Origin of the sequence: Klebsiella sp. 10982 (assembly GCF_048589245.1) — a bacterium.
GTDB lineage: Bacteria > Pseudomonadota > Gammaproteobacteria > Enterobacterales > Enterobacteriaceae > Klebsiella > Klebsiella quasivariicola.
Window position 1 is genome coordinate 1 of sequence record NZ_JBMAXV010000001.1, and the last position, 56,375, is coordinate 56,375.

52 protein-coding genes and 4 pseudogenes (1 of these 56 running past the window's edge) are annotated in these 56,375 nt (G+C 59.9%); 31 read left to right on the forward strand and 25 right to left on the reverse strand.

Going from position 1 to position 56,375, the window contains the following annotated elements:
• Positions 1-26: 26 nt before the first annotated feature.
• From ACKLKD_RS00005 to ACKLKD_RS00020, 4 genes are all read right to left on the reverse strand, one after another.
• Positions 27-1,040 (reverse strand): HoxN/HupN/NixA family nickel/cobalt transporter, encoded by a 1,014-nt coding sequence (locus ACKLKD_RS00005; RefSeq protein ID WP_025712776.1) that lies wholly within the window; start codon positions 1,038-1,040, stop codon positions 27-29.
• Positions 1,037-3,271, reverse strand: coding sequence for a carbamoyltransferase HypF (gene hypF, locus ACKLKD_RS00010; protein ID WP_025712777.1), 2,235 nt, complete (start codon positions 3,269-3,271; stop codon positions 1,037-1,039). The genes ACKLKD_RS00005 and hypF overlap by 4 nt, the downstream gene beginning before the upstream one ends.
• 8 nt (positions 3,272-3,279) lie before the next feature.
• Complete coding sequence (gene hydN / locus ACKLKD_RS00015; protein WP_025712778.1) at positions 3,280-3,807, reverse strand: electron transport protein HydN; 528 nt, start codon at positions 3,805-3,807, stop codon at positions 3,280-3,282.
• Between the two features lie 136 nt (positions 3,808-3,943).
• Complete coding sequence (locus ACKLKD_RS00020; protein ID WP_025712779.1) at positions 3,944-4,957, reverse strand: LacI family DNA-binding transcriptional regulator; 1,014 nt, start codon at positions 4,955-4,957, stop codon at positions 3,944-3,946.
• Between the two features lie 266 nt (positions 4,958-5,223).
• Here ACKLKD_RS00020 and ascF point away from each other — a divergent pair, with 266 nt between their 5' ends.
• The 3 genes from ascF (at position 5,224) to ACKLKD_RS00035 (ending at position 8,606) form a co-directional block, all read left to right on the forward strand.
• Complete coding sequence (ascF, locus tag ACKLKD_RS00025; protein ID WP_025712780.1) at positions 5,224-6,666, forward strand: PTS cellobiose/arbutin/salicin transporter subunit IIBC; 1,443 nt, start codon at positions 5,224-5,226, stop codon at positions 6,664-6,666.
• Positions 6,667-6,692: 26 nt separating this feature from the next.
• Positions 6,693-8,117, forward strand: a complete 1,425-nt coding sequence (locus ACKLKD_RS00030; protein WP_025712781.1) for a 6-phospho-beta-glucosidase — start codon at positions 6,693-6,695, stop codon at positions 8,115-8,117.
• 180 nt (positions 8,118-8,297) lie between these two features.
• Entirely contained in the window at positions 8,298-8,606 is a 309-nt protein-coding gene (locus tag ACKLKD_RS00035; RefSeq protein WP_080924991.1) for a SymE family type I addiction module toxin, read from the forward strand.
• Here ACKLKD_RS00035 and hycI read toward each other — a convergent pair.
• The 9 genes from hycI to hycA all read right to left on the reverse strand — a co-directional run bounded on the left by hycI (position 8,603) and on the right by hycA (position 16,630).
• Positions 8,603-9,073 (reverse strand): hydrogenase maturation peptidase HycI, encoded by a 471-nt coding sequence (hycI, locus tag ACKLKD_RS00040; RefSeq protein ID WP_080924992.1) that lies wholly within the window; start codon positions 9,071-9,073, stop codon positions 8,603-8,605. The genes ACKLKD_RS00035 and hycI overlap by 4 nt on opposite strands.
• A complete protein-coding gene (locus ACKLKD_RS00045; protein WP_008806180.1) occupies positions 9,066-9,476 on the reverse strand; it encodes a formate hydrogenlyase maturation HycH family protein in 411 nt (136 codons plus the stop codon). The genes hycI and ACKLKD_RS00045 overlap by 8 nt, the downstream gene beginning before the upstream one ends.
• Positions 9,473-10,240 (reverse strand): NADH-quinone oxidoreductase subunit B family protein, encoded by a 768-nt coding sequence (locus ACKLKD_RS00050; protein WP_002914891.1) that lies wholly within the window; start codon positions 10,238-10,240, stop codon positions 9,473-9,475. The genes ACKLKD_RS00045 and ACKLKD_RS00050 overlap by 4 nt, the downstream gene beginning before the upstream one ends.
• Positions 10,240-10,782 carry a formate hydrogenlyase complex iron-sulfur subunit gene (locus ACKLKD_RS00055; RefSeq protein WP_025712784.1) on the reverse strand — a complete coding sequence of 181 codons (543 nt, stop codon included), beginning with the start codon at positions 10,780-10,782 and terminating at the stop codon, positions 10,240-10,242. The genes ACKLKD_RS00050 and ACKLKD_RS00055 overlap by 1 nt, the downstream gene beginning before the upstream one ends.
• Positions 10,783-11,014: 232 nt before the next feature.
• A complete protein-coding gene (hycE, locus tag ACKLKD_RS00060; RefSeq protein WP_004151044.1) occupies positions 11,015-12,724 on the reverse strand; it encodes a formate hydrogenlyase subunit HycE in 1,710 nt (569 codons plus the stop codon).
• 16 nt (positions 12,725-12,740) lie between these two features.
• Entirely contained in the window at positions 12,741-13,664 is a 924-nt protein-coding gene (locus tag ACKLKD_RS00065; RefSeq protein ID WP_087804562.1) for a respiratory chain complex I subunit 1 family protein, read from the reverse strand.
• A gap of 2 nt (positions 13,665-13,666) precedes the next feature.
• Positions 13,667-15,493: a formate hydrogenlyase subunit 3 gene (hycC, locus tag ACKLKD_RS00070; protein ID WP_080897128.1), complete on the reverse strand. Its 1,827-nt coding sequence runs from the start codon at positions 15,491-15,493 to the stop codon at positions 13,667-13,669.
• Complete coding sequence (locus ACKLKD_RS00075) at positions 15,490-16,098, reverse strand: 4Fe-4S dicluster domain-containing protein (protein WP_012540764.1); 609 nt, start codon at positions 16,096-16,098, stop codon at positions 15,490-15,492. The genes hycC and ACKLKD_RS00075 overlap by 4 nt, the downstream gene beginning before the upstream one ends.
• An 82-nt stretch (positions 16,099-16,180) precedes the next feature.
• Complete coding sequence (gene hycA / locus ACKLKD_RS00080; RefSeq protein ID WP_025712787.1) at positions 16,181-16,630, reverse strand: formate hydrogenlyase regulator HycA; 450 nt, start codon at positions 16,628-16,630, stop codon at positions 16,181-16,183.
• Positions 16,631-16,840: 210 nt separating this feature from the next.
• On the opposite strand from hycA, the gene hypA reads away from it, so the two are divergent.
• From hypA to flhA, 6 genes are all read left to right on the forward strand, one after another.
• Positions 16,841-17,185: a hydrogenase maturation nickel metallochaperone HypA gene (hypA, locus tag ACKLKD_RS00085; protein ID WP_004205644.1), complete on the forward strand. Its 345-nt coding sequence runs from the start codon at positions 16,841-16,843 to the stop codon at positions 17,183-17,185.
• Positions 17,186-17,188: 3 nt separating this feature from the next.
• Positions 17,189-18,061: a hydrogenase nickel incorporation protein HypB gene (gene hypB / locus ACKLKD_RS00090; protein ID WP_025712788.1), complete on the forward strand. Its 873-nt coding sequence runs from the start codon at positions 17,189-17,191 to the stop codon at positions 18,059-18,061.
• Complete coding sequence (locus tag ACKLKD_RS00095; RefSeq protein WP_025712789.1) at positions 18,052-18,324, forward strand: HypC/HybG/HupF family hydrogenase formation chaperone; 273 nt, start codon at positions 18,052-18,054, stop codon at positions 18,322-18,324. Before hypB ends, ACKLKD_RS00095 begins: the two co-directional genes overlap by 10 nt.
• A complete protein-coding gene (gene hypD, locus ACKLKD_RS00100) occupies positions 18,324-19,445 on the forward strand; it encodes a hydrogenase formation protein HypD (RefSeq protein WP_087804565.1) in 1,122 nt (373 codons plus the stop codon). Before ACKLKD_RS00095 ends, hypD begins: the two co-directional genes overlap by 1 nt.
• Complete coding sequence (gene hypE / locus ACKLKD_RS00105) at positions 19,442-20,452, forward strand: hydrogenase expression/formation protein HypE (protein ID WP_025712791.1); 1,011 nt, start codon at positions 19,442-19,444, stop codon at positions 20,450-20,452. The genes hypD and hypE overlap by 4 nt, the downstream gene beginning before the upstream one ends.
• Before the next feature lie 186 nt (positions 20,453-20,638).
• Positions 20,639-22,711 carry a formate hydrogenlyase transcriptional activator FlhA gene (flhA, locus tag ACKLKD_RS00110; RefSeq protein WP_025712792.1) on the forward strand — a complete coding sequence of 691 codons (2,073 nt, stop codon included), beginning with the start codon at positions 20,639-20,641 and terminating at the stop codon, positions 22,709-22,711.
• Between the two features lie 53 nt (positions 22,712-22,764).
• Here the strand turns inward: flhA and ACKLKD_RS00115 are convergent, their stop codons facing one another.
• The 4 genes from ACKLKD_RS00115 to ACKLKD_RS00130 form a co-directional block, all read right to left on the reverse strand.
• Entirely contained in the window at positions 22,765-24,165 is a 1,401-nt protein-coding gene (locus tag ACKLKD_RS00115; RefSeq protein ID WP_025712793.1) for a glycoside hydrolase family 1 protein, read from the reverse strand.
• A 50-nt stretch (positions 24,166-24,215) separates the two neighbouring features.
• Positions 24,216-26,408: a CBM35 domain-containing protein gene (locus ACKLKD_RS00120; protein WP_025712794.1), complete on the reverse strand. Its 2,193-nt coding sequence runs from the start codon at positions 26,406-26,408 to the stop codon at positions 24,216-24,218.
• 12 nt (positions 26,409-26,420) lie between these two features.
• Positions 26,421-27,758 carry a maltoporin gene (locus ACKLKD_RS00125; RefSeq protein ID WP_025712795.1) on the reverse strand — a complete coding sequence of 446 codons (1,338 nt, stop codon included), beginning with the start codon at positions 27,756-27,758 and terminating at the stop codon, positions 26,421-26,423.
• Between the two features lie 262 nt (positions 27,759-28,020).
• Positions 28,021-29,292 (reverse strand): PTS sugar transporter subunit IIC, encoded by a 1,272-nt coding sequence (locus ACKLKD_RS00130; RefSeq protein WP_025712796.1) that lies wholly within the window; start codon positions 29,290-29,292, stop codon positions 28,021-28,023.
• Positions 29,293-29,469: 177 nt separating this feature from the next.
• Between ACKLKD_RS00130 and ACKLKD_RS00135 the strand changes: the two genes are divergently transcribed.
• The 9 genes from ACKLKD_RS00135 to ACKLKD_RS00175 all read left to right on the forward strand — a co-directional run bounded on the left by ACKLKD_RS00135 (position 29,470) and on the right by ACKLKD_RS00175 (position 37,048).
• Positions 29,470-29,784, forward strand: a complete 315-nt coding sequence (locus ACKLKD_RS00135; protein WP_025712797.1) for a PTS sugar transporter subunit IIB — start codon at positions 29,470-29,472, stop codon at positions 29,782-29,784.
• Between the two features lie 9 nt (positions 29,785-29,793).
• The gene (locus ACKLKD_RS00140) at positions 29,794-31,116 is read left to right on the forward strand and encodes a PTS sugar transporter subunit IIC (RefSeq protein ID WP_087804568.1); all 1,323 of its coding nucleotides are present in this window, start codon (positions 29,794-29,796) and stop codon (positions 31,114-31,116) included.
• A gap of 23 nt (positions 31,117-31,139) precedes the next feature.
• Positions 31,140-31,454, forward strand: coding sequence for a PTS lactose/cellobiose transporter subunit IIA (locus ACKLKD_RS00145; protein WP_002914983.1), 315 nt, complete (start codon positions 31,140-31,142; stop codon positions 31,452-31,454).
• A 50-nt stretch (positions 31,455-31,504) separates the two neighbouring features.
• A complete protein-coding gene (locus ACKLKD_RS00150; protein ID WP_080897123.1) occupies positions 31,505-32,419 on the forward strand; it encodes an ROK family protein in 915 nt (304 codons plus the stop codon).
• A 56-nt stretch (positions 32,420-32,475) separates the two neighbouring features.
• The gene (locus ACKLKD_RS00155; protein WP_025712799.1) at positions 32,476-33,438 is read left to right on the forward strand and encodes a LacI family DNA-binding transcriptional regulator; all 963 of its coding nucleotides are present in this window, start codon (positions 32,476-32,478) and stop codon (positions 33,436-33,438) included.
• 181 nt (positions 33,439-33,619) lie between these two features.
• A complete protein-coding gene (locus ACKLKD_RS00160; RefSeq protein WP_025712800.1) occupies positions 33,620-34,537 on the forward strand; it encodes a metal ABC transporter substrate-binding protein in 918 nt (305 codons plus the stop codon).
• Positions 34,534-35,355 (forward strand): manganese/iron ABC transporter ATP-binding protein, encoded by an 822-nt coding sequence (locus tag ACKLKD_RS00165; protein WP_025712801.1) that lies wholly within the window; start codon positions 34,534-34,536, stop codon positions 35,353-35,355. Before ACKLKD_RS00160 ends, ACKLKD_RS00165 begins: the two co-directional genes overlap by 4 nt.
• The gene (gene sitC / locus ACKLKD_RS00170) at positions 35,352-36,200 is read left to right on the forward strand and encodes an iron/manganese ABC transporter permease subunit SitC (RefSeq protein WP_025712802.1); all 849 of its coding nucleotides are present in this window, start codon (positions 35,352-35,354) and stop codon (positions 36,198-36,200) included. The genes ACKLKD_RS00165 and sitC overlap by 4 nt, the downstream gene beginning before the upstream one ends.
• Positions 36,194-37,048 carry a metal ABC transporter permease gene (locus tag ACKLKD_RS00175; protein WP_009308490.1) on the forward strand — a complete coding sequence of 285 codons (855 nt, stop codon included), beginning with the start codon at positions 36,194-36,196 and terminating at the stop codon, positions 37,046-37,048. Before sitC ends, ACKLKD_RS00175 begins: the two co-directional genes overlap by 7 nt.
• 59 nt (positions 37,049-37,107) lie before the next feature.
• On the opposite strand, the gene ACKLKD_RS00180 is transcribed toward ACKLKD_RS00175, so the two are convergent.
• Positions 37,108-37,449 (reverse strand): nitrous oxide-stimulated promoter family protein, encoded by a 342-nt coding sequence (locus tag ACKLKD_RS00180; RefSeq protein ID WP_009308491.1) that lies wholly within the window; start codon positions 37,447-37,449, stop codon positions 37,108-37,110.
• A 67-nt stretch (positions 37,450-37,516) separates the two neighbouring features.
• A complete protein-coding gene (locus ACKLKD_RS00185; protein ID WP_009308492.1) occupies positions 37,517-38,404 on the reverse strand; it encodes a LysR substrate-binding domain-containing protein in 888 nt (295 codons plus the stop codon).
• Positions 38,405-38,588: 184 nt separating this feature from the next.
• Here ACKLKD_RS00185 and ACKLKD_RS00190 point away from each other — a divergent pair, with 184 nt between their 5' ends.
• Together ACKLKD_RS00190 and ACKLKD_RS00195 are read left to right on the forward strand one after the other, a co-directional pair.
• On the forward strand, positions 38,589-39,530 hold the full coding sequence (locus tag ACKLKD_RS00190) for an AEC family transporter (RefSeq protein WP_080924664.1): 942 nt from the start codon (positions 38,589-38,591) through the stop codon (positions 39,528-39,530).
• Between the two features lie 35 nt (positions 39,531-39,565).
• Complete coding sequence (locus ACKLKD_RS00195) at positions 39,566-41,275, forward strand: thiamine pyrophosphate-requiring protein (protein WP_080897121.1); 1,710 nt, start codon at positions 39,566-39,568, stop codon at positions 41,273-41,275.
• 41 nt (positions 41,276-41,316) lie between these two features.
• Here the strand turns inward: ACKLKD_RS00195 and ACKLKD_RS00200 are convergent, their stop codons facing one another.
• Entirely contained in the window at positions 41,317-41,610 is a 294-nt protein-coding gene (locus tag ACKLKD_RS00200) for a SelT/SelW/SelH family protein (RefSeq protein WP_080897120.1), read from the reverse strand.
• A gap of 215 nt (positions 41,611-41,825) precedes the next feature.
• Here ACKLKD_RS00200 and ACKLKD_RS00205 point away from each other — a divergent pair.
• The 9 genes and pseudogenes from ACKLKD_RS00205 (at position 41,826) to mutS (ending at position 51,518) form a co-directional block, all read left to right on the forward strand.
• Positions 41,826-44,188 (forward strand): annotated as a pseudogene (locus tag ACKLKD_RS00205) (TonB-dependent receptor domain-containing protein).
• A gap of 72 nt (positions 44,189-44,260) precedes the next feature.
• Complete coding sequence (locus ACKLKD_RS00210; RefSeq protein ID WP_025712806.1) at positions 44,261-45,292, forward strand: hemin-degrading factor; 1,032 nt, start codon at positions 44,261-44,263, stop codon at positions 45,290-45,292.
• Entirely contained in the window at positions 45,289-46,107 is an 819-nt protein-coding gene (locus ACKLKD_RS00215; protein ID WP_025712807.1) for a heme/hemin ABC transporter substrate-binding protein, read from the forward strand. The genes ACKLKD_RS00210 and ACKLKD_RS00215 overlap by 4 nt, the downstream gene beginning before the upstream one ends.
• The gene (locus ACKLKD_RS00220; RefSeq protein WP_025712808.1) at positions 46,107-47,102 is read left to right on the forward strand and encodes a FecCD family ABC transporter permease; all 996 of its coding nucleotides are present in this window, start codon (positions 46,107-46,109) and stop codon (positions 47,100-47,102) included. The genes ACKLKD_RS00215 and ACKLKD_RS00220 overlap by 1 nt, the downstream gene beginning before the upstream one ends.
• Positions 47,095-47,874 (forward strand): heme ABC transporter ATP-binding protein, encoded by a 780-nt coding sequence (locus tag ACKLKD_RS00225; RefSeq protein WP_087804571.1) that lies wholly within the window; start codon positions 47,095-47,097, stop codon positions 47,872-47,874. The genes ACKLKD_RS00220 and ACKLKD_RS00225 overlap by 8 nt, the downstream gene beginning before the upstream one ends.
• 280 nt (positions 47,875-48,154) lie before the next feature.
• Positions 48,155-48,223 (forward strand): annotated as a pseudogene (locus ACKLKD_RS00230) (type VI secretion system tube protein Hcp); the annotation flags it as partial.
• Positions 48,223-48,344 (forward strand): annotated as a pseudogene (locus ACKLKD_RS00235) (STM2901 family protein); the annotation flags it as partial. The pseudogenes ACKLKD_RS00230 and ACKLKD_RS00235, both read left to right, overlap by 1 nt.
• Positions 48,341-48,688 carry a DUF1493 family protein gene (locus ACKLKD_RS00240; protein WP_025712810.1) on the forward strand — a complete coding sequence of 116 codons (348 nt, stop codon included), beginning with the start codon at positions 48,341-48,343 and terminating at the stop codon, positions 48,686-48,688. The pseudogene ACKLKD_RS00235 and the gene ACKLKD_RS00240, both read left to right, overlap by 4 nt.
• A 268-nt stretch (positions 48,689-48,956) precedes the next feature.
• A complete protein-coding gene (gene mutS / locus ACKLKD_RS00245) occupies positions 48,957-51,518 on the forward strand; it encodes a DNA mismatch repair protein MutS (protein ID WP_004151059.1) in 2,562 nt (853 codons plus the stop codon).
• A gap of 116 nt (positions 51,519-51,634) precedes the next feature.
• On the opposite strand, the gene ACKLKD_RS00250 is transcribed toward mutS, so the two are convergent.
• The 4 genes from ACKLKD_RS00250 to ACKLKD_RS00265 all read right to left on the reverse strand — a co-directional run bounded on the left by ACKLKD_RS00250 (position 51,635) and on the right by ACKLKD_RS00265 (position 54,392).
• Positions 51,635-51,787: a Hok/Gef family protein gene (locus ACKLKD_RS00250; protein WP_002915097.1), complete on the reverse strand. Its 153-nt coding sequence runs from the start codon at positions 51,785-51,787 to the stop codon at positions 51,635-51,637.
• 337 nt (positions 51,788-52,124) lie between these two features.
• Positions 52,125-52,361 (reverse strand): non-oxidative hydroxyarylic acid decarboxylases subunit D, encoded by a 237-nt coding sequence (locus ACKLKD_RS00255; protein WP_025712811.1) that lies wholly within the window; start codon positions 52,359-52,361, stop codon positions 52,125-52,127.
• Positions 52,362-52,371: 10 nt separating this feature from the next.
• On the reverse strand, positions 52,372-53,799 hold the full coding sequence (locus ACKLKD_RS00260; protein WP_080924665.1) for a non-oxidative hydroxyarylic acid decarboxylases subunit C: 1,428 nt from the start codon (positions 53,797-53,799) through the stop codon (positions 52,372-52,374).
• On the reverse strand, positions 53,799-54,392 hold the full coding sequence (locus ACKLKD_RS00265) for a non-oxidative hydroxyarylic acid decarboxylases subunit B (RefSeq protein WP_025712813.1): 594 nt from the start codon (positions 54,390-54,392) through the stop codon (positions 53,799-53,801). Before ACKLKD_RS00265 ends, ACKLKD_RS00260 begins: the two co-directional genes overlap by 1 nt.
• A 173-nt stretch (positions 54,393-54,565) precedes the next feature.
• Here ACKLKD_RS00265 and ACKLKD_RS00270 point away from each other — a divergent pair, with 173 nt between their 5' ends.
• Positions 54,566-54,973, forward strand: coding sequence for a MarR family winged helix-turn-helix transcriptional regulator (locus ACKLKD_RS00270; protein ID WP_025712814.1), 408 nt, complete (start codon positions 54,566-54,568; stop codon positions 54,971-54,973).
• Between the two features lie 8 nt (positions 54,974-54,981).
• Here ACKLKD_RS00270 and ACKLKD_RS00275 read toward each other — a convergent pair whose 3' ends face one another.
• Complete coding sequence (locus ACKLKD_RS00275; RefSeq protein ID WP_025712815.1) at positions 54,982-55,869, reverse strand: LysR family transcriptional regulator; 888 nt, start codon at positions 55,867-55,869, stop codon at positions 54,982-54,984.
• Positions 55,870-55,977: 108 nt separating this feature from the next.
• Between ACKLKD_RS00275 and ACKLKD_RS00280 the strand changes: the two are divergent.
• Positions 55,978-56,375: pseudogene (locus tag ACKLKD_RS00280) on the forward strand (MFS transporter); it runs 791 nt beyond the window's last position.

A 56,375-nucleotide genomic window follows, 5' to 3' on the forward strand; every position in this document is an offset into this window, starting at 1 on the left:
CAGCGCAAGCCGGGAAAATATCCAGCCTAGCGCGCCAGATTGTCGTAGCCGCGCCAGCGGTAGTTGAGCACCGACAGCGCCCAGCAGGCGACAAACAGCCCGACCACCACAAATCCGGCATCGCCGAGGTTATCGTTTAACGCCCCCACCCAGCGCCATATTCCGCCGCTGAGCGCAAACTTATCCATCAGCAGGCCCAGCGCTTCCAGACCGCCGATAAACAGCGCCACCACCACCGAGGTACCGGTAATGGTCATGTTGTAATAGAGCTTGCGCTGCGGTTTGCTGAACGCCCAGCCGTAGGCCCCGACCATCAGCACGTTATCGAGGGTATCCACCAGCGCCATACCGCTGGCGAACAGCGCCGGGAAGACCATAATCGACCAAACAGAAATCCCGCTCGACGCGCCGGCGGCGGAGATACCCAGTACGCCGATTTCGGTGGCAGTATCAAAGCCGAGACCAAACAGGAAGCCGACCAGGTACATCTGCCAGCTGCGGCTGACCAGACGAAAGGTTTTACCAAACAGCCAGCTCATCACCCCGCCGCCGCTGACGATCTCGTCGCTCACCGGCTCGCCGCGCTTCCACGCCCGAAAGCTGCGCCAGACGCTGCGTAAAATCACCAGATTGATAAAGGCCATCGCCAGCAAAAACAGCGCCGACACGGCAGTGCCGATGACGCTGCCGGTGTCGTGCAGCCAGCTCATCTGCGCGCTGAAGGCCGTGGCGGTCGCGGCAATCGCCGCCGAGGCCAGCACCACAATCGATGAGTGGCCCAGCGAGAACCAGGCCCCGACGGCGAAAGGCCGCCGCCCCTGCTGCATCATCTTGCGGGTCACGTTATCAATCGCCGCGATATGGTCAGCGTCCACCGCGTGGCGCAGGCCGTAGCCCCAGGCCAGCAGGCTGGCGGCCATCAGCGCGCCGCTGTCGCCAAAGGCCTGCAGCGCCCAGCACCAGGCCAGTAAATTCGCCGCGATCAACCCCAGCACCAGACCCGCGGCGCGCGGCTGCTGGCGTAAAACTGTCATTATCATGATTGTGTTCCTTGAGCCTGCCCGCGGGCGGCGGCGATCACCGCCTGACCATATGCGATTGCGCCGTCGCCGGCCGGCAACTGCTGCGCAAACAGCAGAGTAAAATCCGCCAGATAAAAGGTCAATCGCGCCGCCAGCAAGCGGTTATGCAGCACCCCGCCGCTGCAGACCATCGTCTCGATACCGCGGGCGGTGGCGCAGCCGCGGGCCATCGCCGCCAGCCCACAGGCCAGGGCGTCATGGAATGCCCAGGCTTTCTGCGCCGGGGTCGCCTGCCAGCTCAGCCATTGTCGCCAGAAGGTCGCCATGTCCAGCGTGTCGTCGCGCCACGGCAGCGTAACCGGGTGGCTGACGCCGGGGCAGCTGGCGGCCAGCGCTTCCAGCCGACAGGCCGCTTCGCCTTCATAGCTCAGGCTCTCCGGCGCGCAATCCAGCGCGCAGGCAACGGCGTCAAACAGCCGTCCGCAGGAAGAGGCTCGCGGCGAATTAATGCCGCGTTCGATGGCCTGCGCCAGCAGCGGCCAGTTTCGCTGCCCCAGCGCGGCGGTTTGCGGATAATCCTGCCAGTCGGGGACGAATGCCAGACAGTGGGCCAGCAGATTACGCCATGGCTGGCGCGCCGCCAGGTCACCGCCCGGCAGCGCCACGGCCGGCAGTCCGCCAAGATGTTCGCACTGGCGATAGTTCACCCGCAGGCACTCCCCACCCCACAGCGCACCGTTTTCGCCCATGCCGATGCCATCGAGGGTCAGGGCAATCACATCGCCGCCGTCGAGCGGCCAGCGGTGCTCGGCCAGGCACGCCGCGGCATGAGCATGGTGATGCAGCACCGTCTCCACCGGCCGCGACAGGGACGCCGCCCACTGCGTTGAGCGATAGCCGGGATGGGCATCAACCACCACCCGCTGTGGCACAAACGCGTAAATGCTTTGCATCAGCTGCAGGGCGCGGCGCCACTGCTGTTCAACGCCCTCCTCGCCAAGGTCGCCAAAGTGCTGGCTCAGCACCGCCTCGCTGCCACGCGCCAGGCAGAAGGTATTTTTCATATCCGCGCCAAGAGCCAGCAGCGGCGGGATGTCTTGTAGCCCCGGCGGTAGCGGCAGCGCATCCGGGACGTAGCCCCGGGCGCGGCGCAGCATTTCTCCGCTCGACCGCACCAGCGAATCATCCATCCGCTGTACGATATCGCGGTTATGCAGGAGAAAGCCGTCGGCGATGTCGGCCAAATCGTTAAGCGCTTCGGTATTATCGAGGGCCGGCGGGCGGCCGCTAAGGTTGCCGGAGGTCATCACGATGGGGCGCGCCAGGGCCTGCAGAAGCAAATGCTGCAGCGGATTAGACGGCAGCATCACCCCAACTTCCGCAAGCCCTGGCGCAATCTCGTCGCACAGGCCGGAGACCTGCGCTTTAGCAATCAGTACGATGGGCGCCGCCGGGGAGCCCATCAGCGCCGCGGCGTCGGCGGGTAAGCCCGCCGCTGACGGCAACATCACCGCCAGCGGTTTCGCCGGACGGTGTTTTCGCGCCCGCAGCGTGGCAACGGCTGTGGAATTACCGGCGTCGCAGGCCAGATGAAAGCCGCCGATGCCTTTTATCGCCACAATGTCGCCCGCCGCCAGCCGCGCGATAGCTGCCTGCAGCGCCGCCTCACCGTCCAGCGTTTCCCCTTCTGCCTGCCATTGCAGCTGCGGCCCGCAGTCGGGACAGGCCACCGGCTGGGCGTGAAAACGGCGATCGGCAGGATCGCGGAATTCCGCCTCACAAGGGGAACAGAGCGGGAACGGCGCCATTGCGGTGAAGGGCCGGTCGTAGGGCATGGCGCGAATAATGGTCAGCCGCGGCCCGCAGTGAGTGCAGTTGATAAAGGGATAGCGGTAGCGGCGCGCCCGGGGATCGTTCATCTCCGCGAGGCACGACGGGCAGGTCGCGGCATCAGGCACGATCTGAGTGCGCATCCGTCCCGTCCCGCTTTCGCGAATGGTGAAATCCTGCGGCAGAGCCGCCCAGCGATAGGGGGTGCAGTCGGTACTGTCGATACGCGCCAGCGGCGGGCAGTGGTCAGCCAGGGCGGCAGTAAAACCATCGTCGCCCCCAACCAGCCGCACCAGTACGCCATCGCCGTCATTACAGACATCGCCACAGCGCGCCTGAGCCCGGGCCAGCTGCCAGACAAAGGGGCGGAAACCGACCCCCTGCACTTTGCCGCGAATGCGGATTTGCACCCCGTTCATACCCGGTGTTACCAGGCCAGCGCCGTACGACGACGTTTCTCGATATTCATCTGCTCGAGTTTGTTACGGTCAACGCACACCAGGGCGTGCGTCGGGCAGACTTCCATGCAGGCCGGGCCGCTCTCGCGGTGGAAGCAGAGATCGCACTTGTTGGCTTCGGCTTTTTCCGCCACGACGTTCAGTCCGGCGCCGCTATGGCGGATCACCGGTCGCACCACTACCTCCATCGCCCCGTACGGGCAGGCGACGACGCAGGTTTTGCAGCCGATGCAGCGCTCCTGCATCACATGAACAAAGCCTTTATCACGGCTGATGGCGCCGTTTGGGCAGACGTTGGCGCAAGGGGCGTCTTCACACTGACGGCAGGCGGTTGCCGTCGAGACATTAACCCCTTTGATCACGTGAATACGCGGCAGAAAGGTGTTGGGCGTCAGGGAGGCGCAGTCCTGATGTTCCTGATGGGATACCACGCAGGCCACTTCGCAAGTGCGACAGCCGATACATTTGCTCGCATCGGCGATAATGAAACGGTTCATCCATTTCTCCAGCAGTAAGAAGGTTACGCGCCGGATTATGCATAATACGTTCCAAGTTTTTAATATATTGATTTAAAACATTATTGTAGTCGCGCTTTGCTGTCATCGTCAGTAGTGACGATGACAGCTGACGACGTCAGGCGCAGGGACCGGCCACCAGCGACTCGCGTTCAATCAGCGCCCCGGGGAAGCTCTGCTGAAAGTTGAACTCCCCGCCATCCAGCATAAATATCAGGCGATTGATGCTCTCTTTAATCATTTCGGTTACCGGTACCCGGACACTGGCGAGCGACGGCACCATGTACGGCGCCAGTACAATATCGTCAAACCCCACCACCGACACCTGATCCGGTACCTTAACACCCAGCTGGTGAAGCTGCTTCATCGCCCCGATGGCCATATCGTCATTGCTCGCCACCAGCGCGCTGTAGGCAACCCCGCGCTGACGCAGGCTCTCCACCGCCGCGGCGCCGGTTTCCGGCGTCCAGCGCCCCTCGGCGATAAGCGCCTCGTTCAGGGCGATACCGTGGCCAGCCAGCGCGTCTTTGTAGCCGGCAAGACGTTCGACGCCGGTGGGCGAATCAAGAGAGCCGGTAATAAAGGCGATATCGCGATGGCCAAGCGCAATCAACCGCTCCACCACCCGCGTCGCCGAGGCTTTTTGATCGGACCAGACACAGTGGCTGGCGTGGCGGCGCAGGCGGCGGTTGAGCACCATGATCGGCTGCGAGTGGTTCTCAACGATCTCGTCCATCTCATCGACGGTAAGAAAGCGCGGATAGATGATGATCGCATCGCAGCGCAGATCCAACAGGTACTGGATCGCCTCCCGCTCCTCTTGCGCGCTGTGCTTGCCGTCGGCCAGGATCAGCTGTCGTCCTTTGTCCTCCGTCATCCGCGCCACGTGATACAGCAGCTCGCTAAAATAGACGCCGTGGTACAGGGTATTGGTCACCACCAGGCCGAGGGTTTGCGTGGTTTTGGTCGCCAGGTTGCGCGCCAGCAGATTGGGCCGGTAGCCGCTCTCCGCCACCGCCTTAAACACCCGGTCTTTGGTCTCCTGGCTAACATAACCGTTGCCCGACAGCACCCGCGAAACGGTCGCCTTCGATACCCCCGCGCGCTTTGCGACCTCCAGCATCGTTGCCATGTGATTCTTCCTGTTGCAAAAGTTGCAGGCAGTGTACTGCACGTTTCCCGCTTTTACAGCCCTCCCCTGCTATCACCGCGATCCGGCGCACAGCGGCTCTTAGCGATCAAAATCACAAAATTGAGATCCTGTTTTTTTATTTCTTGTGCAATCGAATAAAACTCACCATGATTTTGTGGAACCGGTTTCCTATATAAACATGGTATCGCCCGGCGATGCGGCGCGGTAACAGATCAGTACCCTATTGATAAACAGGATAAAATCCGATGTCGAAAAATTATGCAGCCCTGGCGCAACAGATAATCGCGGCAATCGGCGGTGTCGATAACGTCGCCGCCGTTACCCACTGCATGACCCGTCTGCGCTTCGTGGTTAAAGACGACGAAAAGGTCGATAGTCCTACCCTGAAAGGCCTGACCGGGGTGCTCGGCGTTGTGCGCAGCGATAACCAGTGCCAGGTGATCATCGGCAATACTGTCTCCCAGGCCTATCGCGAGGTGGTGAATCTGCTGCCCGGCGACCTGCGCCCGGCTGAGCCGCAGGGCAAAGCGCCACTGACCCTGAAACGCATCGGCGCCGGGATCCTTGACGCGCTGATCGGCACCATGTCGCCGCTGATCCCGGCGATTATCGGCGGATCGATGGTCAAGCTGCTGGCGATGATCCTCGAGATGAGCGGCGCGTTGCCGAAAGGCTCACCGACACTGACCCTCCTGACGCTTATCGGCGACGGCGCGTTTTTCTTCCTGCCGCTGATGGTGGCCGCCTCCGCGGCGGTGAAATTCAAAACCAATATGTCGCTGGCTATCGCCATCGCCGGGGTGCTGGTGCATCCCGGGTTTATCGAATTGATGGCCAAAGCCGCCCAGGGCGAGCATGTTGAATTCGCCTTTATTCCGGTTACCGCGGTGAAATACACCTACACGGTGATCCCGGCCCTGGTGATGACCTGGTGCCTGTCATATATCGAGCGCTGGGTGGATCGCATTACGCCGGCGGTGACGAAAAACTTCCTCAAGCCGATGCTGATCGTGCTGATCGCCGCCCCGCTGGCGATCCTGCTGATTGGCCCGCTGGGTATCTGGATCGGCAGCGCCATTTCCGCGCTGGTGTATACGGTTCACAGCTATCTCGGCTGGCTGTCGGTGGCCATCATGGGCGGACTGTGGCCGCTGCTGGTGATGACCGGCATGCACCGCGTCTTTACGCCGACCATCATTCAGACCATCGCCGAAACCGGCAAAGAGGGGATGGTGATGCCGTCGGAGATCGGCGCCAACCTGTCGCTCGGCGGCTCTTCGCTGGCGGTGGCATGGAAAACCAAAAACCCGGAATTACGCCAGACGGCGCTGGCCGCCGCCGCATCAGCAATTCTGGCCGGCATTTCGGAACCGGCGCTGTACGGCGTGGCGGTGCGCCTGAAGCGCCCGCTGGTCGCCAGCTTAATCAGCGGCTTTATTTGCGGCGCGGTGGCGGGAATCGTCGGTCTGGCCAGCCATTCGATGGCGGCGCCAGGGCTGTTTACCAGCGTGCAGTTTTTCGATCCAGCCAATCCGATGACTATCGTCTGGGTATTTGGCGTGATGGCGCTGTCGGTGGTGCTGTCGTTTGCCCTGACGCTGATCCTCGGCTTTGAAGATATTCCCGTTGAACAGGCCGCTGCCGACGCCAGAGCGCGCCAGGCCCGGGCCCAGGCATCCCACGCCTGAACACACAATTGATAATGAGGTAATGCATGGCGAGTTTCCCACAGGGATTTTTATGGGGCGGTGCACTGGCCGCCAACCAGTCTGAAGGCGCTTATCTTGAAGGCGGTAAGGGGCTGACCACCGTGGATACCCTCCCCCACGGCGCCCACCGTCTGCCGGTAAAATTAGGCCTGGAGAAGCGCTTTACGCTTCGCGAAGACGAATTTTACCCCAGCCACGAGGCGATCGATTTCTACCATCGCTATAAAGAAGATATTGCCCTGATGGCCGAGATGGGGTTCAGCGTCTTTCGCACCTCCATCGCCTGGAGCCGCCTGTTCCCGCGCGGCGACGAGCAGCAGCCGAACCCGCAGGGCATCGCCTTCTATCGCTCGCTGTTCGAGGAGTGCAAAAAGCACGGCATTGAGCCGCTGGTCACGCTGTGTCATTTCGACGTGCCGATGCACCTGGTAATGGAGTACGGCTCCTGGCGCAGCCGCAAAATGGTGGATTTTTTCAGCCACTACGCCCGCACCTGCTTTGAGGCCTTTGACGGGCTGGTGAAGTACTGGCTGACCTTCAATGAAATCAATATTATGCTGCACAGCCCTTACTCCGGCGCCGGTCTGGTGTTTGAAGAGGGAGAAAATCAGGAGCAGGTGAAGTATCAGGCCGCGCATCACGAGCTGGTGGCCAGCGCGCTGGCAACAAAAATCGCCCATGAGGTCAACCCGCAGAACCAGGTCGGCTGCATGCTGGCGGGTGGCAATTTCTATCCTTACTCCTGTAAGCCGGAAGATGTGTGGATGGCGCTGGAGAAGGACCGCGAAAACCTGTTCTTTATCGATGTCCAGGCCCGCGGCGCCTATCCGGTGTGGGCCACGCGGGTGTTCCGGGAAAAAGGGGTTACGATTACAACGCAGCCGGGCGATGACGAGATCCTCAAAAATACCGTCGACTTCATCTCCTTTAGCTACTACGCCTCGCGCTGCGCGTCAGCGGAGATGAACGCCAGCAACACCAATGCCGCCAACATCGTCAAGTCGATGAAGAACCCGCACATTCCGGCCAGCGAATGGGGCTGGGGCATCGATCCGCTCGGCCTGCGCATCACCATGAACATGATGTACGACCGCTATCAGAAACCACTGTTCCTGGTGGAAAACGGGCTTGGCGCCCGCGATGAGATCGATGCCAATGGCGACATCAATGACGACTATCGCATCAGCTACCTGCGCGAACACATCAAAGCGATGCGCGACGCCATCGGCGACGGCATTCCGGTGATGGGCTACACCAGCTGGGGCTGTATCGATCTGGTCTCAGCGTCAACCGGCGAGATGAGCAAGCGCTACGGCTTTGTCTATGTCGATCGCGACGATGCCGGTAACGGCACGCTGGCGCGTAAGCGTAAAAAGTCGTTCTTCTGGTACCAGAAAGTCATAGCCAGCAACGGCGCCGACCTCGACTAAACGCCCTCGCCCACGCGCGCCCGTTCCCCGCGATAACCGGGGGCGGGCGTCTGCTTTCTGTTGCATCCATTACATGCTTTTTTCTCGAGCCTGATTCCAGTCTCTGATTTGCCTCCAGCTCACAATGACTGGTATTTTATCCAGTACTTTCACCGGGGTATCTTCAGCAAGGAGCACATCATGACCGCACAGCACACCACCGCTACCAGAGGCATTGCCAGGGCAAGTCGTCAGTTAACCGTGGGCTATATCAGAAAACGCCATGAAAACCGCAAAACGCGAGAGACGCGGCGCTACACCCGCCACGCGGCATTAAGCTTAAACGGCAACTGGCTGGAGCAGGCGGGGTTTCCGGTCGGCACGCAGGTCAGAGTCTCGGTGTCGCCCGGTAAATTAGTGATAGAGAATCTTGAGCTGGTGCCGCCGGGAACGGGGCTCCCGTCCGGCCAGACGAGCGCCGCCGGGGAGCCTGATTCGCCGCTGGGTTAGTCGTCCTCGGCCTCCAGCAGAGCAAAGCCGCCGTTGCCCTGCCAGCCTGCCAGCTGCTGGTACACCCGAGCCACGGCCTCTTTCACCGGCGGGGTCATCGGATAATAAAAACCAACGATATCCGGCTGAATGCCGAGGAAGATCACCTCGCCGACGTCCTCTTTCAGCTGATCGACCAGATAGTTGAGCGGCATGTTATGGGTGGTCATCATAAACATCTCGGCAATATCATCGGGATCGATGACGCGAATGTCACCGGGGTTTAGGCCCATATCGGTGGCATCGACAATTAGCAGGCGTTCGGGGCGTAATTCGCGGATCGCCACGATGTCGTTTTCCGGCGCGCTGCCGCCGTCGATGACCACCCACTGGCCGGCCGGGTTCGCCGCGCACATCTCCGCCAGCAGCGGGCCGGCGCCGTCGTCGCCCATCATACTGTTGCCGACACAGAGTAAAACGTCAGTCACGTAATCTCCTCACCATCAGGTAGATGGCGCTCTCCTGGTGAATATCATGCAGCATGCTGAGCATTGTTTTGCTCCACGCCTGCTGCTGCGGGGTCTGCGCGGACTGCGCTTTATCAAAGGCGTTGGCCAGCATTGCCACATGGCTGCTGTCGATGACGATTTCGCCATACTTCGGCACGCCCTCCATTTTGCGCCGTGCGGCGCTTCCGGCCTCAAGGGTGGCGATCCATGCCAGATACGCGTCCCATGGGCAGCTTAGCGCCGCCTCCAGACAGTCGATGACGCCGAGGTGGTGGCCAATCGCCAGGCTGTAATAGACCACCTGCTGCGCCTGATCCGGCGTGGCATCGTTCTCATCAATAAATTTACGGCTCAGCTGACTGAACACCACCGTCTCGCTCATCGGATACGCGCCCCCTCGACCACCTGGTTGAGATGGGTAACGATCTCGGTCAGGCGCGGATCTTTCTCCGCCTCCAGCCAGCGCAGTACCTGGCTGTCGCCCTGACCGAGCAGGCGCATATAGTCATCGGCAATTTGCCGGCCATAGCGATAGCCTGCCAGACGGCGCGCTTCGCGATCGATGCGTACCCGTAGAGGTTGCACCATATCGGCATGCAGCAGCTCGGTTGGCTGTTCGTCAAGCTCGCCCGGCAGGCGGGCATGAATTTTCTGCTCCAGCAGGCCAAGCGCCATGGCGAAGCCGTACAGCGTGGCGGCTGGCGTCGGTGGGCAGCCAGGAATATAGACGTCGACCGGAACGATTTTGTCGGTGCCGCCCCAGACACAGTACAGATCGTGGAAGATACCGCCGCTGTTGCCGCAGGCGCCGTAGGAGATACAGATCTTCGGATCCGGCGCCGACTGCCAGGCGCGCAGCGCCGGGGAGCGCATCGCGCGGGTTACCGCGCCGGTAAACAGCAGGATATCGGCATGACGCGGCGACGGTACCACTTTAATACCAAAGCGTTCAGCGTCGAACAGCGGCGAAAGGGTGGCGAAGATCTCGATTTCACAGCCGTTGCAGCCGCCGCAGTCGACGCGGTAGACGTAGGCCGAACGTTTAATTTTCTTCAGCAGCGAGGCCTTCATGCTGGCGATGGATTCATCCACCGTCATCGGCACGGGAATGCCGTTTTCATCGCGTGGGCCAAGTAAAGTACTCATCAGCTGGCCTCCCTCATATGGCGGGTCAGTTCAATACGATCGGATGGCACCAGACATTTCTGGCGCTTGCATTCCGGGCAGGTTTCGAAGCTTTCGCGGTGCAGCTCGGCGCGGGTATCGCCGTTATGCTTGAGCAGCGCGATGGCGTAATCGATCTCCTTCTGCACCGCGAACGGACGCTGGCACTCCCGGCAATGGCAGATAGCGAAGCGCGACTGCTGAAGGAAATCCTCTTTCTTCCACACCGCCAGCTCATACTCCGGCGACAGCTTAATCGCTGCCGTCGGGCAGACCTCTTCACAGCGGCCGCAGAAGATGCAGCGCCCGAGGTTGAACTGCCACGCCAGCTGGTTAGTGGCCAGATCGGTCTCTACCGTCAGGGCGTTCGACGGACAGGCGTTCACGCAGGCCGCGCAGCCGATACACTGCTGCGGCGTATGCTCCGGCTTGCCGCGGAAATTTTTATCCACCGGCATCGGCTCCAGCGGGTATGAATGTGTCGCGGTGCCGGTCTTAATGACTTTTTTAATAAAGGTAAACATCGTTGCTCCCAGGTTGTGTGCGGCCTTTTACCCTCACCCTAGCCCTCTCCCTGAAAGGGAGAGGGGACAGTTCTGCACGGTCAGTGAATTCGCACTCGCTCTGCCTTTCCCCCTCTCCCCTGTGGGGAGAGGGGGCAGTTCTGCACGGTCAGTGAATTCGCACTCGATCTGCCCTTCCCCCTCTCCCCTGTGGGGAGAGGGTCGGGGTGAGGGGCCCCACGCAATGGCTCAATTATTTCAGCGGCGAGTTTTTACGCTCGATGCTGTAGCGCTCCAGCTCTTTGTACGGCACCACTTTGCTCTTCTTCTTGCGTACATCGACAACGGTCATGCGGTCGGTACAGGAGTAGCACGGGTCGAGGCTGCCGATGATCAGCGGCGCATCGGAAACGGTGTTGCCGCGCAGCATATAGCGCAGGGTCGGCCAGTTGGCATAGGTCGCCGCCCGGCAGCGCCAGCGGTACAGTTTCTGGTTGTCGCCGGTCATGCTCCAGTGGATATCGTCGCCGCGCGGCGCCTCGGAGAAGCCCAGTGCGAAGCGGTGCGGAATATAGGTGAACCCTTCCACCATCAGCGGGCCGCCCGGCAGGTTATCGAGACCGAAATCAATCATATTCAGCGCGGTATAAACCTCGTTGATCCGCACCTTGAGGCGAGATATTACGTCGCAACCCTGCTCGCTGTGGACTTCCATCGGCAGCAGGCCGTAGCCGACAAACGGGTGGTCGGCGCGGGTGTCGCGGGCGTGGCCGCTGGCGCGCACCATCGGGCCGACGTTACTAAAGTCGCGGGCGATTTCCGGATCCAGACGGCCAATACCGACGGTACGCTGTTCCATATTCGGCGTGCTGAGCAGCATATCCACCAGCTCCTGCACGTCGCGGCGCATCTGCTGCGCCAGCTGACGGGTCTGGATCATGTCCTCTTTCAGCAGGTCGCGGCGGATCCCGCCGATCAGGTTCAGGCCGTAGGTTTTACGCGCGCCGGTGAGAATTTCCGCCATCTTCATTGAGGTTTCGCGCACGCGGAAGAACTGCATAAAGCCGGAGTCAAAGCCGGTAAAGTGGCAGGCCAGACCGAGGTTCAGCAGGTGCGAGTGCAGGCGTTCCACCTCCAGCAGAATGGCGCGGATCATCTGCGCCCGCTCCGGCACCACGATGCCCATCGCGTTCTCCACCGAGGTGGTGTAAGCGGTACTGTGGGCGAAGCCGCAGATGCCGCACACCCGGTCCGACAGGAAGGTCACTTCGTTATAGCCCATGCGGGTTTCCGCCAGCTTTTCCATCCCGCGATGGACGTAGAACAGGCGGTAGTCGGCATCGATAATATTTTCGCCGTCAACGAACAGGCGGAAGTGGCCCGGTTCATCGGAGGTGACGTGCAGCGGGCCAATCGGCACCACATTATTTTTCTTGCTGCCCAGCTCGTTGATGAACTCGTAGGTTTCGGCGTCGGTGGTCGGCGCCGGGCGCTGGCGGTAGTCCATGCTGTCTTTACGCAGCGGATAGAGTTCGTCCGGCCAGTCGTCCGGCAGCACCAGACGGCGCTCGTCCGGCAGGCCGACCGGCACCAGGCCGTACATATCGCGCACTTCGCGCTCGCCCCATACCGCCGCCGGGACGCGCGGCGTCACCGACGGGTATTCCGGTTTGTTGGCGTCCACTTCAACGCGCACGGTGATCCAGCATTTGGTGCCCTGCTCCATCGACAGCACGTAGTAGACGGCGTAGTGGCCGTTCAGCTTGCGTTCATCGTTGCCGAACAGCACCGACAGCCAGCCACCCTGCTGGTAGTAGAGAAACTCCACCACTTCCGGCAGGTAGTTGACCTTCACGGTGATGGTTAACTGGTCTTTGGTCTGCCAGGCTTCGTCCAGCACCACGCCCGGAAAGGCCTGGTGCAGCGCCGCAAGATAGTGTTGACCGATTTTTTCTTCAGACATGCTCAAACTCTCTTAATCACGCCACCAGCAAGGAGACGAAAGCTAAAAAGGCGAAACCAAACCCGGCCCAGGTGACGCGGGAGGTGGCACAAAAGCGCAGACGCGCCATGCTGTTTTCGAACAGGGCGATAATCAGCACCCCCACCACCAGCTTGACGATAGCCACCACCAGCGCCAGCAGCAGGCCGCCGACGCTGAAGCTGGTCATCTGCCCCCACGGGAAAAAGACCCCGACAAACATCTGTAGCACCACCAGCTGTTTGAGGCTGATGCCCCACTTCAGGATGCCAAAGCCGCTGCCGCTGTATTCCGACAGCGGCCCTTCCTGCAGCTCCTGCTCCGCTTCCGCCAGATCGAACGGCAGTTTGCCCATCTCGATAAAGGTGGCGAAGGCGCAGGCGCACAGCGCAAGGATCAGCGGAATGCTGCGCGCGGTCGGCCAGTGGTAGAGGGTATCGGTGATGGTGCTGATATGGGTCGAGCCGGCGACCTGCGCCGCCACCCACAGGCCCAGCAGCAGGATCGGCTCCACCAGCACGCCGAGCATCGCTTCACGGCTGCTGCCCAGCGCGGTAAACGGGCTGCCGGTGTCCAGACCGGAAATCGCGAAGAAGAAGCGGGCGATCGCAAACAGGTAGATCAGGGTGATGAGATCCCCAAGCACCGGCAGTGGGGAATACACCGTCACCACCGGCAGCGCGGTGGCGATGGTCAGCATCACGCCCACCATGACATACGGCGTCAGGCGGAAGACCCAGCCCGAGGCATCAGGGCCAACGCTCTGGCGGCCCAGCAGTTTCAGGATATCGCGATACTCCTGCAGTACCCCCGGTCCGCGGCGGTTATGCAACCGCGCGCGGGCGACGCGAACGATCCCGGACAACAGCGGCGCGACGGCAAACAGCACCAGCGCCTGTAGCAATGCAATTAACAGATTCATTCTCAGGCTCCTCGCGAAATGACAATCACCACCAGCACCGCCAGCTCAACCAGCGCGATACCGCGCAGCAGCGCCGGTGCCGAGGTCGATTGCCAGCCCGGAACCAGACGCACCGGGTTCAGCCAGTGGCGCAGTTTCAGCAGCGGCGCAAAGGCCTCTTTCACCGGCATGGCAAAGCCGTGGGCGGTCACCACCATCGACTGTTCGTGGTCGTAACCGCAGACCCAGGCCGCGCCGCGCGAGCGCGCCGCCAGGCGATCGCCTTTAAAGAAGATCATCAGCAGGAACGGCAGCAGCGGGCAGGCGATAAGCAGCAGGGCAATCATCGGCTGCGACACCACGCTCGATACCTGAGCCTGTACCGGGAAGGCGCCGCTTACCAGCGGCAGCAGCCACGGCGCGGCAATACCGCCAACGAGGCAGAAAACCGCCGCCAGCACCACGCTCAGGGTCATCAGCCAGGGAGCGCAGGTGGCGTTTTCCGCCTCTTTCGTCCGCGGCGCGCCGAGGAAGGTGACCCCGTAGACTTTCGCCATACACATCACCGCCAGTGCGCCAGTGATCGCCAGGCCGACGGCCAGCAGCGGGCCCAGCAGACGGCCAATAAACAGGTCGCCGGTGCTCATTTTGAAGAAGGATTGATAGATAACCCACTCGCCGGCGAAGCCGTTCAGCGGCGGCAGAGCCGCCATCGCCATCAGCCCCACCAGCATGGCGAGGGAGATCAGCGGCATTTTTTTACCGATGCCGCCCAGCTTCTCGATATCACGATGGCCGGTACGGAACCACACCGCCCCGGCGCCAAGAAATAGCGTGGTTTTGAACAGGCTGTGGTTGATCAGGTGATACATACCGCCGATAAAACCCAGCACCATCAGCGTGGTGTTGCTGGTCGCCACGCCGGTGACGAAGGCGCCCAGACCCAGCAGGATAATGCCGATATTCTCCAGGGTGTGATAGGCGAGCAGGCGCTGAATGTTATGCTCCATCAGCGCATACAGTCCGCCGATAAAGGCGGTGATCATCCCCAGCACCAGCAGCATAACGCCCCACCACAGCGGCGGCACGCCGCCGGCCAGCGAAACGGTCAACATGCCGTACAGACCGACTTTCATCACCACCGTGGAAAACAGCGCGGCGGCCGGCGCGCTGGCCCCGGCGTGAGCCTGCGGCGCCCAGCCGTGCAGCGGGATCGCTCCGGCCAGCAGGGCGAACCCCACCAGACCCGGCAGCCACAGCAGCGGGTTCTGCATCATATCCACTGCCTGGAGATTGATCTGCGCCAGCTCAAGCGTGCCGTAGTTCGACCACACCAGCCAGCAGGTCCAGGCCATCAGCAACGTGCCGAGCCGGCCCAGCGCAAACCACAGTTTGCCGGAGGCGGCACAGCCGGTGAGAAACGCCGCACAGAGCGCCATGATCTCCGCCATTACCACCAGAGAACCGATATTAGTCACCACCACCGCGCAGGTCGCGGCGGCCAGCAGCAGGTTGACTAACAGACCGTTGGCCTTCACCTGCGGATGGCGATGCCAGCTAATATTAAACAGCGATACCGGCAGCGCCGACAGGCCGATGGCCAGCAGCCACAGGGCGTTGACGCCCCCCACCCGCATCGTCAGATGCAAAAACTGCAGCATGCCGCCGTGGATCCGATCCGGCATCAGCAGCGCGGCGCCGCCGGCGACCACCAGCATGGCGCTGGCCACCGCGCCGCCGATCCCGGCAATGGCGCCGCTGAGCGGTTTGCGCATGGCAAACACCAGGGCCAGCACGGCGCTGACGGCATACCACGTCACCGCCTGATTGACTAATCCAATTACACTCATTCCCTCTCCCCCTGTTGCGCCTGGAACAGCGACAAGTCGCCAAGGTCGGTATTAAAGGTCAGCTGGCGTTTACGCTTGCTGGCCTGGGCGATATCACGGCTATCCACCAACAGCAGCGCGTTGGTCGGGCAGGTCCGCACGCAGGCCGGGCCCTGGTCATCGAAGTGGCAGAGGTCGCATTTCACGGCAATGGCGCGTACGCCCGGCACCCAGTCGAGCAGCGAGCTGACGCGGGCCGGCGCTGGCGGCGCCGGTGGGGCCAGCCGGGTATTGGCATTCGCCGGAATATCCAGCGGTCGGCTGCCGGAAAATTCGATGGCGCCGAACGGGCAGGCAATGCCGCACAGTTTGCAGCTTACGCACAGGCTCTCGTTGAGCTGGACCGCGCCATCGACGCGCTGGATGGCGTTAACCGGGCAGACGGTGGCGCAAGGCGCATCTTCGCAGTGGTGGCACATCTGCGGTGCCGATTCTTTTTCATTACGCATCACCTGCAGCCGCGGCATAGCCTGCAGGCCGTGCTGGCGATGCGTCTCAGAGCAGGCGGCTTCGCAGGTGCGGCAGCCGATACAGACAGTGGAGTCAGCGATTACAAAACGGTTCACCGGGTCATCCTCGGGTGAAAGTCATTTTTGACGAAATCAGGTTGCGCAGGTGTCATTTTCGACACGTGTCGACACCTCACGATCAGTGGGTCAGCGCCAGATGGCTTAAATCCACCGGTTGGTCTTGTTCCATGGCCTCATACAGACGGTCATAGACGGTGGCGATAATCGCCAGATAGTGCTCCAGCACTTGCTCGCGAGAGCGGTTGCTGATGCGGCCATCGACCGTGCCATCCATCGCCAGCGTAGCCTGAGCAATCAGATGCTTATCGCCGCCATTTTTGTTTTCGACGTAGTACTCGATGGTGTGGCTGTTGAAGCCTTCCGCGAGGGCGACGAACACCTGAAAATGGCCAAACAGCACGAAGCACAGCTCTTTATCCGGCGCACAGCTCATCGCGTGATGCAGACGCGCTTTTGACAAGGTGATCCCCTGAACCAGCGAGTTACAGTAGATATGCCACTGCTCCTGCTGCTGCCGGTGACGGTCGGCGATGTAATCCGCCTTTTCACTTATTTCCCAAATAGTCATATCGGTTTCTCCGTAGCATGAGATGCACCGTCTAAGCATTTTTCATGCCAGGTTTTATTTTGTTGATTTTATTTGATTTTCATATCCACCCTCTGCCGACGCGACATGTCGATGACAGCCCGGCGGCGTCGTCATCGACATTCCCTGTCACGCCATATCTGTTCTGGCATCGTTATTGCATATACAGCGCATCGCGATACGGAGGCGACTATGCACGAAATCACCCTCAGCCAGCGGGCGCTGGAAATTATTGAACAACAGGCGCAGCAGGCCGGCGCGCGGCGGGTCACCGGCGTGTGGCTTAAAGTCGGCGCTTTTTCCTGCGTGGAAGCCAGCGCCCTCACCTTCTGCTTTGAGCTGGTCTGCCGCGGCACGCTGGCGGAGGGGTGCGAACTGCATATCGCCGAACAACAGGCTGAATGCTGGTGCGAACGCTGTCAGCAGTACGTCCATCTTGTCTCGCAGCACGTCCGCCGCTGCCCGCACTGCAATAACGACCAGCTGCAGATCGTGGCGGATGACGGCTTACAGATTCAGCGTTTAGAATTGGAGTAAATTATGTGTACGACATGCGGCTGTGGAGAAGGCAACCTCTATATAGAAGGAGACGAACGAAACCCGCATTCCGCGTTCCGCAGCGCCCCCTTCGCGCCCGCCCCACGCCAGACGATGACCATTACCGGTGTCAAAACCGACCACTTCGCCCCTACCCGCACGGCAGAAGGCGACCTGCATTATGGCCATGGCGAGGCTGGGACTCACGCCCCGGGGCAGAGCCAGCGGCGGATGCTGGAAGTGGAGATCGATGTGCTGGATAAAAATAACCGTCTGGCGGCACGCAATCGCGCGCGCTTTGCGGCAAAACAGCAACTGGTGCTGAATCTGGTTTCCAGCCCCGGCTCCGGTAAAACCACCCTGCTGACCGAAACCCTCACGCGACTGAAAGGACGCGCCGACTGCGCGGTGATTGAAGGCGATCAGCAAACGGTCAATGACGCCGCCCGCATTCGCGCCACCGGCACCCCGGCGATTCAGGTCAATACCGGGAAAGGCTGCCATCTCGACGCCCAGATGATCGCCGACGCCGCCCCGCGCCTGCCGCTGGCCGATCGCGGCATCCTGTTTATCGAAAACGTTGGCAACCTGGTCTGCCCGGCGAGCTTCGACCTTGGCGAGCGCCATAAAGTGGCGGTGCTGTCGGTCACCGAAGGTGAAGACAAGCCGCTGAAGTATCCGCATATGTTCGCCGCCGCCAGCCTGATGCTGCTCAACAAAGTTGATCTGCTGCCGTATCTCAATTTCGACGTTGAGAAGTGCCTGGCCTGCGCCCGCGAGGTCAATCCGCATATTGAAATTATTCTTGTCTCCGCCACCAGCGGCGAAGGCATGGACCAGTGGCTCACCTGGCTGGAGACGCAACGATGTGCATAGGCATTCCGGGACAAATATGTGCCATCGACGGCGTGCTGGCGAAAGTGGAAGTCTGCGGCATTCAGCGCGACGTCGACCTGACGCTGGTCGGCGCCGTTGACGAGCAGGGCCAGTCGCGCCTCGGGCAGTGGGTGCTGGTGCACGTGGGGTTCGCCATGAGCGTCATTAATGAAGCCGAAGCCCGCGACACCCTCGACGCGCTGCAAAATATGTTCGATGTGGAGCCGGACGTCGGCGCGCTGCTGTACGGCGAGGAGCGATGATGCGTTACGTAGATGAATACCGCGCCCCCGAGCAGGTCATGCAGCTGGTGGCGCATCTTCAGCAGCGTGCGCATCTGCTGCCGCACACCGCTGAGCGTCCGCTGCGCATCATGGAGGTCTGCGGCGGCCATACCCATGCCATTTTTAAATTCGGTCTCGACCAGCTGTTGCCGGAGAATATCGAATTTATTCACGGGCCAGGCTGCCCGGTGTGCGTCCTGCCGATGGGGCGCATCGATGCCTGCATTGAGATTGCCAGTCGTCCGGGGGTGATCTTCTGCACCTTCGGCGACGCCATGCGCGTGCCGGGTAAAAACGGCTCGCTGCTGCAGGCGAAATCTCGCGGCGCCGACGTCCGCATCGTTTACTCGCCGATGGACGCTCTGCGGCTGGCACAGCAAAACCCGCAGCGTGAGGTGGTCTTTTTCGGCCTTGGTTTCGAAACCACCATGCCCGCCACCGCCCTCACCCTGCGCCAGGCGCGGGAGCGCAACGTCGATAACTTCTACTTTTTCTGCCAGCACATCACCCTGCTGCCGACCCTGCGCAGCCTGCTGGATCAGCCGGACAACGGTATCGACGCCTTTCTCGCCCCCGGCCACGTCAGTATGGTGATCGGCACCGAGGCCTATGGCTTCATCGCCAGCGACTATCATCGGCCGTTAGTGGTCGCCGGTTTCGAACCGCTTGATCTACTGCAAGGCGCGGTGATGCTGGTTGAGCAGACAATAGCGCAGCGCAGCGACGTGGAAAATCAGTACCGTCGCGTGGTGCCGGATAAGGGTAACCCGCTGGCGCAGGCGGCGATGGCCGACGTCTTCTGCCTTGATGGCGACAGCGAATGGCGCGGCCTGGGAGTCATCAGTGACTCCGGCGTGCACCTCACGCCGGCTTATCAGCGCTTCGATGCCGAGGCCCATTTCCGCCCGGCGCCACAGCGCGTGTGCGACGATCCGCGCGCCCGCTGCGGCGAGGTGCTGACCGGCCGCTGTAAACCGCATCAGTGCCCGCTCTTCGCCAGCACCTGCAATCCGCAAAGCGCCTTTGGCGCGCTGATGGTCTCCTCTGAGGGGGCCTGCGCCGCCTGGTATCAATATCGCAGTCAGGAAAATGAAGCATGAAAAGCGTCCAGTTAGCCCACGGTAGCGGCGGTCAGGCAATGCAGCAGCTGATCGGCGACCTGTTTATGCAGGCCTTCGCCAACCCCTGGCTGGCGGAGCAGGAGGATCAGGCGCGCCTCGATCTGGCGGCGCTCGCCGCCCAGGGGGATCGCCTCGCCTTCTCCACCGACAGCTACGTGATTGACCCGCTGTTTTTTCCCGGCGGCAATATCGGCAAGCTGGCCGTCTGCGGTACCGCCAACGATGTGGCGGTCAGCGGCGCCATTCCCCGCTACCTTTCCTGTGGATTTATTCTCGAAGAGGGGCTGGAGATGGCCACCCTGGAAGCGGTGGTCAGCAGTATGGCCGCCACCGCCCGCGAAGCGGGGATCGCCATCGTCACTGGCGACACCAAGGTGGTGCCGCGCGGCGCGGCGGATAAGCTGTTTATTAACACCGCCGGCATCGGCGCCATCCCGGCAGAGGTTCGCTGGGGGACGCAGCAGATTAGCGCCGGTGATATGCTGCTGGTCAGCGGCACGCTGGGGGATCATGGCGCCACCATCCTTAACCTGCGCGAGCAGATGGGACTCGACGGCGCGCTGTCCAGCGATTGCGCGGTGCTGACGCCGCTTATCCAGACCCTGCGGCCGCTGAGCGGGGTGAAAGCCCTGCGCGACGCCACCCGCGGCGGGGTTAACGCGGTCGCCCATGAGTTCGCCGCCGCCAGCGGCTGCGGCATTGAGCTGCATGAAGCGGCGCTGCCGGTCAACGACACGGTGCGCGGCGTCTGCGAGCTGCTTGGGCTGGACGCCCTGAACTTCGCCAATGAAGGCAAGCTGGTGCTCGCCGTCGCCCGCGACGAAGCGGAAAACGTGCTGGCGCATTTACGGTCTCACGCGTTAGGACGTGATGCGGCGATAATCGGCGAAGTGGTCGCCCGCCCGGGCGTACGTTCCGTCGGGCTGTACGGCGTGAAGCGTACGCTCGATCTTCCCCACGCCGAACCGCTGCCGAGAATTTGTTAACGACGGCGTCGGCTCCCGGATAGCGGCTGGCGCCTTATCCGGGCTACAAAACTGCGCGTACATGTAGCCCGGCTAAGCGCAGCGCGAGCCGGGGTTAAAGCGGCAATAACCGCTTTATTAACATACTATTATTTGTACCATCATTTTCTTATGCGCCACGTTGTCGGCGCGTTTTGGACGTAAGCAATGTCGTATACACCGATGAGCGATCTCGGCCAGCAGGGGCTGTTCGATATCACCCGGCTTTTATTACAGCAGCCCGATCTGGCCGCGCTAAGCGAAACCTTGACCCGCCTGGTGCAACAGTCCGCGCTGGCCGACGAGGCGGCCATTATCCTGTGGAACGCGGGTAATCACCGCGCGGCCAGGTACGCCTGCGATGAGGCCGGCCACCCGGTAAGCTACGAGGATGAAACCGTCCTGGCCCATGGCCCGGTGCGTCGCTTGCTCTCCCGGCCAGATGCGCTGCATTGCGATCATGAGACCTTTGCCGACACCTGGCCGCAGCTTATCCGCAGCGGACTGTATCGTCCGTTCGGGTACTACTGTCTGCTGCCGCTGGCGGCGGACGGGCGGATCTTCGGCGGTTGCGAATTTCTCCGCCACGACAACCGGCCGTGGAGCGAGAAAGAATTCCAGCGGCTGCACACCTTTACGCAGATTGTCGCCGTCGTCACCGAGCAGATTCAGAACCGGGTCAGCAACAACGTCGATTACGATCTACTGTGCCACGAGCGCGACAACTTCCGCATCCTGGTGGCCATCACCAACGCGGTGCTCTCGCGACTGGACATCGACGAGCTGGTCAGCGAGGTGGCGAAAGAGATCCATCGCTATTTCCGGATCGATGCCATCAGCGTGGTGCTGCGCAGCGACCGCAAAGGGAAGCTCAACATCTATTCCACCCATTATCTCGACGCCAGCCACCCGGTTCACGACCAGAGCGAGGTGGACGAAGCCGGCACCCTCACCGAGCGCGTGTTCAAAAGCAAAGAGATGCTGCTGCTCAACCTGCATGAGCATGACACCCTCGCGCCATACGAGAAAATGCTCTTCGAGATGTGGGGCAATAAGATCCAGACCCTGTGCCTGCTGCCGCTGATGTCCGGCAACACCCTGCTCGGGGTACTAAAGCTGGCGCAGTGCGACGAACAGGTCTTCACCACCACCAATCTCAAGCTGCTGCGACAGATCGCCGAGCGGGTGTCGATCGCTATCGATAACGCCCTCGCCTACCGCGAAATTCAGCGCCTGAAAGAGCGGCTGGTGGATGAGAACCTCGCGCTCACCGAGCAGCTGAATAATGTCGAAAGCGAATTCGGGGAGATCATCGGCCGCAGCGAAGCGATGAACAATGTGCTCAAGCAGGTCGAGATGGTCGCCCACAGCGACAGCACCGTGCTGATCCTCGGTGAAACCGGCACCGGCAAAGAGCTTATCGCCCGCGCTATCCACAACCTGAGCGGCCGCAACGGTCGGCGGATGGTGAAGATGAACTGCGCCGCGATGCCCGCCGGGCTGCTGGAGAGCGATCTGTTCGGCCACGAACGTGGCGCCTTCACCGGAGCCAGCGCCCAGCGTATCGGCCGCTTCGAGCTGGCGGACAAAAGCTCCCTGTTCCTTGATGAAGTGGGCGATATGCCGCTGGAGCTACAGCCCAAACTGCTGCGCGTTCTCCAGGAACAGGAGTTTGAACGCCTGGGAAGCAATAAGCTGATCCAGACCGACGTCCGGCTGATCGCCGCCACCAACCGCGATCTCAAGCAGATGGTTATCGACCGGGAATTCCGCAGCGATCTCTACTATCGGCTCAACGTGTTCCCGATCCACCTGCCGCCGCTGCGCGAGCGGCCGGACGATATCCCGCTGCTGGTGAAGGCCTTTACCTTCAAAATCGCCCGCCGCATGGGGCGCAATATCGACAGCATCCCGGCGGAAACCCTGCGCACCCTGACGCGTATGGAGTGGCCGGGCAACGTGCGCGAGCTGGAAAACGTCATCGAACGGGCGGTGTTACTGACCCGCGGCAACGTGCTGCAGCTCTCCCTGCCGGAGCGGGATATCGTGGAAGCCCCGCGGACGCCGGAGGTCCTGCCTGAGGAAGGTGAGGATGAATATCAGCTGATTGTCCGGGTGCTGAAAGAAAGCAATGGCGTGGTGGCCGGGCCGAAAGGCGCCGCCCAGCGGCTGGGGCTGAAGCGCACCACGCTCCTGTCGCGCATGAAGCGGCTGGGCATTAATAAAGACGAACTGGCGTAACCCCCCGCGCTCCCCCTTTCCGCGACGGTAAGAGAGAGCGCTGGCGCGGCGCGCTATTTATCGCAGCTGAATCCGTTAGCGGCGGCCAGCTGCGCAAACCACAGCGCATTGCGTTTTATCTGCCGCTCGCCGGTCTCCAGATCCAGTCGCCAGAAGCCGTAGCGCCGTTTAAAGGCATTGATCCACGACCAGTTGTCGATAAACGTCCACTGGTGTACGCCAAAGCAGTTCGCGCCGTCGGCTATCGCCCGATGCAGCTGCACCAGATGCTCCTCCATCAGCTGGATGCGGAAAGTATCGTCTATCACCCCATCCGCTCCCGGCTCACCCTCTGCTTGCCGATCCATCGCAATACCAATTTCTGCGAGATACCACTTAATATTGCCGTAGTTATCGCGAATATTGGCGGCAATATCATAGATCGCCTGCGGCAGGATCTCGTTGTTATCACGATAGGGATTAAAGCGGCCCTGCGGGTTTACCGCGTTTTCGAAATAGTATTCCGGGGTGAAATAATCGAGGTCATAGTTGCCCTCACGCGCTTTTACCCGCCGCGGCACGTAATAGTTCACCCCTAAAAAATCGATATCCGCGCTGAGGATCAACGCCACGTCGTCTTTGCTGGTCGTCGGCAGGCAGTCGTGGGCGGCGAGGATCTCGCACAGCGCTTTGGGGAATTCATGTTTTACCAGCGGGTCAAGGAAGCTGCGGTTAAAAAGCAGGTCGGCATACCCGGCGGCTCTTTTATCCGCCTCGCTGTCGGTAAGGGTATAGCTCGGGGTCAGGTTGAGCACCACGCCGATCTCGCCCGCCAGCGCCAGTTCACGATAAGCCGTTACCGCTTTGGCGTGCGCCAGCATAATATTAAACGCCACCTTCGCCGCCAGCCGGCCATCTTTCTTACACGGATAGTGGAAGTCGTACAGGTAGCCTCCCTCAACGGGTACAATCGGTTCGTTGAAGGTGATCCAGTATTTAACCTTATGGCCAAACAGGCTAAAGGCGGTGCGGGCAAAGCGGGCAAACAGCTCGGCCACGTGCGCTGATTCAAAGCCGCCGTACTGCTTCTGCAGCGCTTCCGGCATATCAAAATGGTAGAGATTGATCATCGGCTCAATGCCGTTGGCGATCATTTCATCGAGATAAGCGTGATAAAAACGCACCGCGTCCGGGTCCGGCGCGCCGGTTTCCAAATCAGCGATCAGTCGTGACCATTGAATTGAGGTGCGAAACGAGTTGAAGCCGGTCTGTTTCATCAGCGCCACATCCTGCGGATACTGATGATAAGTATCACATACGGTTTGCGGCCCTACCTGTTGATAAAATCTCTCAGGCTGTTCGGCAAACCAGCTGTCCCAGATGGAACGATGGCGCTTATTGGCGACCCCTTCCGTTTGCGGGCCAGACGCCGCCGCCCCCCACAGAAACCCTTGCGGAAACTGATACTGCTGCATAACTTCTCCTTCGAAAAAAGGCTGCGCCCGTCTGGCGCAGCCTGAACGTACTACTCCGCGACCACTTCGATCGATTTAATGAACATGTAGCCCCAGTCGCCGGCGAAGCGGCCGAAGTCAACCTGATTGGTCCCCGCCTTAAGCGTCACCGGTATCCGTAGCTGCTGGCCCTGCTCATCCGTCTGCGGGAAGGCCACGGCCTGCGGGGCGCCCCCGTTGACGACAAACGAGTTCTGCTTACCGCCCCATTTACCGTTGAAGGTTACGTTGAGCAGGAACTGACCGCTCCACGGCGCCTGCACCTGCCAGCTGATCTTATCCCCCTCGCTGGCGAATGGGCCGAGGAAGCCGTCCTCGCCAACTGTCAGCGCGTCTTTTTCACTCTTCATTACCGTCAGGCGCCCCTCAGCCACGCCATAGACTTCGCCGTGATAACGACAGAAATCCGCCGGCGCTTTCCCCGTCGCCTCGCTCACCGTCACGGTCACGGTTTTGCTGCTTTTCAGCAGCCCATCGTCCGCCGTGAACGTCAGCGCATAGGTGCCTGGCGCCGTAAACCAGGCCCGGGTTTGAGCCCGATCGGCATGGCAGAAATGCACCTGTCCCTCACCGGCGTGCTGCCAGCCCACCTTAACCTCTCGCGACGGCAGGCCATCGTCCTGCCAGCTGGCCGTAAGCTCGACGCCCCGGTCCTGCGTGGTGGTTAGGGCCGGTTCCAGCGTGATAACCGGCGGCTGATTCTCCTCGCTATGCTGCACGCTAATCACATTGGAAGGGGCCGAACGACCGCTCTCGTTTTTCGCCGTCACCCGGTAGTAGTACGTGTGCCCGAGCTGAAGCTGACGATAATCGTCGCGGAACAGAACCATGGTTTCCGGGTTCCATTCGTTAACGCCATCGGAGATATCCCGGCCCACCACCGTCCACGGTCCGGTCGGCGAGGCGGCGCGTTCGACATCGTAACTGCGCCCCACCGCAGCGCCCATCCAGTTGATCGCGAAGGGCGAGGTGGTCTCCCGCAGCAAAGGCGCGTCCGGCTTCGGCAGCGGCGCCATCGTCTGCTGCCCGGCCATCTGCGCCGCGGCGGTGCGCACCAGATCGACCACCGCCTGCTCCTGGTTGGCTTCGCCTTCTTTGGCAAACCCCGGCAGGTGGTAGCTGTAGTGTCCGGTCGACTCCTTATGCCAGTAGAAGCCGCCGTCGTGACGATGGCCGCGGAAGCCCCAGATAAGCCCGCCGGCGGCTTGCGCCCCGTTGACCTCACTGTGAACAATCGACTGCATAATGGCGTTCAGTTGATCCGCCGGCAGCAGGCCAAACTCGCCGACGAGATAGACTTTTTGCCCGCCGACGGCGCGCAGATCCTGCGTGACCTGCCCGGGGTGGTTATTATCGGCATTGGTGTAATAGTGATTGCTGACGATATCCACATTGGGGTCTGTCAACGCAAACGGATTGATTTTCTTATAGGTGCCATCCACCACCAGCTGATGAGGGGCCCATTTTTTAATCCACGCCGCGGTCTGATGCAGGAAATCGGCGTTGGTATCCTCCAGCTCGTTACCGGTTTCCCAGGCCATGATCGCCTTTTCATCATAATAGGCGCGGCCGGTGACGGTATTTTTCCGGGTGATGACCTGGCGGATCACATCCAGATAGGCTTTGAAGGTCTTGCTATCGGTCCGATAAAAGTCTTCCGCTTTTTCATGATAGAACGCCGCCAGCTGCTCGCGCCCGCCCCACCACCACCAGTGGTCGATAAACGGCAGGATCAGTCGCAATCCTTGTTTATCCGCTTCGGCAATCATGTTGTCATACACCCGCATGGCTTTTTCATTCAGCCGCGGCATGCCGTCCGCCGTTTCCGGCGCCAGAATATGGGTCTCGCGGCCGCAGGCCTTATCAAATTCCTGCTGCACCGACAGCACGTAGACGCGCTGAGCTTTCGCCCCGGTTTGCACCATCGCCTGGATCCAGTTTTGCTGCTCCTGGGCCGTCGGCCATTTAAAATATTGCCCCCAGCCGCGCGGATCTGCCTTGCAGGGGCCGCGGGCGTCATCTTCAATACGGTGTAGCTCCGGGGCGTGGATCCCGGCGAAGCGAAACACCTTGTCGCCGTCCTTGAGAGTAGCGCCATCGCGGGTGATAAAGTGCGTAAAGTGCGAGCGCTCGGCGGCCAGCGCCCCGCCGGCTCCCAGCGCGGACAGCAGCCCCATCAGCAGCAGGTTTTTCATCGGCTTCATCGTTGTCTCTCCTTAGAACCAGACTTCGGCCTGTACGCCGAAGTTAACGGTGTCGGTTGAGCCACTGCGGGAGTACCCGCCGGCGGTGATGGTATTGGTATCCCAGTTGTAGTTGCCGTCCAGCGCATCGGATACGCCTTTATCCCACTTCGCATAGGTGACGAAGAAGCGCAGCTGCGGGCGTGCCCAGAAGCCGGAGTCAAAGGTCAGCGTTGGCGCAACGGTGACTTTAGTCAGGCCGCCTTTGCCTTTGCCGTTCACCCCTTTGTAGTTTTTGTCATCAAGGTATTCGTAGCCCAGCTCATATTGCATGGCAAAGTTGCGGGTGATCTGATGATAAGGGCGGATACCGGCGACCCACATCGAGCGTCCCCAGCCATTTTCATCTTCCGTCCACCAGCGGTAGTTTTTATCTTTCTGCCAGAAAGCGAAGGTGGAGATCTCCAGATCGCCCATCGAGGCCACGCTATCCAGCACCACTCGCCAGGACTGGGTGTTTTCCAGGTTGGCCCAGCCCCAGCCGTTTTTACCCAGCGAGTCGCCCGCCGCCAGCCCTTTGCCGTACTGCAATGCGAGGCGGGAGTAGCCTCCAGTCAGGCCGTAGAAGCCGTCAAAGTTATAAATACCGGTCACGCCATAGCCCTTCTCGGCGGAAGTCGGATGGTTTTCGTTACGGTTCATGTGGTGGCCGATCAGCTCCAGATCGAAGCCTGTCCCCGCGATCTTTTTCAGCCACAGGTTGAGGGAATAGTCATCCGGGTAGCCCTGATCTCCCTTATCCACCGGGTAGGCTTTGGTTTCATCGGTGGGTGAAAAGGCGTAGACCCCGGCGTCGAAGCGGGCGAAGCCGAGATCCATGTTGTCGAAGCCGCCGCCGGTGCCGTTGTACTGAATGTACTCCCAGTCGAACTGATGGCTGGAGGTGTTGGAGCTGCTGTAGCGCTTACCGGCCCAGAAAGTCATCTCCGGCGCAAAATCCAGATTGCTCAGCTCGGCGAACCCTTCACGAAACTGCACGTCATGGCCATCGTCATCCTGACAGTTCCAGTCGGAGGTACATTTCGACTGGTGAGTGAGGTTGGCCTGCACTTTCGCCACCACGCCGCTGTCCGCCGTCAGCGTCACGGTGGGGATCAGTTCGATCTTGGTGTCTTCTTCGTTGCCGAGTCGCCATTTGCCGTCCGGCATCAGGCCGACAGAGTCCGCGCGGTTGCCATCGGAATTGGCCAGGATCCCGGAGCGGATATAGCCATGCAGCGCAAAATCATACTTCGGATCGGCGCAGGCCATGTTGCTGGTCCCTGCCAGCGAGAGGAGAGCCAGAGGTATTGAATGTTTCAGCTTTATCATTATTTTTTTCCCACGTTATGTTTGTTAACACGAACCGATAACGGAGGGGAAATTTACGGATCAAAAATGGAAATGTACATCCATTAAGGGAAATCGCTTTCCATAATTGCCTATCTGGTTCACAAAATTCGCTCTGCGACGAATATATTCGTGAGACTGATCACATAAAATAACAAGAATGCCGCCGGGAGCCGGCAGTGGAGCGGAAGGAGGAGCAGATGAGCAGGTGCCGCCGGGGGATAAGCCGCCGACGGCAAGGGGATCAGCGTTCGGTTTCCGCGAGCTGACGTTCGTACACTTTGAAGAAGGGACGATAGAGCATCCAGGCGTTAAACATCGCGAACAGGCTCATACACAGATTTTTCCAGCTGCCGTTCGCCGACCATGCCGCCCCCAGCGGGGAAGGCATCGACCATGGCAGCATCGCCACCGCGCGATCGAGAATACCCAGCTGAGTTAAATACCATGCGATACAGGCGTTTATCAGTGGAACAAAGAGAAACGGCAGTAAAAAAACCGGGTTCATGATCACCGGAAAACCAAACAGTATCGGCTCGTTGATATTAAACAGCGACGGCAGCAGGCCAATCTTGGCCACGCTTTTCAGCTGCCGCGAGCGACTGCGCATCGCCATCAGCACCAGCGGCAAAGTGGAGCCAATACCACCGATCAGCAGGTAAAAATCCCAGAACCCCTGCAGATAAATATGCGGCAGCGTTGGCGAACCCGCCGCCAGCGCCTGCTGATTTTCAAACAGATAGGTCATCCAGAACGGGTTCATGATCCCGGTAATAATCAGCGCGCCGTGGATACCAATAAACCAGAGTAAGTTACAGATAAATAAAGAGATAAGTACCGCCATCAGCGTGTCGGACGCCAGCACCAGCGGCCGCACCGCTTCACTGATTAACTCCGGTACGATGCGCCCGGTGGTCTGCAGCAGTATGGCATTCATCACGCTTATCGACAGCATCACCACCAGCAGCGGGATCAGCAGTTGAAAGCCGTTGCGGGTCATCAGCGGCACTTCATCAGGCAAGCGAATACACCAGCCTTTTTTGTAGAAAAAGCGAATTATCTCAATGGAATAGGTGCTGGATATCAGGGCGGTAAATATCCCCATGCCGCCGAGATAAACGTTGCTCACCGCGCTCTCGCGAAAGCCGATAAACAGCAAAAACGCCAGAGACCCGGTTAAACCGCACAGCCGTTCCGGCAGGCGGTACTGCTTGGCGAGGCTGGCGCTGGCGCCGAAGGCGACAATCAGCGCCACCAGGCCAATGGTTAGCTGAAAGGTCGGCAGCAGGATAGGCCGCAGCAGCAAATAGACCTGGCCGAAACGCGAGGCGCCGTCGATGGAAACGGGCGGAAACAAAATGGGAACCAACAGGCTGCCAACAATCACAAAGGGCATTGCCAGCGCAAAGCTATCGCGCATCGCCGTAATGTGGTTGTTGCGCGTCAGGACATTCGCCAGCGGCGCCAGCCGCTGCTCGATGATGTCCACGGCCACATTCATTAACTGAATGTTCATACTCCTACCTTTGCGAATGGTTGTCTCGCCGGGATGATCGCCCACAACACCGGAAAGTGAAAGCCTGCCATAGGTGATCATGGTCACAATTAATAAATCCACAAACGGAAAGCGCTTTCCGTAATGCATCCATTTTGACTATAGTCCGCACATCCAACCTCATCAGGAGCGGTAGTTATGAAAAAAATAATGTTGTGTTGTTCGGCAGGCATGTCCACCAGCCTGCTGATGAAAAAAATGATCGCGGAAGCCGAACAGCGGGGTCTGGCGGTAGAGATCAACGCCTATGGCGTAGCGGAGTTCGCCGAACAGGTCGGCCATTATCAGGTGGTGCTGCTGGGGCCGCAGGTGAAATACATGCAGCAGGATCTGCAAAAACAGGCGGATAAATACGGTATCCGCGTCGAACCCATCAATATGATGGACTACGGCATGCAAAAAGGCGCCGCGGTCCTCGATTTCGCCCTTTCCCTTATCGAAAACAAAAACTAAGGAAAGATCATGAGCTCTCTGTACGCTAAATTGATCGATGTGATCGAACGGCAGATCACGCCGCTGGCCGGCGCGATCTGCCAGCAAAAATACGTGACCTCGATCCGCGACGGCTTTATCACTGCCCTGCCCTTTATGATCGTCGGCTCGTTTTTGCTGGTGTTTATCTTTCCGCCGTTTTCTCCGGATACGACCTGGGGCTTTGCCCGCGCCTGGCTGCAATTTTCGCTCGATCATCGCGATGCGCTGATGCTGCCGTTCAACTTCAGCATGGGGGTGATGACCCTGTTCATTGCCGTCGGGATCGCCGCCAGCCTCGCCAAGCACCATCACCTGGACTCGCTGACCGCCGGGATGCTGTCGCTGATGTCGTTTCTGCTGGTGGCCGCGCCGCTGAAAGAGGGCCAGATCTCTACGGCCTACTTCTCCGGCCAGGGGATCTTTACCGCCATTCTGGTGGCCATCTATTCCACCGAGCTGTACGCCTTCCTCAAACGGCATAACATCACCATTCGCCTGCCGCCGGAAGTACCCGCCGGGGTGGCGCGTTCGTTTGAAATCCTGATCCCGGTGCTGGCGATCATTCTGACGCTGCATCCGCTGAACCTGTTTATCGAGGCTCAGCTGGGGATGATCATTCCGGAAGCGATCATGTCGCTGGTGAAACCGCTGGTCGCCGCCTCCGATACGCTGCCGGCGATCCTGCTGTCAGTGCTGGTCTGTCAGGTGCTGTGGTTCGCCGGGATCCACGGCGCGCTGATCGTCACCGGGATCATGAACCCGTTCTGGATGGCCAACCTGTCGGTCAATCAGGCGGCGATGGCGGCAGGTACTGCTATCCCGCACATCTATGTGCAGGGCTTCTGGGATCACTATCTGCTGATCGGCGGCGTCGGATCCACCCTGCCGCTGGCGCTGATGCTGTTGCGCAGCAAGGCCGTGCATCTGCGGACGATCGGCCGGATGGGGGTCGTGCCTGGGGTCTTCAATATTAACGAACCAATTCTGTTTGGCGCGCCGATCATCATGAACCCGCTGTTTTTCCTGCCGTTCGTGCTGGTGCCGATGGTCAACGCAACCCTGGCGTACTTTGCGCTGAAGCTGGACCTGGTCAGCCGCGTAGTGTCGATGACGCCGTGGACAACGCCGGCCCCCATCGGCGCCTCATGGGCGGCGAACTGGAGCTTTAGCCCGGTGATCCTGTGCCTCATCTGTATGGCCACCGCCATGGTGATGTACCTGCCATTTCTCAAAGCTTACGAAAAACAGCTGCTGGCCCAGGAGCGTGAAAACGCCGTCGGCCAGGCTGACAACGCGGCGCAAACCGCTTAACGCTAACGATTCAGAGGATAATCATGGAATTAGAAGAACAGGTGATGGGGATCATCATCAACGCCGGTCAGTCACGCAGCCTGTGCTACGAAGCGCTGCACGCCGCCAAAGCGGGTGATTTCGCCACCGCCGACGCCAAAATGCAGGAAGCGGCCCACTATTCCCGTGAGGCGCACCTTGTGCAGACCCAGCTTATCGAAGCTGACGAAGGCGAGGGAAAAACCAAAATGACGCTGGTGATGGTCCATGCTCAGGATCACCTGATGACCTCCATTCTGGCGAAAGAGCTGATTGCCGAACTGATAGCGATTTACCGCGCGCAACCGCTTCACGCCTAGCGCGTTCCCCGGCCAGGCGCGCTGGCCGGGTCTGATTCCCCGAGGTCACTATGTTACATCTTGGAATAGATATTGGCGGCACCAAAATGGAAGCCGTACTGCTGGATCCGGCGGGCGAATGCGTTCAGCGTCTGCGCCGGCCGACCCACAAAGAGAGCTATGACGCCTTTATGCGCCAGCTGCTAACCCTGATTGCCGATATTCGCGCAGTCAGCCCGCAGCCATTCACCCTGGGGCTCGGCCTGCCCGGGGCTATCGATCCGCAAAGTGAGCGTATTAAAAACTGCAACTGCCTGGTGCTCAACGGCCACGATCTGCGCCGGGATATCATGCAGCAGCTTGGCCAGCCGGTGTGGATGGCAAACGATGCCGACTGCTTCACCCTTTCGGAGGCGGTGGATGGCGCCGGCGCCGGGGCCACCACCGTCTTCGGGGTGATTATCGGTACCGGCTGCGGCGGCGGGATTGCCGTTCATCAACAGCTGCTCAGCGGCCCCAACGCTATCGCCGGTGAATGGGGGCATAATCCGCTGCCGGGCTATACTCCTGAGCGCGATGGCCCGCCGCAGCCCTGCTACTGCGGCAAAACGAACTGCATCGAAAGCTTTCTCTCCGGCACCGGCTTCGCCCGCCGCTATGGGGAACAGGCGCGTGCGGAAGCCATTATCGCCGCGGCGCAAAACGGCGATCCGCGCGCACTGGCCCACTGGCGCCATTTTATCGACGCCTTTGCCCGCAGCCTGGCGTCGGTGATCAATATTCTCGACCCGCAGGTGATTGTGCTGGGCGGCGGTCTGTCCAACGTCAGCCAGATCTATCGCGATCTGCCTGCCGCCATCGTGCCGTGGATCTTCTCCGACAGCTGTCGCACGCAGATCAAACCGGCCCGCTTCGGCGACGCCAGCGGCGTGCGCGGCGCGGCCTGGCTGCCCCGGCTGGCCAGCGCTGCGGACGGGCGGCGGTAGACACTTTTTTCAGCAGGTATGTTAAGCTAGGCGAAAATGTCCAGACAGAAAAAGCCATGCCAACGATTGATGATGTTTCAAGATTAGCGAATGTCTCAAGAGCGACGGTTTCCCGCGTGCTGACCGGCACCCGGGGCGTGCGCGAAGAGAGCCGGGAAGCTGTGCTGCGGGCCGTTGAAGAACTCAACTATCGCCCGAGCTTTGCCGCGCAAAACCTCGCCAGTCAGACATCCAGCCATGTTGGTCTGGTGATTTCCGCGCAGGACGAAAGCCACGGCGCGCGTCTGCTGCCGCTCCTTTCTCAGGCGCTGAAGGGGCTGAATAAAAGCCTGCTGGTCCAGTACGTCAGCGACCCGGTAGAGCAGGCGGCGGTAATCGACGATCTGCAGCGCCAGTGCGTGGCGGTGGTGGTGCTGGGCGCCGTTGCCGCCGACGCGCCGCGCAACGTTATCGCCTTCGACCGCTTCGGCGTCGCCGGGAGCAACAGCCAGGGCTATGACTTCGCCTTCGCCACTGAAAGCGCCTGCCGCTATGTGATTGGCAAGGGACACCGCAACATCGCCCTGCTGGTGGACAGCGACAGCGACGATGCCAGCCGCCAGATGCTGGAAGGCTACCGCAACGTCCTGCAGAACTACTCCATTCCTTTTAACCGCCAGCTGGTGCTGACGGCCAACGATGACGTCGAGCAGGCGCTGCTGACCTTAATTAACAGCTTCAGTAAATACTCGGTCATTATCGTTAAACGCGACCGCTATGCGGCCGAGGCGATGCGCCTGCTGCGCGAATTCACCATCGCCGTCCCGCAGGAGGTTTCCCTGCTGAGCCTTGAGGATTCCCCCCTCGCCTCGCTGCTCTATCCGCCGCTGACCTGCATCTCCTGGCCACTGGAGGCGCTGCTGGAAAACTGTATTCAGCGTATTCGCAGCCTGATTGACGACCGGCCAACCTTCACCGCCGAGGGCCGCTCGCTGGCTGGCCGCCTGATCCCGCGCCAGTCGGTCGCCGATATCGCCTGATCTCCGCCCGGTTCACGCCGGGCCAGCCTTATCTCCCCCTTTCTTGTCGCTTTCGTTTCCCGGCTCATTATTACCCAAGCATGCAAATAAGAATTATTTTCATTTATAAATAGCTTGTGCTATATAACATAGCAATGGCTATAACCGCTGGGAAATTAACCACACCATTGCGAGGGATCCTATGCAACACCTGACACCGCTGAAATCATTGCTGCTGGCCAGCGCGCTGGCTCTGCTGGCCGCGGCGCCGGCCACCGCGCAGGAGAAATTCAGGGTTATCACCACCTTCACGGTTATCGCCGATATGGCGCAGAACGTGGCGGGCGATGCCGCCGACGTCAGCTCCATCACCAAACCGGGCGCAGAGATCCATGATTACCAGCCCACGCCAGGCGATATCAAACGCGCGCAGGGGGCGCAGCTAATCCTCAGCAATGGGCTTAATCTCGAACGGTGGTTTGCCCGCTTCTATCAGCACTTACAGGGCGTTCCGGAGGTGGTGGTCAGCGACGGGATCCAGCCGATGGGCATCAGCGCAGGACCCTATAGCGGGAAGCCCAATCCCCATGCCTGGATGTCGGCAGATAACGCCCTGATCTATGTCGATAATATTCGCGATGCGCTGGTGAAATACGATCCGCCTCACGCCGACACCTATCGCCGTAACGCTGAGGCCTATAAAGAAAAGATCCGCCAGACCATGGCGCCGCTGCAGGCCAGACTGGCGCAACTGCCGGCGGATAAGCGCTGGCTGGTCACCAGCGAGGGGGCCTTCTCCTATCTGGCCCGCGACTATGGTCTGCGCGAACTGTATCTGTGGCCGATCAATGCCGACCAGCAGGGCACTCCGCAACAGGTGCGCAAGGTTATCGACACCATGAAGAAAGAACGCATCCCGACCATCTTCAGCGAAAGCACCATCTCCGATAAACCGGCGCGTCAGGTGGCGCGCGAAGCCGGGGCCCACTACGGCGGCGTGCTGTATGTCGATTCGCTGAGCGCCGCCGACGGTCCGGTGCCGACCTGGCTCGACCTGCTGCGCGTCACCACAGAAACCATCGTTAACGGTATCCAGGACGGGATGAGGAAGCAGCCATGAATGCAGTGCAAGCGGGTCTGTATGTCGACCAGCTCACCGTCACCTGGCGTAACGGCCACACTGCCCTGCGCGACGCCTCCTTCAGCGTACCGCGCGGCTCCATTGCCGCGCTGGTGGGCGTTAACGGCTCGGGTAAATCCACACTGTTTAAAGCGCTGATGGGCTTTGTGCGCGTCGGCCGCGGCGAGATCGCCATACTCGGCCAGCCGGTCAACCGCGCGCTGCGCCAGAACCTGGTCGCCTATGTCCCGCAGTCGGAAGAGGTGGACTGGTCCTTCCCGGTGCTGGTGGAGGATGTGGTGATGATGGGCCGCTACGGCCATATGGGCTGGCTGCGGCGGGCAAAGCCGCGCGATCGCGAGATTGTCGATGCCGCGCTGGCCCGCGTGGGCATGAGCGAGTACCGCCATCGGCAAATTGGCGAGCTCTCCGGCGGGCAGAAAAAGCGCGTTTTCCTTGCCCGCGCCATCGCTCAGCAGGGTCAGGTGATCCTGCTGGATGAGCCTTTCACCGGCGTCGATGTGCAGACCGAAGCGCGCATCATCAGCCTGCTGCGCGAACTCCGCGCTGAGGGTTGTACCATGCTGGTCTCCACCCATAACCTCGGGTCAGTGAGTGAATATTGCGATTATACGGTGATGGTAAAAGGCACCGTGCTGGCCAGCGGCCCGACGGAAACCACCTTCACCGCCGAGAATCTGGAGCGGGCTTTCAGCGGCGTGCTGCGCCACGTCGCCCTGACCGGCGGGGAAGCGCAGATTATCACCGATGACGAACGGCCGTTTATCAGCCGGCGCGCGGCGGGAGGCCCGCAATGAGCTGGCTGCTGGAGCCGTTTGGCTATCACTATATGCTCAATGCGATGTGGGTGTCGGCGCTGGTAGGCGGCGTCTGCGCCTTTCTCTCCTGCTACCTGATGCTCAAAGGCTGGTCGTTGATTGGCGACGCCCTCTCCCACGCGATTGTGCCAGGCGTCGCCGGGGCCTATATGCTCGGCCTGCCTTTCGCGCTCGGCGCGTTTCTCTCCGGCGGTCTGGCGGCGGGCAGCATGCTGTTTTTGCAGCAGCGGTCGCGGCTGAAAGAGGATGCCATTATCGGCCTGATCTTCTCCTCCTTCTTCGGGATCGGGCTGTTTATGGTGTCGCTGAATCCGACGTCGGTGAATATTCAGACCATTATCCTCGGCAACATTCTGGCCATCGCCCCGGAGGATATTATCCAGCTGGCGGCGATCGGCTTTATCTCGATGGCGATCCTGTTGCTGAAATGGAAAGACCTGATGGTGACCTTCTTTGATGAAAACCACGCCCGCTCGATTGGCCTGAACACCCGCGGCCTGAAGCTGCTGTTCTTTACCCTGCTGGCCGCCTGCACCGTGGCGGCGCTGCAGACCGTCGGCGCGTTTCTGGTCATCTGCCTGGTGGTGACTCCCGGGGCCACCGCGTGGCTGTTAACCGACCGCTTTCCGCGCCTGCTGGCCATCGCCGTGGCTATCGGCAGTGTGACCAGTTTCTTCGGCGCCTGGCTCAGTTACTATCTCGACGGCGCCACCGGCGGCATTATCGTGGTCGCGCAAACGCTGTTGTTCCTCATCACCTTTATCTTCGCGCCGAAGCACGGCCTGCTGGCCAACCGCCGTCGCGCCAGGGAGGCCACATGCTGAATCTGTTCCTGGCCCCGTTCCAGTTTCCTTTTATGGTCAATGCGATAGCGGTATCGATCATCGTGGCCGTGCCCTGCGCGCTACTGTCGGTGTTTCTGGTGCTCAAAGGCTGGGCGCTAATGGGCGACGCCATGAGCCACGCGGTCTTTCCGGGCGTGGTGCTGGCCTACATCCTTGGCATTCCTTTCGCCATCGGCGCGTTTATCGCCGGGCTGTTGTGCGCCGTGACGACCGGTTTTCTCGACGATAACAGCCGCCTTAAGCGCGATACCATTATGGGAATTGTCTTCTCCGGCATGTTTGGCGGCGGGCTGGTGCTGTACGTGGCGATCCAGTCCGATGTGCATCTCGACCATATCCTGTTCGGCGATATGCTGGGGATATCCCTTCGCGATATTGGTCAGACGGCGGCTATCGCGCTGGTGATTGCGCTGATTATCGGCCTTAAATGGCGCGATTTTTTGCTGCACGCCTTTGACCCGACGCAGGCCAAAGCCAGCGGCCTGCGCGGCGGACTGCTGCACTACGGCCTGCTGTGCATGATCGCCCTGACCATCGTCGCGACGCTGCAGTCGGTGGGGATTATTTTGTCGATTTCGCTGCTGATTGCTCCCGGAGCGATCGCGCTTCTGCTGGTGAGACGCTTTATCCACGCCCTGCTGCTGGCGGTAGCGGTGGCCATCGGCTGCTCGGCGGGAGGGGTGTGGCTGGCGTTTTATCTCGACAGCGCGCCGGCGCCGACGATCGTGGTGCTGTTTACCGCGCTGTTTGTGGTCGCCTTTGTGGCAAGCACAATTCGGGATAGCCAGAAACAGAAAACTTCAGCAATCATCCCCGGTGGCGGCTAATGCCTTAGCGGGGCCGACTTGTCGCCCGGCTACGCGCCGCGCTGACCAGGGAAAGGCCGCTATTTTTTCGGTCGGTATTTTTCCGGCAGCGCCGGCACCGGGCGCCTGTCGTCCAGCAGATGGCGAATAGTGAGGATCGGGTGGCGCCAGAGCATCCGCGGCCCGGCCCAGCGCATAATCTGCTTCATCTCTTCGCGCTTCGCCGGCTGGTAGCAATGTACCGGACACTGCTTGCAGGCCGGTTTGTTCTCGCCAAACACGCATTTATCAAGGCGCTTGTCGGCGTAGGCGTTCAGCGCCTGATAGTGATCATTATTGGCCAGCGCCTCGGGACAGCGCCGCTGGTAGAGGGCAATCATCCGCTGAATCGTCATCTTTTCCCGTTCGATACGCTTCCCCATCTCCCCGCCTTTCGTCTGTTTTTAAGATGCATTTATTCTACACCTTAATGTCCATACCCGACCAGACTCACTGCTTCAGATGCTGGATCAGCTGTAAGGCCGCCCCGGAAAGCACCCCGAAATGGCTGTAGGCGTAGAAATCGCGGATAAAGACGCTGCCCTCAACCTCAAGCGGGCGTAGCAGACCCAGCGCTTCTTCATGCCGGTAAACCGGGGCTGGCATCGAGGTTAACAGATCGCTTTCGCACAGAAAGGCCTTAATGGCCGAGGAGGATGCGCACTCGATAACCGGCTGCGGACAGGGTAGCTGATGGGCGCGGAAGATATCCTCAAGGATGTTCATCGGGGTACTTAACGGCGGCGGCATGATCCACGGATAGTCCAGCATCGCCTCCAGAGTGACGTCTGCCGCCTGATGCAGCGGATGGTGCTGCCTGGCGACGATGCAGATCCGGTCCTGCCAGTTGATTTTGCCGCGCACCACGATTTTCTCATCATGCGGTAAGGGGCCGCAGAGGGCGATATCGATATCGTGCATCAGCAATAATTTAAACAGCTCGGAGTCTATGCGATCGACGATGCGCAGATGGATTTGGGGATGGCGCTGATGGAAAACCGCCAGTTTATCGATGAAATGGCTGGTCAGCAGGCTGGAAACGCAGCCAATCCGCAGGATGCCTTTCCCGGCGCCGCGGATAAGCTCAATCTCCTCACGAGCTTTTTGTTCGGTATTCAGCATCGTCATCGCATAGGGTAAAAAGGCGCTACCGTACTCGCTCAACGCCATACCATGCTTATGTCTTTCGAATAACGTCGCGCTCAGGTCCGCTTCCAGGCTCAATAGCAGCCGGCTCAGTCCCGACTGGGTGATCCCCATTTTCTCCGCAGCCAGGGTCATATTGCCTTCGTGAGCGACGGTAATAAACGCCTGAATCTGCTTAAATTTCATTGGCATGATATTTACTCATTGAACAAACGGTTTTTACATTTCCCCTGCGGCTTGTTTTAGCGAATAACTGTCACTATCAATACGCTCGAAAATCACCGGAACGCATGCTTCAAAGGGATTTATTTACCTCACCACGCGCGGCAAAACACATTTCTGACCCGAAGATAATTTATAATGAGAATATATCACCATGACACAGAACAATATTCTATTAATTTCAGGCGCTATATTACCGGTTATCATTACCGTCATCATCGGCTATATAAGCGGTAAACGAAAAGACTTTAACTGGCAACAGGCGGGAGACATCAATAAAATTGTGATGCTCTATGCATTACCGCTGAGTATTTTCAGCAATATGGTGATGACGCCGCGACACATCGTCATGACCATGGGCCCGGTCGCTGTAGCCATTATCCTGGCGTTGATCCTCAGTTTCGTTATTCCGTTATTAGCTGCCCGCTATCTGTTTCGACGCAATCTCGCCCTCAGCACCTTGCAAGCGCTGGCTATCGGTTCACCGGCAGTCCCTTTCATTGGCACGTCAGTGCTGGCCTTTTTATTCGGCACCGTCAGCGCATCTTTAATTACCGTTTCCAGTATTACGCAAAACGTTTTCCAGCTGCCGCTGGTGATGATACTGATGTCGGTCGCCACCGGCGATAAAAGCCAGCATATCTCCTTTGGCACACGGGTGATAAACGCCATTAAACAACCTGTGGTCTGGTCACCGGTTATCGCCCTGCTCATCGTGCTAGCGGATATCCATATTCCGGAGACTATCTCGATGTCGCTGGGTCTGCTGGGCAAAGCTTCTGGCGGATTGGCGCTGTTTGCCGCCGGTATCGTGCTCTATACGCGCAGCATTGTTATTACCACCGCCACCATTATCACGGTTATCGCCCGCAATATTCTGGTTCCCGGCGCCTGTTATCTCATTTTATTGAAAATGGGCTTCACCATGGAGCAAATCAAGGAAGTGGTATTGACGATGGCGATCCCGGTGGGTTCCATCGCGATAATTATTGCCATGCAGTATAAAACCGGCGAGCAGGAAATGGCCTCGACGATGGCGCTGAGTATTATTGCCTCCATCATTACGATGGGTGGATTTATTTTCTTAACCTTTTAATTACCGCGATAACATCGCGTGAATACGGAGAGAATATGGCCTCTATCACATTATCGGCTGCTGAACTGTTACTGCATCGGCTACAGGCGCTGGACGTGGCGTATATTTTTATTAACTCGGGCACCGATTATCCGCCGGTGATTGAAGCCTGGGCAAGGGCCCGGGCGACCGGGCAAAAAGTGCCCGAACTGGTGATCTGCCCGCATGAAAACGCCGCCATCGGCATGGCGCACGGCTACTACCTTGGCACCGGTAAGGTGCAGGCGGTGATGGTTCACACCAACGTCGGGTTAGCCAACGCCGCCTGCGGCGTCATCAATCTGGCGAACAGCAATATTCCGGTGCTGATTTTTGGCGGCCGCACGCCGATAAGCGAACATTCCCACTTCGGCTGCCGCAATACGCCGATTGGCTACGGCCAGGAGATGCGCGACCAGGCGGCGCTGATCCGTGAATCGGTGAAGTGGGATTTTGAACTGCGGCTGGCCGATCAGATCGGCGAGCATGTTGACCGGGCCTGGGCGATTGCCAGCTCCCTGCCGAAAGGGCCGGTCTACCTGAGCTTACCGCGTGAACCGCTGTGCGAAACCTTTGCCATCGATGAAGCCGCGCTGCAGGCTGGCCCTGCACAACAACCGGTCCGCTATGCGCCTACCCGGGAAGACATCGCCCGGGCGGCCGAAGCAATAGCCTGCGCCAGACATCCCGTCATCTTCGCCCAGCGCGGCGCCCGAACGGCGGAAGGCTTTGCGCGCCTCGATAGTCTGGTGCGCGAATGGGCGATCCCGCTGGTGGAATACTGGGGCACCGAAGTCACCCTGAGCGCCGATAATCCCCTGCTCGCCGGGGCCGACCCCAGCGCCTGGCTTGCCGACGCCGATGTCATTCTGGTGGTCGACTCGCAGGCGCCGTGGATGATCGCCGAGGGCGACTGTCGCCGGGACTGCACGGTGATCCAGATGGGCCCCGACCCGCTCTTCTCCCGCTATCCGGTGCGCGGCTATCGCGCGGACATCAACCTGGCGGGCGAGACCGACGAAGTCTTTGGCCTGCTGGAAGAGGCTCTCCATCCGTTGCAGGCCGCCCGCCAGCAGCATGTGGCGGAGCGGGCGGCATATACTCTCCATCGGATCCAGCAACAGAAAAACCAGCGCGATGCGCTCTTACATACCAGCCAGACCGGGGTCATTACCAAACCCTGGCTCAGCTACTGCCTCGGCCATCTGGCCAATCAGCATCACGGCCGGATCGTCTCTGAACTGACCACGCTGCCGCAGTTCGCCGGGCTGACCCACGCCGAGAGCTATTACCAGGAGGCGCTGGCCGGCGGCCTGGGCGAAGCCCTGCCCATCGCGCTGGGGCTGCAGCTTGCGCGCCGGGAAGAGCTGATTATTGCCGCCGTCGGCGACGGGTCGTACCTGTTCGCCAACCCTGCGGTCTGCCACCATATTGCCGAAGTGATGAAGCTCCCCGTGCTCGTCGTGATCGGGAATAATAGCGGATGGGGCGCCGTCGCGGGCGGCACCAAAGCGCTCTACCCGGACGGCTACGCAGCCCAGGCTGAGACCATCCCGGCCACCGCTTTTACCACCTCGCCGGATTTCGCCGCGATCGCCGCCTCCAGTCGCGCGGCGGCCCTGTCGGTTTCCCGGGCCGAAGATCTCCCCGGCGTGCTGGAAGAAGCGGTCTCCCTCATCCGCACCCGCCGACAAAGCGTGCTGGTTGACGTACAGTTAGCCCGCTAGAAACTCCCCTCTCCGGGCGTTTGCCGTCCGGAGAGGCATCCTCATTCCTGCCGGTCAGCTTTCTCCACATGGCCCAGCGGCTTCTCCGGGAAGCAGACATCGCGCACCCGGCGTTTTAGCTCTGCCGCATCCGGAAATCCACCATCCTGCTTACGCTCCCAAATCTGCTGGCCGTCGATATCAATAGTGAAGATCCCGCCGGTCCCCGGCACCAGCGTCACCGAGGCGATATCGGTGCTGAAGGTATGTAACAGCTCCTGCGCCATCCAGCTGGCGCGCAGCATCCAGTTGCACTGGGAACAGTAGGTGATGGTGATAGCCGCTTTTGAATTCATCGTCGTCTCGCTAAGTCTGAAAGGGCAAAGTGTAAACAAAGTGCAGTTTAAATGAGGAATACATCAATATTTTGTTGCAAACGATAATGCCTATCATTACCATTCGCAATCAACAAATGGAGTAAGACCGCATCCGCAACGGAAAAGACGGAGCAACCTGCAACACTGGAAGTAACGCGTGAGCCGATACTAATAACGATCAAGGCGTGGCGACTATGTACACATCGACTCCGTCAGCAGCATGGTGTAAAAAACGCCTGCTGGTGACCTCTTTGCTTGCAGCAATTTATCAGACTTCTGCCGTCGCAGCAGATACTTCCACCGTTAGCGGCGAGGCAGTGGATGACACCTCGGAACAAATGACCGTCACCGCTCCCGCACCGGTACAGAAAGCCGGTAGCGAACACAGCATCAGCGCCCGGGAGCTGGAGGATAAAGGCGCTAACGATTTCGGCTCGATCATGCGCTATGAGCCGCTCATCAGCGCCACTGGCGCCAGCGGCGGCTCCGGCAACGGCAAAAGCGGCTTCGACCGCGGCGGCTACACCGGCTACAACATTCGCGGCATGGAGAGCAACCGCGTCGGCATCGACGTGGACGGCATCGCCCAGCCCAACGCCACCGGCCGCGGCTACGTCGGCCGTGCTGGCCTCAACACCTTCGGCATCGGCCGCGATTATATCGACCCGTATATGTACGGCAGCGTGGATATTCAGTCCGGCGCCACCTCGACGGAAACGGCCAACAGCGCCATCGGGGGGAATGTCTCTTTCCGCCCGAAATCGGCGGATGATTACCTGCGCCCGGGCAAGACCAGCGCCTTCGGCTACCGCAGCGGCTACGACTCTGCGGATCGCAGCTGGCACAACGGGGTGACCGTCGCCGGCGGCGATGAGTTCCTGCGCGGAATTTTGGTCTACAGCCGCCGTGACGGTCAGGAAACCGAAAACAACAGCGGCACCGTCGATGCCTACCCGGCGAACTGGCACTCCGATGCCTTTCTGGCCTCCGGGATCTGGCAGCCTAACGATGAGCACAAGCTGACCAGCACCTTCGACTATTACCATAAAACCAACCACACCCACTACGATAGCTGGGACTCCAGCGGCAACAGCACCATCGGCACCGCCAACCAGACCAGCCAGACCCGGCGCTGGGGCTTGAGCCTGAAGGATGACTGGACGCCGATGAACGACTACCTCGACAGCGTCTCCACGAAAATCTACTACCAGCATACTGAAGCCCATGACTGGACTTATATGCCGGACAGCGTCACCCGCCGCATGCAGACGGTGAACTCCAACTACGACACCGACACCTGGGGCCTGCAGACCGCGCTGGCGAAAACCCTGGGCCGCCACGATCTGAGCGCTGGCTTCAACGCCAGCACGACCAAAACCCAGCGGCCGTTTAGCCAGTCGCCGATCCCAGCGTTTACAGCGAGATTATGCAGCCGGAAGCAGACAGCCGCAGCTACACCCTCGGCGGCTTTGTCCAGGATAAGATCAACTTCGATCTCGATAGCCACAACTTCGCGATTATTCCCGGCGTGCGCGTGGTGCATCAATCGACTAAGCCGGAAAATCTGTCCGACCTTGCCGCCAACAGCAGCGTGCTGACCGAGTCGTCGGTAGCGAATCTGTATGGCAAAAACAGCGATACCCAGGTGCTGCCGTCGTTGACCTTCCAGTACGACATTACGCCGCGGCTGATGACCTACCTGCAGTACCAGCGCGGCGCGCAGTTCCCCAACGCCAGCCAGTTGTATGGCTCCTGGAACCTCGGCTCCAGCTACGCCGGCAGCCAGCAATATGCCCTGATCGGCAATACCGATCTGAAGACGGAAACCAGCGATAATCTCGAGTGGGGGCTGAAGGGGGAAGTCACCGAAGGCATCACCCTGCGCACCGCGCTGTTCTACAACAGCTATAAGAACTTTATCGCCTATACCCGCTATACCCGCGCCAATAATCCGGGCCAGTTCACCAACGTGCCGTCGAACATCTACACCATTTATCAGGCGGAAAACCGCGATAAAGCCTATATCTACGGCGGTGAAATCAGCACTAAATTTAATTTTGGCACCTGGTATGAGCAGGTGGACGGTCTGAGCGCCACCCTCGCCCTCGGCTATAGCGAAGGGAAATCGAAATCCAGCTACAGCGGCGATAAATACGTCGACCTCGACAGCGTGGCGCCGATGAAAGCCATCGTCGGCGTGGCCTGGGACGATCCGGCGAAACGCTACGGCACCGCCCTGACGGCAACTTTTGTCAAAGGGAAACAGGCGACCGCCACCAACCGCGAAAGCTACAGCAACAGCGGATCCGCCATCACCGATGCCAGCAGCGACTATATGCGCGTGCCGGGCTACGGCATGCTGGACTGGACCGCGTACTGGCAGGTGGCGAAAAACGTGCGCCTCAATGGCGGGGTCTACAACCTCACCGATCGTAAATACTGGGATTACCTGAGCAGCCGCAATATCGAGACCGGCACCAACCAGGACGCCAACGATAAAGCGCTGGCGGTGATGCCGGGCCGTACCTGGCAGCTGGGCGTCAACGTCGACTTCTGATTGCCCGAATAATAACGCACCTGCCCCCGGCCCAACGGCCGGGGATATTCATCGTCGAGTAAGGATATGATTATGCCCAATGCCCACCCTGACCTGTGGCAGCGCTACCAGGCCGCCAAAGCGACCAGCCCCGCGAAATATGCCCGCGATATCGCCGCGGAAATGGGGATCAGCGAAGCCGAGCTGACCGCCGCCCGCCTCGGCCACGATGCCGTACGCCTGAGCGATGACGCCCGGGCGCTGATTGCCGACCTGGAGCGCGTCGGCGAAACCAAATGCATCTGCCGCAACGAGTATGCCGTGCATGAGCAGGTGGGCCAGTTCACGCACCAGCACCTCAGCGGCCACGCCGGGCTGGTGCTGAACCCGCGCGCGCTCGATCTGCGCCTGTTCCTCAGCCAGTGGGCCAGCGCCTTCCATCTGAACGATAATGGTCGTCAGAGCATCCAGTTTTTCGACCACCATGGCGACGCCCTGCTGAAAGTCTATGCGACCACGCAGACCGACATGGCGGCCTGGGACACCCTGATCGCGGAACATCGGGTGGCGGCGCCGGCACCGCTGGCCCTGCGCCCGCTGGAGCCGGTGAAATATGCCGATACCGCCGACGGTGCCGCCCTGGAGAACGACTGGCGCGCGATGACCGACGTTCACCAGTTCTTCGGCCTGCTGCGTAAATATCAGCTTTCCCGCCAGCAGGCTTTCCGTCTGGTGAGCGACGACCTCGCCTGCCGCGTTGATCGCCATGCGCTGCCGTCGCTGCTGGAGACGGTGCGCCAGGAAGGTAATGAAATCATGATTTTCGTCGGCAATCGCGGCTGCGTGCAGATCTTCACCGGCGCCCTGGAAAAGCTGGCCCCCATGCGCGGCAGGCTGAATATTTTCAATACCACCTTTACCCTGCATCTGCGCGAGGAGAGCATCGATGAAGTGTGGGTGACCCGCAAGCCGACCTCGGACGGACACGTCACCAGCGTCGAACTGTTCGCCAAAGACGGCACCCAGATTGCCCAGCTCTATGGCCAGCGCAGCGAGGGCCACCCCGAGCAGGCACAATGGCGCCAGCAGGTAGACCGTCTGACCCGTGAAGGACTGCCGGCATGATGCGCTGGTTACTGCTTCTCATAGTCTTCCCGTTGCTGAGCCACGCCGCCGTTGAGCGGCTCGTCACCCTCGGCGGAGATGTCACTGAGATCGTCTATGCTCTCGGCGCGGAACAGAGCCTGGTGGCGCGGGACAGCACCAGCACCTGGCCTGTCGCCGCGCAGAAGCTGCCGGACGTCGGCTACCTGCGGCAACTGAACGCTGAGGGGATCCTCGCGTTACGCCCGCAGCTGGTACTGGCCAGCGCGCAGGCGCAGCCCTCGCTGGTTTTACACAAGATACAGGCGAGCGGGGTGAAGGTGGTTAACGTGCCGGGCGGCGAAAGTCTGTCCGCGATCGATAACAAAGTGGCGGTCATTGCCGACGCGTTAGACAAAACGACGGCGGGCGACGCGCTGCGCCAGCAGCTCCAGCAGCAGATCGCCGCCATTCCCACGCGCCCTGCCGCCAAACGGGTGCTGTTTATTCTCAGCCATGGCGGAATGAATACCCTGGTGGCCGGACAGCACACCGCGGCCGATGGCGCCATTCGCGCCGCCGGACTGCAGAACGCGATGCAGGGGTTCGATCACTATCGCGCCATGTCGCAGGAGGGGGTGGCCGCCAGTCAGGCGGATCTGGTGGTGATCTCCGCGGATGGTCTCAAAGGGATGGGCGGCGAAGCCGGGCTGTGGAAACTGCCCGGCCTGGCGCAGACCCCGGCAGGGCGTCATAAACAGCTGCTGACGATCGACGACATGGCCCTGCTCGGCTTCGGGCCGCGCACGCCGCAGGCGATAATCGCCCTGCGGAACAAAGCGGAGCAGTTGCCCTGATGCCCCCTGCCATCGCCCACCGTTTGCTGGTGATGACCCTGCTGCTGGTCTCCCTGACGCTGTTCGCCACCACCCTCGGCGCCATGCGCTTGCCGCTGATCAACCTGCTGCCTTCCGGGGATGAGGTGCTGCGCCACATCTGGCTGACCATCCGGCTGCCGCGGGTGCTGCTGGCCCTGCTGGTGGGCGCGGCGCTGGCCCTCTCCGGCTGCGTGATGCAGGGGCTGTTTCGCAACCCGCTTGCCGACCCGGGTCTGCTGGGCATCAGCAGCGGCGCCGCGCTGGCGGTGGCCAGCTGGCTGGTGCTCCCGTTCTCCGCTGCGGGGCTGATCGCCCTGTATATGCCGATGCTGGCGGCGTTTATTGGCAGCCTGGCGGTGATGGTGGTGATTTTCATCCTCAGTCGGGCGGAGGAGGGTTCGCTGTCGCGCCTGCTGCTGGTGGGGATCGCCATCAACGCGCTGTGCGGCGCGCTGGTCGGCGTCCTGTCCTGGCTGAGCAATGACGCCCAGCTGCGCCAGCTGTCGCTGTGGGGAATGGGCAGTCTGGGCCAGGCCGAATGGCCGACGCTGCTGGTGGCCGCGACCTTGATTATCCCGGCGGCGCTGGCGGTGTGGTGGATGGCATCCCGCCTCAATCTGCTACAGCTCGGCGATGAAGAGGCGCACTATCTCGGGGTCAACGTGCGGGCGCTCCAGCGCTGGCTGCTGCTGTGCAGCGCGGTGCTGGTGGCCGCCGCGGTGGCCATCAGCGGAGTCATCGGCTTTATCGGCCTGGTGGTGCCGCACCTGATGCGCCTGTGGCTGGGACCGGACCATCGCGGACTGATCCCCGGCTCGCTGCTGGCCGGCGCGATCCTGCTTCTGCTGGCCGACACCCTGGCCCGCACCGTGGCGGCGCCGGCGGAGATACCGGTCGGTCTGCTCACCAGCCTGCTGGGCGCCCCCTGGTTTCTGTGGCTGGTCTTTCGTCGGGAGAACTCCAGACATGGTTAATGCATACTGCGCCCAGGGGCTGTCACTTCACCTTGGTAAACGACAGATTATCGACAACGTCTCCGTCGCGCTGCGCGGCGGCGAGATGACGGCGCTTATCGGGCCGAACGGCGCCGGGAAATCCACTCTGCTGCGCCTGTTGACCGGCTATCTGACGCCGGACAGCGGCACCCGCCATCTTGCAGGCAAGCCGCTGGAGGCCTGGTCCCCCGAGGCGCTGTCGCGCCGGCGGGCGGTCATGCTGCAGCGAACGGCCCTGCAGGCCGACTGGACGGTGGAAACGGTCATTGCCATGGGACGCTCACCGTGGGGCGCGACGGCGGATCCGGCGGTGCTGGCGGCGGTGATGGCCGTCACCGGCTGCGATGGCCTTGCCGGTCGCCGCTATCCCGGCCTCTCCGGCGGCGAGCAGCAGCGGGTACAGCTGGCCCGCTGTCTGGCGCAGCTATGGCGCGACGGCGCGCCGCAGGGCTGGCTGTTTCTCGATGAGCCCACCTCGGCGCTGGACCTTTACTATCAGCAGCACCTGCTGCGTTTGCTCAAATGGCTCACCGCCGGCGGGCAACTGCACGTCTGCGTGGTGCTGCATGACCTTAACCTCGCCGCCCTGTGGGCCGACCGCATTCTGCTGCTGAACCGGGGAAATCTGGTTGCCCAGGGCACGCCGCAGGAGGTGATCCAGCAGCCGGTTATCCATCGCTGGTACGGGGCGGATGTCCGCCTCGCCCAGCACCCGGACAACGCCGCCCCTCAGGTTTATCTGGCGCCGTAACCCCCCGCGCGGCGCAACTGGAATCCGGATCGCGCCGCGCTTACGCTTTCTGGCAATAATTGCCTGCATTATATTATTGAGGGTCATTTATATTTAAAATCTATACCAATGGCGTAATAACCCAATGAAATATTTACGACAGCTATTTTTAAATATAAACCATCATTACAGAGAAGATATTTCCCCTATTAATCCAAAAACGACACATTGATTATTTACTGCGCTTAATCAACTCGATACACTGTTTTTCTTACTAATGATAATAGAGGAAAGAAGAAGCATGGCTATTCCAGGTAATATGTGGATATACGACGACGGTGGGGCACTAATCAAAGGTGGTTGTGATGTGTTATCGCCCGTTATATTCCGTGGTTAGGTTGGATAAGACTTGTAAACTCAATTTATCAAGCTTAAAGAAAAACTCACGAAAATACAAACCAATAGCTCGCCCCAAAGACCGTATACAATAGACATCCTTTTAATGAAAAGCATTCAAGATCAGGTTTTAGACTTGTTTAAAGATGAGATCTCAACCCGTTTAGATAAAAATTGGAAAGAAATCCCATTGGAACTTGATTATGACTTATTTGATGCTCCCGGCGACGATCTGCATGACGCTTTAAATAAATTTGAACAAAAATTTAATGTTGATCTTTCCCGTGTTAAATGGTCGTGTTATTTCCCTTGGGAGAATACTCCAATGCTAACTCGGTGGTTTAAAGTAAAACGAGAAGATGTAGAAAAAACGCGTAAACCTTTAACCATCAAAATGTTTGCCGAATCAGCAAAAGCAGGTAAATGGCTTTACGACTAGCAACCACAAGCCGTTGTCGTAACGAGGTCTGCGGCCAGAAGGCAGAACAACATCGACGGCGAACGTAATGCATGAAAACGATCGCGTGGCGGTGATTCAACCACTGTGACGATACCCCGCCCCCTCTGCAACTGGAATCCGGATCGCGCCGCGTGCTTTCGTCCGTTTCCCTCTCCTGCCCATCTCCGTTATTATGTCTCATCCATGTGATAACGACGAAAACAACAAAATCGCAGCCATTTAAAATCAGGGATCTGGATAACACCCCATGAGCACAATTGACAATCTCGACGCCCACACGCCGATGATGCAGCAGTATCTCAAGCTGAAGGCGCAACATCCTGACATTCTGCTGTTTTACCGGATGGGGGATTTTTACGAGCTGTTTTATGACGATGCGAAACGCGCCTCGCAGCTGCTCGATATCTCGCTGACCAAGCGCGGCGCCTCCGCGGGCGAACCGATACCCATGGCCGGCATCCCCCACCACGCCGTAGAGAACTACCTCGCCAAACTGGTCAATCAGGGCGAGTCGGTGGCCATTTGCGAGCAGATTGGCGACCCGGCCACCACCAAGGGGCCGGTCGAGCGTAAGGTGGTGCGTATCGTCACCCCGGGCACCATTAGCGATGAAGCGCTGCTGCAGGAGCGTCAGGACAACCTGCTGGCCGCCATCTGGCAGGACAGCAAAGGCTTCGGCTACGCGACGCTGGATATCAGCTCCGGGCGCTTTCGCCTGAGTGAGCCGGCCGACCGCGAAACCATGGCGGCAGAGCTGCAGCGTACTAATCCGGCAGAGCTGCTGTATGCGGAAGATTTTGCTGAATCGTCGCTGATTGAAGGCCGCCGCGGTCTGCGCCGTCGCCCGCTGTGGGAATTTGAAATCGATACCGCGCGTCAGCAGCTCAACCTGCAGTTCGGCACCCGCGATCTGGTTGGTTTCGGTGTGGAAAACGCCCCGCGCGGCCTGTGCGCCGCCGGCTGCCTGCTGCAGTATGTCAAAGACACCCAGCGCACCTCGCTGCCGCATATCCGCTCCATCACCATGGAACGCCAGCAGGACAGCATCATTATGGATGCCGCCACCCGCCGTAACCTCGAGATCACCCAGAATCTCGCCGGCGGCACCGACAACACCCTGGCCTCGGTACTCGACTGTACGGTGACGCCGATGGGCAGCCGGATGCTCAAGCGCTGGCTGCATATGCCGGTCCGCGATACCGCCGTGCTGGTGGAGCGCCAGCAGACCATCGGCGCGCTGCAGGAGCGCTATACCGAGCTGCAGCCGGTGCTGCGCCAGGTCGGCGATCTGGAGCGTATTCTGGCGCGTCTGGCGCTGCGTACCGCCCGGCCGCGCGATCTTGCCCGCATGCGTCATGCCCTGCAGCAACTGCCTCTGCTGCGTGAGCTGCTGGCCGACGTTGACAGTCAGCCGGTGCAAAAATTGCGCGAGAAAATGGGCGAGTTCACCGAACTGCGCGAACTGCTGGAGCGCGCGGTGATCGACGCCCCGCCGGTGCTGGTCCGCGATGGCGGGGTCATCGCTCCGGGCTACAGCGAAGAGCTGGATGAGTGGCGGGCGCTGGCCGATGGCGCTACCGATTATCTCGATAAGCTGGAGATCCGCGAGCGCGAGCGGCTGGGCCTCGATACCCTGAAGGTCGGCTACAACGCCGTCCACGGCTACTACATCCAGATCAGCCGCGGCCAGAGCCACCTCGCGCCGATCCACTACGTGCGCCGCCAGACGCTGAAAAACGCCGAACGCTACATTATTCCTGAGCTGAAGGAGTATGAAGATAAGGTGCTGACCTCCAAGGGCAAAGCGCTGGCGCTGGAAAAACAGCTTTATGACGAGCTGTTCGACCTGCTGCTGCCGCATCTCGCCGACCTGCAAACCAGCGCCAGCGCACTGGCCGAGCTGGACGTGCTGGTCAACCTGGCGGAACGCGCGGAAACCCTGAACTACTGCTGCCCGACCTTTAGCGATAAGCCAGGCATTCGCATCAGCGAAGGCCGTCATCCGGTGGTCGAGCAGGTGCTGAAAGAGCCGTTTATCGCTAACCCGCTACAGCTGGCGCCGCAGCGGCGGATGCTGATCATCACCGGGCCGAACATGGGGGGTAAAAGTACCTATATGCGCCAGACCGCGCTGATTGCGCTGCTGGCCTATATTGGCAGCTACGTCCCGGCGCAGAAGGTCGAGATCGGGCCAATCGATCGCATCTTTACTCGCGTCGGCGCGGCGGATGACCTGGCCAGCGGCCGCTCGACCTTTATGGTGGAGATGACTGAAACTGCCAATATTCTGCACAACGCCACCGAGCATAGTCTGGTGCTGATGGATGAGATTGGCCGCGGCACGTCCACCTACGACGGTCTGTCGCTGGCGTGGGCCTGTGCGGAAAATCTGGCGAATAAGATCAAGGCGCTGACGCTGTTCGCTACCCACTACTTCGAGCTCACCCAGCTGCCGGAGAAAATGGAAGGTGTAGCCAACGTGCACCTCGACGCGCTGGAGCACGGCGACACCATCGCCTTTATGCATAGCGTACAGGACGGCGCGGCCAGCAAGAGCTATGGCCTGGCGGTTGCCGCGCTGGCGGGGGTGCCGAAAGAGGTGATCAAGCGCGCGCGGCAGAAACTGCGCGAGCTGGAGAGTATCTCGCCCAACGCGGCGGCTACCCAGGTCGACGGCACGCAGATGTCGTTGCTCGCCGCCCCGGAAGAGACCTCACCTGCGGTTGAGGCGCTGGAGAATCTTGATCCCGATTCCCTGACACCGCGTCAGGCGCTGGAGTGGATCTACCGTCTGAAAAGTCTGGTCTAGTCAGGCATTAAGGTGAAAAACGGCAGCGCTGCGAAGCGCTGCCGTTTTAGCAAATAAAATGGGTGCAAGAGGATGCGTCCTGACAATCCATACGCGGGGTTGCCCCCGCGCGGATGCTACTTCTTCGATTCGTAAGCGAGAACAGCTTTAAACTCAATATTACGCTCTTTAATACTCAGCTCGCACAGTGAGCTGTGCACCAACAGCGTAAATCCCAGTACCGTAATACAGAGTACGATGATTGCCACAAGGGCATATTTTGTCAGCATATCTTGCCTCCCTGCAAAGAAGAGACTAACATCTGAATTGTCTATGTTCATTCGCTAGCCTCAGTTGATAGAAATATCTCCTGGGGCTTTCGTCTGTCTGGGGTCCTGGTAATGCTCAAGGCCAGACAGCCTCAAGCACCCGCCGCTATTCTATACTCGCGAGGGTCAGAAAATTATCAGTGATTATTAAACCAGGCTGTTTTTATAATAATCTGGAAGCAGACTCGCAAAGTCACCCCAGTATATTAACCCTTCACGTAACTTTTTAATTTAATAAAAAAATAGCTTCCATAATTGTACTAAATATAAAAAGGCCCGACTTAGCGGGCCCCTTTCATTAACGCTTATCTTCCGACAATAGCGGCGGTACGTGCGGCACCTGCGGCGCCTCATCAATATCTTTCTGCGTCATCCGGAACGCTTCCGGATAGTGTTCGCGACTGGTGCGGCGCAGTGGCTCGGTATCCCGCCAGGTATAAAGGCAGTGCTGGCACTGATACACGGTCCAGACTCCTTTCACCGGCGATGTCGCCATGACTTCAATTTTTTCATCGGCGCAACGTGGACAAATCATCTTCTTCTCCTTATTTACGGTTGGCCAGCATAGCGGTCAGTTTTTCAGCCCAGGCTTTGGTTTCCGGCAGATCCTGCACCGGCTGGCTGTAGTGGCCGCGAAGGTCCGGCGCAACCGGGGTGGTGGCGTCGATAATCAGTTTGTCGGTGATCCCCGCCGGACTTGAACCCGGATCGAGCTCCAGCACCGACATGTTCGGCAACTGTACCAGGTCCCCCGCCGGATTGACCTTCGAGGAGAGCGCCCACATCACCTGCGGCAGGTTGAACGGGTCGACGTCTTCATCAACCATGATCACCATCTTCACGTAGCCAAGGCCGTGCGGGGTGGTCATCGCCCGCATCCCCACTGCACGGGCAAAGCCGCCGTAGCGTTTTTTAGTGGAGATAATTGCCAGCAGACCATGGGTGTACATGGCGTTGACCGCCTGCACTTCCGGGAAATCCGCTTTCAGCTGCTGATACAGTGGTACGCAGGTCACCGGGCCCATCAGGTAGTCAATTTCGGTCCACGGCATGCCAAGATAGAGAGATTCAAAAATCGGTTTCGTGCGATACGAGACTTTATCGATACGTACCACCGTCATGTTACGACAGCCGGAGTAGTGACCGGTAAACTCGCCAAACGGCCCTTCGACTTCACGTTTGCGCCCTTCGATTACCCCTTCGAGGATCACTTCCGAACCCCACGGCACATCAAAACCGGTCAGCGGTGCGGTGGCGATCGGATACGGACTTTCGCGCAGCGCGCCAGCCATCTCATATTCAGACTGATCGTATTTCAGCGGCGTAGCGCCCATCAGGGTGATGATCGGATCGTTACCGAGGGTGATCGCAATCGGCAGATCCTCGCCGCGCTCTTCCGCTTTATGCAGATGCAGCGCAATATCGTGCATCGGTACTGGCTGCAGGCCGAGCTTACGCTTGCCCTTCACTTCCATACGGTAGATGCCGACGTTCTGCTTGCCGAAGTTATCTTTATCCAGCGGATCGCGGGACACCACGCACGCTTTATCAAGGTAGAAACCACCGTCGCCATCGTTGAGACGAAACAGCGGCAGAATATCGAACAGGTTGATATCATCGCCATCAACAGTATTTTCCGCCCAGGCCGGGTTGGCGCGACGTTCCGGAGCGATGGGAAAATTATCCCAGCGACGGATAATCTCATCAATCTGCTTTTTCACCGGGGTATTCGGCGCCAGGCCCAGTGAGATAGCGTGGTTTTGCCAGGAACCAATGGTGTTCATCACTACCCGCGCATCGGTAAAGCCGCGAATGTTGTCAAACCGTAGCGCCGGGGCGCCGTCGCCGATACGTCCGGTGGCATTGGCGGCCGCCGCTATATCAGGCTCCGCATTCACCTCTTCACTGATTTTCAGCAGTTGTCCCTGGTCATCAAGCGCCTGCAAAAAGCTGCGCAAATCATCAAAAGCCATTATTCGATCTCCTGTGCAAATTGTTCTGCCGTGCGTAAACCGTTCCAGCGGCGCGCTTTGTGATAGTCGAGGCCAAACTGATCCAGAACCCGGGTCACAATATGATTGGTGATATCGTCAACCGTCTCGGGGTGGTTGTAGTAGGCTGGCATCGGCGGGACCATCGCGACGCCCATGCGCGACAGGGCCAGCATGTTCTCCAGATGGATTGTGCTGAGCGGCATTTCTCGTGGGACCAATACCAGCTTGCGTCCCTCTTTAAGCACCACGTCCGCCGCACGGCCCACCAGCCCTTCGGCATAGCCTGCGCGAATGCCTGCCAGTGTTTTCATACTGCAGGGAATGACGATCATGCCGTCGGTGCGGAATGAACCTGAGGAGATGGTGGCGGCCTGGTCAGCCGGGCTGTGGCAAAAATCCGCCAGCGCGGCCACTTCACGTGCCGTCCAGGGCGTTTCCAGCTCAATGGTGGTTTTGGCCCATTTCGACATTACCAGATGGGTTTCCACCTCCGGCATGTCGCGCAGCGCCTGCAGTAATGCCACCCCAAGCGGTGCGCCGGTGGCCCCCGTCATCCCAACAATCAGTTTCATTCAAGACCTCATTACTTTTGTTCGTGTACGAACTTTGTGCTTAAACTACCCTCTCCCGACCGCATTGGCAAGATCGTTCGTATACGTGCGCATTTTTAATCAAAGCGCAGAAAGGGTATAAAAAGACGTACGAACAGCTATCATAGAGGTGACAGTTTTGTTACGGAGTCGTCATGGAGTTAAGAAACGAAGCATTCCACCTGCTACGCCAGCTTTTTCAGCAACATACCGCCCGCTGGCAGCAGGCGTTACCGGACCTGACCAAGCCTCAGTATGCGGTGATGCGCTCAGTAGCGGAGCAGCCAGGGATCGAGCAGGTTGTGCTGATTGAAGCGGCAGTCAGCACTAAAGCCACGCTGGCGGAGATGCTCAGCCGGATGGAAGCGCGTGGTCTGGTGCGCCGCGAGCACGATCCGGCTGATAAACGCCGCCGCTTTGTCTATCTGACGGCAGAAGGTGAGGCGTTGCTTAACCGTTCGATTCCACACGGAAACGAGGTTGATGACGAGTTTCTCGGCCGTCTGAGCGATGACGAGCGCGAGCAGTTCTCCCGTCTGGTACGTAAAATGATGGCGCCCTGAGCGGGCGCTTAACCGACCTTCTCGCGCAGGAAGTCAATAAACGCCCGCACCCGGGTCGGCAAATGCTGCGCGTCGGGATAAAGAGCATACACGCCCTGCTGTGGGAAGTGGTATTCCGGCAGAAGCGACACCAGTTCCCGCTGCGCCACTTTTTCGGCTACCAGCCACGCCGGCAGCAAGGCAACACCGCATCCGGCCAACGCAAAGCTCATCAACGCCGTAGCGCTGTCGGCTGAAAAACGCGGCGCGCGGGCTATCGCGAAATCCACCGCTGTCTGGTGATCCGTTCGCAGCTGCCAGCGCAGCGGCGCCGGCAGACGCTCATGAATAATCCAGTCAGCTTGCGCCAGATCGGACAGCGTCTGCACCGGATGGCTTGCCAGCCAGGCCGGGGAGGCGACGGGCAGGATCGCGAAACTGGCTATTCGCGTCGCCCGATAGCGGGAATCGGCCAGCGTCCCAAGGCGTATCGCCACATCAAATCGTTCTGAAATAAGGTCTGCATGATGGGAGGAGGAGACGTGGCGCACCCGCAGCGCCGGATGACGTCGGGCAAACGCGGCCAGCGCCGGAATAATAACCTGCGCGCCATACTCCGGCGTGGTGGTGATCCGCAGCTCCCCGCTTAGGCCGCTATGGCTGGCCCGCACCTCATCCTGTAGATTTTCCGCCGCGTTCAGCAGCGCCACCCCGCGCTGATAGAACAACGCCCCGGCGTCAGTGAGCCGCAGACGCCGCGTCGAACGCAACAGGAGCGTTACCCCAAGCTCATTTTCCAGTTGCCGCACGTTAAAACTGACCACGGCTTTAGTCTGCCCCAGCGCCGCGGCGGCCTGGGTGAAACTGCCGGCGTCCACCACGGCGATAAACATGGTTACGCGCTGAAGATTTAGCATCGTCGTCCGGATGATTGTCAAAAATAATCAGACAGTATATCCCGATTAGCCCCGTTTATCCTGCGCTGCAGCGGGATTACAGTAGCCGCCAGTCTGAGGGAGTGAACCATGACCTATCGCCACCGCGTTGCCACCGTTTTTCTGTTCGGCTTTTTTCTTGATTTAATCAACATGTTCATCGCCAGCATCGCCTTTCCGGCGATCGGTCGCGCGCTGGCAGTATCGGTTTCGCAGCTGGCGTGGGTCAGCAATGCCTATATTCTCGGACTCACGGCAGTCGTCCCGTTCAGCGCCTGGCTCAGCCAGCGCTGGGGGGCGAAACGGCTGTTTTTACTCTCGCTGGGGCTGTTCAGCCTCGGCGCGCTGGCGGCAGGACTTGCCAACAGCCTCGGCGAACTCATTTTATGGCGGACGCTGCAGGGGATGGGCGGCGGGCTGTTAATCCCCCTCGGCCAGGCGCTGACCTGGCCGCTGTATCAGCCGCATGAGCGGGCGAAACTGTCGGC

Coding starts and splice junctions, on each gene's coding strand:
- ACKLKD_RS00005 (WP_025712776.1), bottom strand. CDS start 1,040: ATGATAATGACAGTTTTACGCCAGCAGCCGCGCGCCGCGGGTCTGGTG.
- hypF (WP_025712777.1), bottom strand. CDS start 3,271: ATGAACGGGGTGCAAATCCGCATTCGCGGCAAAGTGCAGGGGGTCGGT.
- hydN (WP_025712778.1), bottom strand. CDS start 3,807: ATGAACCGTTTCATTATCGCCGATGCGAGCAAATGTATCGGCTGTCGC.
- ACKLKD_RS00020 (WP_025712779.1), bottom strand. CDS start 4,957: ATGGCAACGATGCTGGAGGTCGCAAAGCGCGCGGGGGTATCGAAGGCG.
- ascF (WP_025712780.1), top strand. CDS start 5,224: ATGTCGAAAAATTATGCAGCCCTGGCGCAACAGATAATCGCGGCAATC.
- ACKLKD_RS00030 (WP_025712781.1), top strand. CDS start 6,693: ATGGCGAGTTTCCCACAGGGATTTTTATGGGGCGGTGCACTGGCCGCC.
- ACKLKD_RS00035 (WP_080924991.1), top strand. CDS start 8,298: ATGACCGCACAGCACACCACCGCTACCAGAGGCATTGCCAGGGCAAGT.
- ACKLKD_RS00045 (WP_008806180.1), bottom strand. CDS start 9,476: ATGAGCGAGACGGTGGTGTTCAGTCAGCTGAGCCGTAAATTTATTGAT.
- ACKLKD_RS00050 (WP_002914891.1), bottom strand. CDS start 10,240: ATGAGTACTTTACTTGGCCCACGCGATGAAAACGGCATTCCCGTGCCG.
- ACKLKD_RS00055 (WP_025712784.1), bottom strand. CDS start 10,782: ATGTTTACCTTTATTAAAAAAGTCATTAAGACCGGCACCGCGACACAT.
- hycE (WP_004151044.1), bottom strand. CDS start 12,724: ATGTCTGAAGAAAAAATCGGTCAACACTATCTTGCGGCGCTGCACCAG.
- ACKLKD_RS00065 (WP_087804562.1), bottom strand. CDS start 13,664: ATGAATCTGTTAATTGCATTGCTACAGGCGCTGGTGCTGTTTGCCGTC.
- hycC (WP_080897128.1), bottom strand. CDS start 15,493: ATGAGTGTAATTGGATTAGTCAATCAGGCGGTGACGTGGTATGCCGTC.
- hycA (WP_025712787.1), bottom strand. CDS start 16,630: ATGACTATTTGGGAAATAAGTGAAAAGGCGGATTACATCGCCGACCGT.
- hypA (WP_004205644.1), top strand. CDS start 16,841: ATGCACGAAATCACCCTCAGCCAGCGGGCGCTGGAAATTATTGAACAA.
- hypB (WP_025712788.1), top strand. CDS start 17,189: ATGTGTACGACATGCGGCTGTGGAGAAGGCAACCTCTATATAGAAGGA.
- ACKLKD_RS00095 (WP_025712789.1), top strand. CDS start 18,052: ATGTGCATAGGCATTCCGGGACAAATATGTGCCATCGACGGCGTGCTG.
- hypD (WP_087804565.1), top strand. CDS start 18,324: ATGCGTTACGTAGATGAATACCGCGCCCCCGAGCAGGTCATGCAGCTG.
- hypE (WP_025712791.1), top strand. CDS start 19,442: ATGAAAAGCGTCCAGTTAGCCCACGGTAGCGGCGGTCAGGCAATGCAG.
- flhA (WP_025712792.1), top strand. CDS start 20,639: ATGTCGTATACACCGATGAGCGATCTCGGCCAGCAGGGGCTGTTCGAT.
- ACKLKD_RS00115 (WP_025712793.1), bottom strand. CDS start 24,165: ATGCAGCAGTATCAGTTTCCGCAAGGGTTTCTGTGGGGGGCGGCGGCG.
- ACKLKD_RS00120 (WP_025712794.1), bottom strand. CDS start 26,408: ATGAAGCCGATGAAAAACCTGCTGCTGATGGGGCTGCTGTCCGCGCTG.
- ACKLKD_RS00125 (WP_025712795.1), bottom strand. CDS start 27,758: ATGATAAAGCTGAAACATTCAATACCTCTGGCTCTCCTCTCGCTGGCA.
- ACKLKD_RS00130 (WP_025712796.1), bottom strand. CDS start 29,292: ATGAACATTCAGTTAATGAATGTGGCCGTGGACATCATCGAGCAGCGG.
- ACKLKD_RS00135 (WP_025712797.1), top strand. CDS start 29,470: ATGAAAAAAATAATGTTGTGTTGTTCGGCAGGCATGTCCACCAGCCTG.
- ACKLKD_RS00140 (WP_087804568.1), top strand. CDS start 29,794: ATGAGCTCTCTGTACGCTAAATTGATCGATGTGATCGAACGGCAGATC.
- ACKLKD_RS00145 (WP_002914983.1), top strand. CDS start 31,140: ATGGAATTAGAAGAACAGGTGATGGGGATCATCATCAACGCCGGTCAG.
- ACKLKD_RS00150 (WP_080897123.1), top strand. CDS start 31,505: ATGTTACATCTTGGAATAGATATTGGCGGCACCAAAATGGAAGCCGTA.
- ACKLKD_RS00155 (WP_025712799.1), top strand. CDS start 32,476: ATGCCAACGATTGATGATGTTTCAAGATTAGCGAATGTCTCAAGAGCG.
- ACKLKD_RS00160 (WP_025712800.1), top strand. CDS start 33,620: ATGCAACACCTGACACCGCTGAAATCATTGCTGCTGGCCAGCGCGCTG.
- ACKLKD_RS00165 (WP_025712801.1), top strand. CDS start 34,534: ATGAATGCAGTGCAAGCGGGTCTGTATGTCGACCAGCTCACCGTCACC.
- sitC (WP_025712802.1), top strand. CDS start 35,352: ATGAGCTGGCTGCTGGAGCCGTTTGGCTATCACTATATGCTCAATGCG.
- ACKLKD_RS00175 (WP_009308490.1), top strand. CDS start 36,194: ATGCTGAATCTGTTCCTGGCCCCGTTCCAGTTTCCTTTTATGGTCAAT.
- ACKLKD_RS00180 (WP_009308491.1), bottom strand. CDS start 37,449: ATGGGGAAGCGTATCGAACGGGAAAAGATGACGATTCAGCGGATGATT.
- ACKLKD_RS00185 (WP_009308492.1), bottom strand. CDS start 38,404: ATGCCAATGAAATTTAAGCAGATTCAGGCGTTTATTACCGTCGCTCAC.
- ACKLKD_RS00190 (WP_080924664.1), top strand. CDS start 38,589: ATGACACAGAACAATATTCTATTAATTTCAGGCGCTATATTACCGGTT.
- ACKLKD_RS00195 (WP_080897121.1), top strand. CDS start 39,566: ATGGCCTCTATCACATTATCGGCTGCTGAACTGTTACTGCATCGGCTA.
- ACKLKD_RS00200 (WP_080897120.1), bottom strand. CDS start 41,610: ATGAATTCAAAAGCGGCTATCACCATCACCTACTGTTCCCAGTGCAAC.
- ACKLKD_RS00210 (WP_025712806.1), top strand. CDS start 44,261: ATGCCCAATGCCCACCCTGACCTGTGGCAGCGCTACCAGGCCGCCAAA.
- ACKLKD_RS00215 (WP_025712807.1), top strand. CDS start 45,289: ATGATGCGCTGGTTACTGCTTCTCATAGTCTTCCCGTTGCTGAGCCAC.
- ACKLKD_RS00220 (WP_025712808.1), top strand. CDS start 46,107: ATGCCCCCTGCCATCGCCCACCGTTTGCTGGTGATGACCCTGCTGCTG.
- ACKLKD_RS00225 (WP_087804571.1), top strand. CDS start 47,095: ATGGTTAATGCATACTGCGCCCAGGGGCTGTCACTTCACCTTGGTAAA.
- mutS (WP_004151059.1), top strand. CDS start 48,957: ATGAGCACAATTGACAATCTCGACGCCCACACGCCGATGATGCAGCAG.
- ACKLKD_RS00250 (WP_002915097.1), bottom strand. CDS start 51,787: ATGCTGACAAAATATGCCCTTGTGGCAATCATCGTACTCTGTATTACG.
- ACKLKD_RS00255 (WP_025712811.1), bottom strand. CDS start 52,361: ATGATTTGTCCACGTTGCGCCGATGAAAAAATTGAAGTCATGGCGACA.
- ACKLKD_RS00260 (WP_080924665.1), bottom strand. CDS start 53,799: ATGGCTTTTGATGATTTGCGCAGCTTTTTGCAGGCGCTTGATGACCAG.
- ACKLKD_RS00265 (WP_025712813.1), bottom strand. CDS start 54,392: ATGAAACTGATTGTTGGGATGACGGGGGCCACCGGCGCACCGCTTGGG.
- ACKLKD_RS00270 (WP_025712814.1), top strand. CDS start 54,566: ATGGAGTTAAGAAACGAAGCATTCCACCTGCTACGCCAGCTTTTTCAG.
- ACKLKD_RS00275 (WP_025712815.1), bottom strand. CDS start 55,869: ATGCTAAATCTTCAGCGCGTAACCATGTTTATCGCCGTGGTGGACGCC.